Below are 57,671 nucleotides of genomic sequence, written 5' to 3'. Positions count from 1 at the left end.
GGCAGGCACAGGCTCCGAACAGCTGGCGACAAGCAGCGCCGCGCGCCGTTCGAGCACTTCCAGCGGGACGTCGGGGGCGAGGAGATCCACGAGTTGTTCACGGCTGTCGAACGTGACGCGGCCGGCCAAGGCGTTCTCGGCTGCGGCCAACGTGGCTGTAGGGTCTGGCACCGTCCCGCGCCAGCCGGGGTCGTCGTAGGTGCACCAGGGTGCACCCTGCCGGGTGGCCGCTGCCCAGACCTGACACTTGACGACCACGCCGCACTCGGTCAGGGCGGCGGATGCACGTCGGATCAGGTCCGCCCGCGGTAGTGGCTCAGGCGGTTCGTCGCGATAGGGCTGGCAGATGACGACGAGCGACGCCTGTACGACATCACAACCGTCGACGAGGCGCATCATCGCGTCGACCGCAGAACCTTCGTCCTCCTGCGGTGGCAAGGCCAGCCGGAGCACCGCTCCCAGAAGGTCCGACTCCAGGTCCTGTGCGGTCACCAGGACCAGAGATTCGGTGGGGTGGTACCCCAGCAAGTGAGGGACCGACGCGACGAGGTCGGCGAGATAGGCCGGGTTGGGGTGCAAGCTGCTGTCCACGTTGTTCTCCTCGGAAGCTTCAGACGTCCCACGGGCGGTGGTCGAGTACTTGTGGCAGGTGGCCTTCGAGCCAGAAGACGATCTCGGCCCACGCCATCCCTTTGAGTTCCGCCGACTGCACGGCGATGGCCACGAACCGGGCCCGCTCGGACAGCGTCCAGCCGAGTGCGGGTAGGAGGTCTGCGGCACGGTGGGTGCCGTGGAAGGTGACCCACTCCTCGGGCACGCCCAGTTCGGCGACGACGTGACCCAGCAGCGACGTGGGCGAGCCGTTGTCGTACAGCCGTAGTGGCAGGCTGGTCACGTTGTCCGGGTGGGCTTGCGCGATGTCGCGCAGCAGGGTCAAGAGGCCGATCTCGCCGAGCTGGTGATCCCTAGGGTTGGGCGGATAGTGCACCGTGCCGGGTTCGCGGCGTTGGGATCGCACGGCGTCGTTCCACGACCAGCCCCCGCATTCGAGCAGCCAGACGCTTTCCGCCAGCGCCTCGGCCGGGGCGGTGAGCAGCACACCGGCCGACGGGTAGACGGCGTGCGGAGCGTCGCTCGGAGGTTGCGCTTCGTGGAACGCCTCGGCGGTGACGCCGAGGCCGGCGAGCACGAACGCGTTGATCGTGTAGGGCTCACCGTCGACGAACCAGGGCGGCGCCTTACGTTCGTGGTCGTAGAACAGTCGCGTGCCGGAGTACTCCTGCTGGAGAACGCGCAGCATCCTGGTGTAAAGCTCGGCGTAGCCAATCTGGCGGGTTTTCATGGTGTTGTCCTGTCGCATGAGCGACAGCGAGCACGAGGCAACCGGGAGCAGAGCTCAACCGATCGGGTGATGCGGGTCGGCGGAGCGCCTTCCGAGGAAGGCTTCGCACGCCCCGCCGACCACCACACAACGCCGCTTCCGAGGAAGGGCATTGCCCAGGGTAGTGCAGCCGGCAGCCTGCGTGCTCGCCGTCAGGCGGTGGATGCGGTCGACACCGGAACGGTGAGTACGGCCCAGCAACGCGCACGGAAGTCGTCGTCCACGAGGCTGGCGCTGTGATCGAAGTCGGCGGGAATCTCCAACAACCGGACCTGACGATTCGTCGAGCGGCATCGATCGGTGATCGACCGCCCGTCCGCGACACCTCCACTCGTCGCGACCACGACCACGACGTCGGCCAGTCGCAAGGCCGTGGGTGCGAGCGGGCTGTCCGACCGTCCGAGGTTGATCACCACGAGGTCGTGCTCGACTCGCGATACGCGCACGGCTCCGTTCAACTGGAAGTCCGTCAGGGGTGACTTGACCGGGTCGGCGACCTGGAGGTGCCCATTCGAGTCACCGGCCACCTCGCCTTCGACCGCGGCCACGTAGGAGTCAACCGAGTCCGGACCGCTGTCGTGATCGAGGACCACACAGGACTGACCGAGAACGCAGCTCTCCAGCCCCACGGCGGCGGCCACGAGCGCGCCGGCGTTGACGTCGTCTGCGCTGAGGACGGTCACCACGGCCGCGCCCCGTCCCACATCACGGACCGCCGCACGCAGATGCGGCCAACCGTCCGGAACGATGATCACGTTTCCCGCGCGTAGCTCGGTGGCGTGTTGCCAAAGGGTCTGACTGTGGCCCCCGTCGCTGACGACGATGACACCTTCCCGGTACGGGAAGCGTCGTGCGATCAGGCCTGGTGCTGCCGGGGCGTCGACCACGATCAGTGCGGCGTCATGCCACTGTTCGGCAGTGACAGCGCTGTCCGGGACGAAGTGGACCGGAGGGCCGTCAAACCGACGGAACAAGGATCCGCCGTACCTCGGCCGCGTGGTGATCATCAAGACCTCACGGTCACTCATCGCCGCCCCCGTAGCCGATCAGGCACGTACCGGCGTCCAGCGCGGTCAACCGCTGGTGAGGCAGAGGCTCATCGGGGTACGGGACGTGCAGCACCAAACGGCCGGCGAGTCCACCCGGAACGTCGTCGGGGATGCGTCGGACCCGGAAGCAGAACGCTCCGCGCGGATCGCCGACGCTGATCGACACCGTCACGGCGTCTTCGACGTCGTCAACGCTGATCGCCGCACTGTTGACCCAGGACAACGGGACGCGTTCCGGTGCGTGCGGCCCGACGTCCGGCCCGTCCTCCTCCTCGGACTCGTAGGACGGGCACTCCGGGTCACCGGAGGAATCGACGTAGCCGGTGGTGGTCTCGGCGAGCGGCTCACTACAGGCCGAACACCGGTACTCGGTTGCGGTCTCCCAGGGGAACTCGAGCGACACCGTCACGGAGTCGTCTTCGATCAGGCTCTGCTCGCTGTCAACGTGCAGGACTGCGGTCATGACACACCTCAAGACACAGTGGACGGAAGGCGCGATGCGCCGAGAGGTCAGGCGATCCAGCCGAACACGGTGGCGGCGACGTGCTGCACGGCCTTGTCGTGGCGGAGATTGACGACTGACGTCGCCGTCTCGCACACCCACTCGTTGCCCTCGAACGCGTAGTACGCCTCACGGAGGCCGTCCTCATCGCAGTCGAACAGTGCCTCGGACGCGTCACCGTCAGGCGCGTAGTCGTCGAGATCCCGTGCGATGTCCAAGCGGATCCATGATGACCACGCTTCCTGGGCCAGCTCGTCCACGTACGCGCTGTGCACGCACTCGTCAACGATCGGGTAGTCCCTCAGGCCTTCCACTGCTCGTACGAGCGAGGTCAGCTTGTCGCCATCGGCGTCATCCGGCAGCGGTTGGCGGTACGGCAGCGCGAGACCGACCGAACCGTGCGGCCCGTGCAGATGGACGAACGTGTCCCGGCCGAAGACGTCGACCAACGCACGGACGTTCGCCGCGTCGAGATCGCTGCCGCCGTAGTCCGAGTAGGACACCGGCAGTTCCACCAAGTCGACATCATCGTAAGCAGATGCCGTGCGGAGGTTGCCATAAGCAGCGTTCCGACCGTGCTCGATACCGTCCCGATAGGCGTAGCCGAACGCGACCAACCTACAACAGCCGGCCTCTTCGAGCCTCTCGAACAACTCCGTACACACCTGCGTTTGCGTGCACTCCAATGCGGCGTGACCCATGATGGCCACTTCCTTTCGGCGGGTTGCGTGCCCGAGTCGGACATACGGGGTGCGAATCCCGTCCGATTCGGTTTCTTTCACCTCCAATGCTAGAGCAGCCGCACCAATCGAGCAACACGGAAACAGTAATTCATTCAAGATTCTTTTCGAACAGAAAGCGGACACGTTTCACATTCGCAAGGACAGAAAGCGTTCGACAGAAAACGCCAAACACAAGCAAATCAAAAGCAGTTCCAAGGACTAATGGACAAATTAGCAGTCCACAGAAACAAGTAGATGACAGGAATGGAGTGTGCGACAAGCGTCAGCGATCGAACCAGGCGCAACCAGTGAACATCGAAACGTACCGCCGCCCTCCAGGGACCGACTGTTCATTGACTTGCCAGTCACCAAGTCGGGGGCGACACCGGTAGCCCCGGCAACCACCATGAGCTGCATCAACACAAACCAGGAGGACTTCCGACCTAACAGGTACACCGACCGGACCGTCGCCCGGCAGGCGGTCTGGACACCCGACCGGACGGCTCAACCCGCTGCCACGTTGTCGAGCGACCCGAGCCCGCCACTGCCGTGACTTTGCAAGGAGGCCGCGAGATTGACGGTGCCACCACTGGGGTGTTGTCCGATTTCACCGAGAACGGCGGCCAACAGGGCGAGGGTACGAGAGACTGCGCCAAGGCGCCCGAGACGAGCGTGCAAACGCATAATATCGCAGTACACACCCTCGTTGTAGCGGTCTAGGCTACGGCTACGCTCCATCAGAGCCAGGGCAGTCTCGGGGGCATCCACAACATAGGCGTGTGCCAGTCTCGCAAGCGCGTCCAGCACGTCTCGGCGGATGGATTCACGGAATGGTTCCACCCACAATGCACTGAGGTCGTCGGCGAGGTCCGCCCGATAGAGGTCAATGACTTGACCGAGGTCGGCCGGCGCATCGCTATCGGCTCGACGAAAGCTCTGCAGGGCGTTGTGCAGTCGACCGTAATCGGTGGAGACCAGCGTGGGGTTGAGGCGGTAGCGGCCATCGTCATTGACGATCAGGTCGACGATTGCTCCGTCGGTGGCCCGACTCAGCGACCGCCGGAGCAGAGACAGGGCGTTGTGCATGGAGTTGAACGGTCGTGGCGGCCGACTGTCAGGCCAGACGGCCTCGTTGAGGGCTTCTCGGCGTACTCCGTCGGGGTGGAGCGCAAGGAATACCAGCACTTCACGCTGCTTGGGTGTGAGCGCGCTCCTCAGCTCATGTGCGCCGTCTGCATCGTGCAGGGTGAGCTCAACCGCGCCGAACACGCGCAAGGCCAGTGGTTCACTCGTCGCCTGGGACTCCGGCCGCTCGCTGACCACGTCGGAGACCACCGGCGTGGGCGCAGCACCGTCGACGTCGAGCTCGGGCTCGTCCTGTACACCGCTGGTGCCTTCGGCTTCACCGAGAAGCGAGAGCAGTTCGCCGGTCTGGGTCGCAGGGAGAGTGAACATGCGGGTAGCGGTGAGTGCGTCGCCAACACCCGCGCTTGTCGCGCTCACCGTGCCATCCGGGCGGACGCGGACGGTAGCACCGGGCCGCCAGTGGCCGAGGAGGATGGCGGTCAGCCCGAGCGTCGAGCCGTTGTCGAGCACGGCCTGGAGACGACGGTCAGCGTGCGGCGTGGGGGTGGCGATCAGGACGACCCCGTCAGCGGGGTGTGTGCCGTGGTCGTTCTCGACCAAGTGGCGGGTCCTGGTCAGCAGCACGGATTCCATCTCGTCCAGCGCGGTGTCGAGGGACTCGACGACGGCGACCGCGGACGGCAGGGTGTCGATGTCGGTACCAGCGAAGACGTGGCCGAAGTCGGCATCGGGTATCAGGACGCGAACGGTCGCGGTGTGCTGGTGGGTCTGTTGGCTGATCAGGTGAAGCAGCAACGCGCGGGCGGCGGCCGTGGCGCCTGGACCTACCAGTCCGAGACCGCGGCTGCTCGCGAGATCGATCGCGATGTCCCGGCCGTTGCGCACACCGATCACGGCTGTTCCGGGTTCGACGTGCTCCAGCTCGGTGTCCTGCCCGTCTTCGCGCTCGTGGGCGAGGCGCAGTGCCCGTACCACCGGCCCGATGGGACGATCCAGGTCGGAGCGGTCCCCACTGCCGATTCGGTAGTGACGACGGTGCCTCATCCCGATCGCGGCCAAAGCCGCAGCGACCGTGCCGGCGAGAGCAAGGCTGACCAGCGCACCGTTCCCGAGGTCGACCCCTGTCCCCTTGCCGTTCGCTTCCTGGTTGGTGCCGGCCGGCTCGAGTGACGAAGTCTTCGGCACCTCCAGCACCGACGAGTCGGGCGGCCTGGTCGTGTCCGATGGCGGCACGGGTGCGGGGACGTGGGCGATGATCTTCCAGCCGGGATGGACCAGGTGCGGAACCTGGAGCGTTCGACCGTCCGGCTGCACGACTCCACGATTGAGCTGAAATAGCTCAGGCCAGCGGTTGCCGTCGTGGAAGATCCGCTCGGATATCCGCCACAGGCTGTCGTGGATCCCGTTCCGCGGCGCCCGCACCTCCTCGGTGACCTGCACCATGCCCGGTAGTACCACGTCGACGACAGGACCACCCTGCCGCACGGCTCCTGGTCGAGGTTGACCAGGGTGAGGTGGCGCACTCACGGCCGCCGGTGCCGACTCGACGCTGAACACGAGCGAAGTCGTAGGGCTGTCGTGTGTGCGGCTCAGCAAGGCCACCATGACCGTCCCGACCAGAGCTGCGGCAAGCCCGTTCAGCGGTCCGCCGATCCGGACGTTCGGCCGTGGAATGCCGCACGCTGCCTCCACGGTGCATCGCACGACGTCGAGAGCGAAGAAGAACCACACGATCCAGCACAGGCTCGCCAGGGCGTCGAGCAGCAGCCGTGCGCTCATCGGGTTGAGCAGAAAAGCTTGGATCTCGTCGCCCGTGGGGATGCGGCCAGGTAGCGGCCACCCCACGAAGTGGATCAAGGCGGCGGGTAGCGCGACGAGCAACACCAACAGCCCCATGAGCGCGACCACACCTTGCAGCAGCCGCCCACCGAGGCGGGCGGCAGACCGGATCGCTGCTTCAACCTGCGAACCCATGGGCTTCTCCGGTGATGCCTCGGTGCGGCTGAGCCTGGCCAGTCCCGCTAACCGTGATCGAGCCGATCGCGACGAGTCCGAGAAGCAACGTCGGTTGGTTCACGGTGACCGTGACGTTCACGGTGTTGCCATCCACCGAGACGGCGCCGACGCGGCCGGTGGCCGCCAGGTAGGCAAGGGCCGCAGCTCTCGCCTGATGAGGCTCCAGGCGCACGGTGCCGTCTGCCCGGTAGGCGACGAGGTCGATTTCCTGGGCACCGGCTCGGGCGGCCTCCTGCGCTTCACCGATTGCTCGGCTCTTGGCGGCCAAGGCCAGTCCCCCGTCCAGCACGAGCCCGGCGAGCAGCAGGAGCGCAGAGACGATGACAACCACGAAAGCGGTGATCCCACCGTGGTCTTCGTACAGCCCTCGCCGGATCGCGGGTGATGACGGCACAGCCGTGTTCATCGGGAGCCTCCACGGTCTTGAGCGGGGTCTGTGTTGCCGCGCCAGCGGTCGACCGGTGAGGTGAAGCTGGACTCGAAGGTGCGGGCGCCGGGCACACCGAGCAGCGTCAGGTCGCTGAGCCCCACGGCGCAGGTAACCGTCACGGTGACCGTGGAGCCAGGGCGCAGCCCTTGCGTGTCGGTCGTAACGGCCAGCGACTGGCAGGTGATCCCCTCAGAGGCCAATGCGGCGTCGGCGGTCCGCTGAGCCTCGACGGACGCGTGGTCGGGCGTGCGGGCCAGCGTCGCGGCGCGAGCGGCCTGGTGTGCGACGTCGTTGATGCGCAACTCCGTGTCCGCCAGTCGACCGCACAGCACCACGAACAGCAACACCAGGACGAGCAGCGGCGTGAGCAGGGTGAGTTCCGTGGCGACTGATCCACGTTCGTCGAGGTGCCACCGGCAAGCTGCCGTGGTCACGGCGATGCACCCGTTCCGGTCGACGGGATGAAGCGTTCCACGGGTCCTGCGGCTTCTGCCCGTACCGGTAGGCGCAGGAACGGCACCAGCTGGGTCGCCGTACCCGTGACCCTGATCGAGGCCGACGTGGTGCCGCGCTGGGCATCGACGCTTGCTCCGGTCAGCGGTCCGCGTGCGAGTTCGTCAAGCACGTGCTGTGCAGTGGCGGCACCCGACCCGGCGCTGCCGCCGTGGCTGCGCGCGACGGCGAGTCCTTGCGAGGCGGCAGCTTGGGCGATGTGAGTCGCATGCGCCCACAGCGCGAACTGCACGATCAGCAGCAACAACAGCAGCAACACGGGTGTCGCGACCGTCAGCTCGACGCTCACCGCGCCGCGGTCACTGCCGAGGATGGGCCCTGGCGGATTGAGGTGCAGTCCTGGCGGCCACTGGTATCGGCGTCGGGTCGGCGTCGACATCTCACGCCATGCCCAAGTCGATGCCGTTGGCCTTGGCGATCAGCTTCGCTGCGATGATGCCCATGACGACGATCGCGAGGACGGCGAGCAGGGCGATCACGAGCACCGTGCTGGTGATCTCACCTCGGTCCCCCGATCGACGCACGAGTTCGATCCGGGCGCTGACGACGTGCCAGATGATCAAGTGATGGCGGAACATGTCGGTGTCCCTTCTGGTGTGATGGATTCCCGCACGAGGGAGCTCTAGAGGCCGCTCATCACCTGAGCGAGCGCGGGGTATCCGATGAAGATGAGGAACCCGCCGAAGAGCATCACCACGGGCAGGCTCATCCGTTCGGTTGCGGCCTGGGCTTCGCCTTCGGCGTCGGTGAGTTCACGGGTCCGCAGTGCGGTGGCTTTGGCCGCGAGACCGGCTCGGACCCGGGCTCCCTCGGTTCCGGCGAGGCTGACCGACGCGGCCAGCTCGGACAGCTGGTGCACACCGAGCTCGTTGCCCAGCCGCGCCAGGGTCGTCCACGGTGTCGTCCGGGTGATCCGCGCGGTGACCAGTGCCTGACGGAGTTGTCGGAATGCCCACCCGTTGCCGACACCGACGCCGTCCATGAGCGCGCCGTCCACCCCTGCACCACCGGCCAGGAGGATCCGGATCAGGTTGAGGTAGGCGCCCAGGGCGTGCCTGAACGTCGAGCGCCTGCGCTCGGCCTCCTGACGGACGCCGAGGTCGGGAAGCACGAAACCCGCCACGGCCAGCACCAAGCTCCCCACAGCCGGCACCTGCCACGCCACCCCCACCCCGGTGAGTACGAGCAGCAGGTCAACGACGACGGGCAGAGCCAGCCCGGCCAGCGCCAGGGTCGCCTTCCTCGCGAGGTGCTGCTCGACTCCCCTGTCCACGACCACGAGGTCATCGCGCAGAGGCCGATCAGGAAGCCCGAGAGAAACCAACAGGTGGATGACGGGCCGCAGTGCCCAGCCGCGATCGGTGACGATCGCAGGTTCAGCCGAGGCCTTGAGCTGGTCGAGCCTGCGGTTCAGCGACGGCCGGGCCGGGAAGAGCCACGCCAACAGCACCCACAAACCGAGCCCGAGTCCAGTGCCCAACAGCAACACGACGATCATGACGGGGCTCCTGGTCGCACGAGTACCTCGTCCTTGCCACGGTCGTGGCCCTGGATGGCGGTCAGTTCCGTCAGGAACCGCTCCGCTCCACGTATCCGCGCGATCCTCGCGAGCCAGGTGAACGCAACCGCGAACAGCGCGCCGACCAGCAGCAACACGACCTGGCCGAGGGTGGAGTCGTAAGGGGCCAGGTAACCACGGTTGAGCAGCACCAGTCCGGTCGCGAAGGCCAACGTGGTGATCACGATGACCCGCACGCTGGTCCGCGTCCGTGCCCTGCCTGACTCAACCCGCATCCGCATGGACGCTTGTTCCCGAGCCTCACCGGCCAACTCGCCGAGCAGACCCGCCAACTGCCTGGCCTGGTGCTCAGCGGCGAGGATGAGCGCGGAGATCACCAAGTCCGCAGTGGGGTCGTGGAGCCGGTCGGCGAGAGTGCGCAACGCCGGCGTCAGGCGTTCGCCGCGTTCCAGGCGGACAGCGAGGTCGGAGATCTCGTCCCTGATGGCCGCCGGAGCCACCGGTGCGGTGGCGAGAATGGCCTGCTCCAACCCAGCTGCGGCGACGAGCGTGTCGCGCAGCATCTCCGTCCACCCGGCGATCGCCTCTATGCGCTCCAAGTTGCGCTTGTGGTCGACGTGCAACCCGAGGACGCGGGGTAGCCCGACGACGGCGAACGTGGTCAGGATCGCGCCGACCACCCAACCGGTCATGTAGCCGACGACCAAGCCGATGCCAGCCGCACCAGCGAACCTGGCCACCTGTTTGCGGTCGGGGCGTTGGACCAGCCACGCCCTGAGCCGCGACGACGACCTGGGGCCGTTGCCCGTGCCGCGCAACCCGATGACGATGAGCAGGACTCCTCCGGCGAAGCCCGCGCTGAGCAGGGCCGCAATCGTGGTCACGGCCGCCACCACCCTTCCCCGCGCTCGGCAAGGTCCGGGTCGTAGCCGGCGTCGATCAGCAGATCGAGAGTTTCCGTACGCAGTGGAGCACCGGGCACAGCGCGCAGGTCCGGACCGGGCCTCCAGACTTCGTTGGACACGACTTGTCGGTCGTCCGCGTCGACCACTTCGCGGATGGACGACACCACACGCTGCGAGCTCTCGCCGCGAGGCCTGTCCAGGTGCACCACGAAGTGCAGCGCCGAGGCGACGAGGAGGTTGGTCGCCTCCATCGGCAGTCGCTCGGGACCTTGGACGGCGTAAGCGGCGAGCTTCGTGAAGGCGCCGCGACTGGAGCTGCTGTGCAGGGTGCCCATCGAGCCGTCGTTGCCCATGGACATGGCGTTGGTCAGCGGGATGACCTCCGGGCCGCGGACCTCGCCGACGATGACCCGATCCGGTGACATGCGCAGTGCCTGCCACACCAGGTCCGACAACGAGATCTCGCCCTGGCCCTCGATGTTGGGCTCACGGGCCTGCATCGCCACCACGTCCGGGTGCGCGTCCGGGTCGTCGCCCAGGCCGAGTTCGAGGACATCTTCGATGGTGATCAGCCGTTCCCAGGGCGGGATGGCGGAGGCCAGCCCGCGGAGCATGGTCGTCTTCCCGATCGCGGTGCCGCCGGTGATGAGGACGTTGCGCTTGGCACGTACGAGCGCGGTCAGGAAGCTCTCCAATGCCGGGTCGACGGTGCCGTTCTTCCGTAGTTCGGCCAGGGTGACGCGGGCGAGTCGGTGCCGTCGGATCGACACCGACGGTCGGTCGGTGACCGCCATGACCGCTGACACGCGTTCGCCACCGGGCAGTTGGAAGTTGACGATGGGGCTGGCGCGATCGAAGCGGCGTTCCTCGACACCGCTGCGGGTGGCCAGGTCCCGGATCAGCTCGATGAGTTCGGCGTCGGAGCCGACCACAGGCCCCAAGTGGGCTCGTCGCCCATCGGCGTATTTGACGAAGACCCGCTCGCCGTTGATGTTGATGTTCTCCACCGAGGTGTCGGCCAACAACGGTTCCAGGCCTGCCAGCCCGAACACTTCATCCAGCACGGCGTTGATCACGCGCTGCTCGGTGTCGGGATCGACCAGCATCCCGCCGGTGGCGGAGTCGCGGAGTTCGGACTGGGCGTGCGCCTCGGCAGCTTCTTGCAGGATCGACTCGGCCAGCGCCTTCCTCCGTACGGCGTCCATCGGTGCCCGTCCGGTGCTCTCGTCAGCCTTGATGTGCTCGCTGAGGCGACTGGACAACTCGTCACGCAGTCGTTTGCGGAGGCGGTCCACCGCTGCTGCTTCACCGGTCGACCGGTGTGGAAGCTCAGCAGGCCCAGGCAGGTTCAGCGCCAGGTGCGCGTTGACCCCGTTGGTCGACTGTGGGTTCCCGAGCCCCGTCGTGGTCATGACCGTGCCCCGTTTCCTGCCGGCGCTACCAGCGGTTGGGGTGCCACGCCGGTCAGTGAGTGATCTGAGGTGACGGCCTGGTGCTGCGGGACGAACGGCCGGCCACCGCCGGTCGTCTGCCACTGAGCGTGGAGGAACTGTGCGAGTCCGGCCGCAGCGCGACCGAGGGCCGAACGCGCTGGTCCATAGCGGGCGTTGCTCTGCCCGCCGAGCACCGCCGCTCCCTTGTCGTCCCGGGGCACGTGCGCCATGACGGGTATGCCCAACGCCTGGCAGACCTCGCGTGTCGGGTAGCCGTCGCCGACCAGCACGAGTCCAGGTCGCCGCGACCATCGCTGCGCCGTCGGCAGCTTCAACGCGACGTGCGCGAGCTCGTCATCACGAGGTCGGGCCAGGAGAAGCATCGCGTCGGCACTGCGGATGATCGGCAATGTCGGCGAGTCCGGATCAACCCGCCCGCAGTCGGCGATCACTACCGTTCCCGGCTGGCCGACAACGTGACGTAGCGGAGACAGCCCGTCCAACGCACCCAGTGCGGCACGTGCCTGCTCCGCTCCAACCGGCCCGACCACGACGCGCAGGCCAGGCGGCAGCAGCTGGACGTGCTCGGCGAGCAGAGACGGGTCGGCAGCACGTCGTGCGGCGGCGGCCATGCTCACCAGCCCCGGCGATTCACTCAGGCGGAACCGGGCCATCAGATCGCCACCGGCCGGATCGGCTTCGACCAAGATCGGGTTCTCCTCGATCGGCCACCGCGCCGCGAGGGCGACGGCCAAAGTGGTGACGCCGGGAGACCCTTTGAGGGAACACACCGCGAGCAGCATCACCGTTCGCCTCCTGCGATCGTCACCAGGTTGAGCTGCCCCGCAGGCGCCGATGCCATCGCTTTGGCGTCTGCTTCGGGCAGTTGCAGGGAGACCACCATCATTTGGTCGGTCGCCCCGGTGGCAAGGCCGGTGACCACAGCCCTCCATGACGAGGTCTCGGCACCCTCGGTCCGCACCCCTGGCGTCGGTGTCGCGAGGACCACCACGGTTGTGCCGAGCGAAAGGTCCGGCGGGAACTGGCCCGACTTCAGGCCGAGAGCCGCTATCGCGTCGCCCTGAGGTGGGATCTGCGGCGCGCCGAGTGCTGAACGGGTCACCAAGGAACCCTTGGGCAGGCTGAAGGCCACAGGAGTTCCCACCACTGTGGACATTGCGTTCGCAGGGACCAGATCAAGAGCTGAGTCGACCGCAATGCTCACTTCGATGAGGTGTTGGGCGGTCAGAACCTGACCCACGGCGACGGGACGCGCCAGTACCAGCACACCCTCTCTGCCGTCCCACTGCACTACGGCGAGAACACCACCTCCCGCACATGCCACAACCAAGAGCACCCCGACGAGCAGCTGCGGAACGCTGCGACGACGGCCGCCACCGAGGCGCGAGAACCCCTTGTCATGGCTGCGACCTGCCCACACGCCAGCTGACGTGTCTGCCTTCCCCTTCGTGTGCAGAACCGACGTGGTCACCACCAACCTCCTTCAAGCATGGAGCCATCGCGGCGCGTCGACATGAGCGCTCGACGTGCCTTGCGGATGACGGTTTGTTGCCGGCTCAGCCGGTCGCGATTCCCTGGCTCTCGTCCACGCGGAACGCCGCGGACGCCGAGGTGGTCATGTTCGGGAACGTGCCACCCTGACCTGCACCCGCCCACGTCACGGTCCACGTGACGGTGACGGTCACCGGGTAAGCATCAGCGCGTTGCCCGGCCGAGCTGGTGCGGTACGTGTGACCGCAGTCGGGAGAGTCGCCTCTCGGGTCGCGGCCCGCGCCGAACGGCGTCCCAGGCCCGCCGCACGTCACCGAGCCACCATCCCCCATCGACCAGATCGCCGACCTCGGCTTCGCCACGGCGGTCACTGACACACCTGGCACGGACGCGTTCGCCGACACCTCCTCCCAACCACCGTTCAACCACAACCACGTGGGCAGGTTGACCAACTGGGTCTCGGCGGGGCTGGCAGCGATCGCCACCTCCGGCAGGCGCAAGCGGTTGCGCGCGATCTCCGCCACCTGCTCTGGTGAGAGCGCAGGCTGTGCGCCATCAGCTGGAACCCAGACCGGCCCGTGGGACAACGGGTCCTTGCCGTCCGGCGAACACAGCACCATGAACCAACCGCCTGCCTCCTGCGGATGGCCGCCGGGTGCCTCGTAGTCGACCGGTTTGTAGCTGCAGTCGACGTACGGATCCTCGGTACTGCCCGCCGCGTGGTCCGTGCCGGCCGGGTGGCCAGAGTTCCCGCTCTGATTCGGCTCGTGGCTGTTGCCCGCGCCGAGATTGCAGACAGGTACGGGTGCCTGGCTGCAATCGACGTTCCCCCACGGGCCTGCGAAGGCCGGCGTGATGCCTCCGACGAACAGCAACGTCACGGCGGCGACCGTTGACTTCAGCACGTCCCCACCTCCTGGATGCCGAACTCGACGACTTTCCACGTGCCGTCGGCCTGTTTCTCCACGATGGCGTCGACGTGCCGCCTGCCGTCCGGCCCTTCGTCCGCCGGTTGCCCGCTGTCGGCGTAGTGCCTGGTCCAGTTCGTCGAGTCACCGCAATCAGTGACGGTGATCCTCGTCGGCGCCGCGGCCGGCTCGGCAGACGACACCACAGGGTTGAGGACCGGTCGCCCGCGCGAAACCACGCCCTTGTAGCGGTCGCCGTACAACCCGCGGGTCATCGTGGACAACGCCGTGCCGGTCGCGAACTCACCCAGTTTCGGGGACTGCCAGTCGGACGTCTTGGCGGCTTCGGCATAGCTGAGCCACATGCCCTGGTATGCGTCCACGGCCTGCCGCCCGGCCTCGACCGGGTCCGGTGCCGGTGCGGACGCCTCGGGGAGGAGCGAGGCGCCCACACCGGCTGGATCGCCCGATCGAGCGGGCGGGCCTGAGTTCGAAGGGCTGCACGCGACGACCACGATCAGGATGACCAAGGCAGTGGCCGTGCTGTGGAAGATCTGCATGTCCGTCCTCAAGTCGTGGTCGTCATGGCGGAAGGGGACGCACATGTCGAACCCCCGTAGCGGTCGGTCAGGGGAGGCTGAGTGCGATGAGTGCGCCGCCGACGATCGCCGGTCCCATCGCGAGTGGCTCTCCGGAGGTGATCCGGCGAGTTGCCAGGAGCACGGTTGCGGCCACGCCCGCCAGCAGAAGTGCAACCGACAGTCCGAGCACAACGCGCGGCCAGTTCACCCAGCCGAGGTAGAGCCCGACCACACCGATCAGTGCGACGTCGCCTCCCCCGATCCGCGGTGCCGCCAGCACCGCTGCGGCCAGCATCGCGACCAACAGCGCGCCCGATGCGGTCACCGCCCTCAGGAACGCGCCGGTCTCGCCGATCCGGAGGGCGGCGTGACCGAGCAGGACCAACCCGCCGATGAACATGGCGCCCGTGATCGCGTGAGGAAGACGGCGACAGGTCAGGTCGATCAGCACGAGTTGGGTGCCGGTGATGGCCAGCCAGTGGACGGCGGGCAGCAGTGGCGAGCCCTCGAACCGGTACGTAAGCAAGGCCAGCAGGGCGCACAGGACCGACGTGGTCACGAGCGCGTCGCTCGACCACGGCGGTCTCCACCATCCCGCTGGGAACAACGGTTGCCCGATTGCCGCACGTGTCGTTACCGCGGTCAGAAGAGGTCCGAAGGCTGGGCCGATGAGCGCCCAGCACCATTCCGGCGACATAGCGCCCCCTCAGCACAGAGGGTGACGACCCCCGCCGAACGGATTCACTCTCTTGTTGGACCCGAACCCGGAAGGACCGTTTCTGCACCAGTCCACCGGATGAAAAGTCATGCCTCACATCGATCAACATCACACCCCGACTCCTCGTCTGCTTTCTCGGTCCCGTAGCGCCGACCCGTACCGCACTGACATCACGGTGACCTGACCACCTGAAGGACGACAAGAGGGCGCATGTATTCCCTTGAAGGGAATAAGGAATAACGGCCAGAGAGTCGGAGAGGAGGCCACGGGCGACCAGTCGACCCGAGCGTGCGATCGCCCTGAGCAGTGGTTGAGCAGGACGAGCTCCACCCCGAACGCACGTCGACCCTGAAATTCTCTCGCGTAGATTGACCGTGGCCAACGAGCCGCACAGAGCACGCGGCCGACCATGCCCCCGGTTCACATTTGACATCTCCTCGCTACGACGGACGGTGACCGGACGCACGGAAAGTGGCTCGCCGTTCACTCAATAGTGGTGTCGTCGGACCGCTTTGACCGCCAGTCCAGACCGTTTCCGCATATCCTCATGTTCTCGGTTGATCACCGGCGGCGACGCTGCCGATGTCCACGGTGCCGAGGCAGCCTGGGGGTGAGCAAGGGGGGAAGGTGCATTCGGATGAACGGAATAACGAATACGGAGCGGACACCTGTCGCGAAGGGCACCTTCGGTGCGGAGTTGCGGAGACTGCGCGGCACGATGACTCTGCGCGCCTTGGCGGAGTTGAGCCACTTCAGCTCCAGTCACATCAGCAACGTCGAGAACGGCACGAAACCTCCGACGGAGGAGTTCGCCCGAGCCTGTGACGCGGCTCTGGCAACGGGTGGCGCGCTGACGGCCTTGGTGCCCGCCACCTCGAAGCGCCTCGGCCACGAGAAGCACTCGAGGCCCGCACAACTACCGCCATCACCACAGTTGATCGGCCGTAGCGACATCCTGCGAGCGCTGCACGAGCACCTCGATCACCATCGGCACACGACCTCGGCCAGGGTCATCGCCTTGGACGGCCAAGCCGGTGTCGGGAAGACCTCGCTGGCGCTGAGCTGGGCGCATGAGGTGAAGAGCCTCTTCCCCGACGGGGTGTTCTTCGTCGACCTCCACGGCTTCTCGTCTGAGGGTGATCCCGTCGGCGCCGCCGAGGTGCTGGAGGACGTTCTCAAGGCTCTCGGCACCCCGCCCGAGGCGATACCAGTGTCCACGGAGAGGCGCTCTGCCTTGCTGCGGACGCGCTTGGACGGCACCCACACCCTGCTCGTCCTGGACAACGCCAGCCGCGCCGAACAAGTCCGCCCGCTGATCCCCGCCGCTCCTGGTTGCCTGGTGCTGGTGACCAGCCGCCAGCGCCTGTCGGCACTGGCCGTACGCCACAGCGCCTGCTGCCTGACGATCGACCCGTTCGACCAAGCCGACGCCGTGGCGTTGCTGCGGGAGGTCGTCGGCGCCGCGCGCGTCGACAACGAACCGAAGGCCGCCGAGCACATCGTGACGCTTTGCGGTGGTCTACCACTGGCTGTCCGGGTCGCAGCCGAGCGCATCGCGGCCAGCCGGCACCTGACGCTTGCCGGACTCGCGGAGGATCTGTCCGACATCGACCAGCGCTTGGACGTGCTCTCCCCCGACGACGTCGACACGGCGGTCCGCGCCGTGTTCTCCTGGTCCTTCCGCGCGCTCGAACCCGACGCCGCCCGACTGTTCCGGCTGCTCAGCGCGCACCCAGGTCGTGAATTCGGCGTCGACTCGGCCGCCGTGCTCGCTCAGTACGGCGCGGCCAAGACCGCACGGCTGCTCGACACGCTCGCCCGCGTACACCTCCTGGAGGAAGCGGGCCATCATCGCTTCCGCTTCCACGACCTGCTGCGCGACTACGCGACCGAGCTAGCCGAGGCCACCGAATCAGTCGAGGAGGTCACCGCCGCTCGGCAGCGCCTACTGGAGTGGTACCTGCAAGCGGCGACCGCAGCCAGCCACACCATGTCGCCCAACCGTCCGCACGCCCAGCTCACCGCAATCGACACCGAACACGCCCGGCCGGTCTTCACCACGCCCAACGATGCCGTCAGGTGGTGCGAGACCGAGCTGTCGAACCTCGCCGCGGCCACCGTGCACGCGATCTCCCTGGATCTCGACGTCGTCGCGTTCGGTCTCCCGCTCGTGCTGAGCGACTACCTCTACTGGCGCAACCCGTGGAGCACCTGGCTGACGCCGCTCAACGCAAGCCTCGATCACGCACGACGACGTGGGAACCTCACCACACAAGCGTCGCTGCTGAGCAACCTTTGCCACGGGTACTTCGACCAGCGCAGGTTCGACGACGCGATGCAATGCGCCACCGAGGCCCTGGACATCCGACGTCAACTGGGGGACGTCGGCGGTCAGATCTGGGCTCACATCGGCATCGGCCGTGTCCATCAGGTCCATGGCGAGCACGGTGAAGCGGCCGACCACTACCTCCAAGCCCGGACCATTGCCGCGGACCTCGGTGAACGTTGGTCATGGGCCATCGCGAACTCCTACGTCGCCGACGCCAACCGCGCCCGCGGCGAGTACGACCTCGCACTCGACGGCTTCGACAAGACCGTCGCCGTCCTGCGTGAACTGAACGACCGCCAAGCCGAGAGCTGCGCCCTGGACCGGATCGGTGAGGTCCACCGTGACATGGGGGATCTGCGCGGCACGGTCGCCTACCTCGAACAGGCGCTGGCGGCCAGCGTGTCCGTGGTCGATCTGTGGGGCCGGGCGGCGTTCCTGCGCAAGCTCGGCGACCTCCACCATGAACTCGGCGAGGACGACGACACGCGCCGCGCCTGGGAGGAAGCGCTACAACTGTTCGAGGAGCTGGGTGACACCCGGGCCGCAGGGATCCGCGCCCAGCTGGCCGCACTGGACCACGACCCCGTTCCGGCACCACGCCTGGAACCTCCATCCCCAGGAGTGCGCCCATGCTCGACCGGACAACCCGCCACCCCGAGCCCGCCGGCGACCCTCTGACCGAACCGCAGGCGCCCGCAGAACTGTCGCTTCCCGACTTCGACGGCATCCTGACGACGACGGACTCGGCGTTGGCATGGGCGGCGGACGACTACGGCCGGACCACCGAGTACGCCCACCCACTCGGCGTGGCACGACCCCGGTCAGCCGAGGACGTGTCCGCGGTGCTGCGATTCGGCCGTGAACACGGAATTCCCGTGGTGCCGCGAGCCGAAGGGCACTCCACCGCCGGACAGGCCCAAGCCCCTGGAGGGCTCGTCCTGGACATGCGCGGACTCGACACCATTCACCACGTGACCGACCACGAGGTCGTCGTCGACGCCGGGGCACGATGGGGCGACGTCCTGGACGCGACGCTCCCTCTCGGGTTGGCCCCGCCGGTGCTGACCGACTACCTCGACCTGTCGGTCGGCGGCACCCTGTCCGTGGGCGGCATCAGCGGCGCCACCCACCACCACGGACTGCAAACCGACAACGTTATCGAGCTCGACGCCGTCACCCCCGACGGCACCCACACCACCTGCTCACCCACACACCACCCCGACCTGTTCGACGCCCTGCGCGCCGGCCGAGGCCGCCACGGCATCATCCTGCGCGCCACCCTGCGCCTCACCCCCGCACACACCCACGCCCGCTGGTACCGCCTGCGCTACGACGACCTCGACACCTTCCTGACCGACCAACGCACCCTCATGACCGAAGGCCGCTTCCACCACCTCGAAGGCCAGGCCAAACCACTCGACGACACCTGGGCCTACTTCATCGACGCCGTCAGCTACTTCACCCCGCCCACCGAACCGGACCGGGAACGGCTCCTGGCCGGTCTGAGCGACCACCGCGACACCCTGCGGATCACCGACTTCACCTACCACGGCTTTCAGAACCGACTGGCCGAGGACGTCGCCCTACTGCGCGCCCTGGGCTCGTGGAAGCACCCACACCCGTGGATCAACCTGTTCCTGCCCGACCACGCCGCCGCACCCATCGTCAGCGAGACCCTCACCAACATGACGGCGCAGGACATCGGCGAGAGCGGAGTCGTCCTGCTCTACCCCGTGCCTCGGGCACGCATCACCACACCCAGGTTCCGACTCCCGGACACGCCGACCGCGTTCCTGTTCGCCCTACTCCGTGTCGCGCCACCGGACGACACCACCACCATGACGAACATGCTGGCCGCCAACCGGGAACTGCAACACCAGGTCACCACGCTCGGTGGCACCGTCTACGTCGGCGACATCGAAACCTGACCGCGATTCCACGGTCCGACTCCCGATCTATTCCTTCTTATCCGAAAAAGACGGAATTCTGTTCCCGCCAGGACGATCGCAGCATGCTTGTGACCACCACTTCGGTGCCGAACCGAGAAAGGGTGATCACCGTGACCGCGATCCGGACCAAACTACGTCACACGCTCGTCCTCATAGCCACCACAGTTTCCGCTCTGACAACCGCGTCCTCGACCGACGCCCACAGCGCTCCCCTCCCGGTTGGCTGCGGCTTCCAGCACGTCAACCCCGATCACCACAACGGCGCGACCTCCCTCTACACCCACTGCGCCGACACGTTCATCCTCGTCCGAGTCGACACAGCCCTCGACAGCTACCACGCCTGCGTCGGCCCCCGAGGCACCTTGAGGTTCTTTCCCAGCAACGAGGTCAAGTACGCCTACTACGTCCCGATCCAACCGAGACTGATCACCGTGTCCGACGGCCGCCAGATCTGCTCCACCACCCAACCGCCCGTCTGACCTTCGGCACGGGTGCCCACTCGCTGAACATGCCAGAAACCATGATCGCCTCCGCGAAGCTCAGGTGCGGAGGCGATCAGCTATTCATGGGTGCGGCGCGGAGATGTGCTCGCGACCGCGTGCGGACGGCGTTGTCTACTCGAATCCACCGCGCTTCGCCGCAGCGACGAACTCACTGAAAGCGTGCGCACGGAAAGCGATGTCGACGCCTGGGCGCTTCGAGTCTCGAACCCCTACCGAGCGGCCGACAAAGGCCACCTCGACGCAGTTCGACCCGCCGCCGCCGTTGCTGCCGCCGCTCCGGCTGCTCTTGCGCCACGTAGCTACGGAGAAATCGGGTTCAGTCAAGCCGAGCCCCTCCCATCTTCGATCACTGCGGCTCACTCCCCAACTCTTCGATGACCTCGCTGATCAGCGCGATCGAGTCGGCTGGGGTGAGGGCGATCCCGAGCAAGTGCCCGAACATCAGCGTACAGCGCCTCACGTCCTCGGAGTCTTCGAGATACAGGCTCCCACCTGGGCCGTCGGTGTAGCCGATGTCCGCTGTGTCGTCGGAGAACTCGAAGATCGTGAACCAACCCGACAGGCCAGGATGTGCGCCGACCTCGGCTCCCACCACCTGGAGCGTCACGTTGCTCCAGGACGCCAGCTGCACGAGACGACGAAGCTGTTCGACACGCACATCGTTCGAGCCGATGCTCGCCCGGAGCACGCGCTCATCGAGCAGGACCCAGAGTTCCTGCGGGTCTTCACGAGTCAGGACTGCCTGCCGAGCCATGCGTGCGGCGACACGCCGGTCCAGCTCATCCGGTTCGATGCTCGGCTCGATACCCGCGATCACCGCGCGGGCATAGCTCTCCGACTGGCAGAGACCGGGCACGAGCAGCGGTTCCCAGACGCGCTGCACGGTTGCCCGCTCCTCGTACTCGCCGAAGTCCGTCATGTTGTCGGGCAGGCCACGTCGGCCCTTGTGCCAGTAGCCCTTGTCACGAGCGGCCCTTGCCCACAGCTTGAGTTTCGCGCGCTCGTCAGGATCATCGTGTTCATAGATCGCCAGGAGGTCTTCAACCACGTCCGGCTGGATCCGCGCCTGATCGTTCTCCATCCGGCTCAGCTTGGTGACGGACCACTTGCCGCTTCCGGGTATCGCCTGCAGCGCACGGACGACGTCCTCCTGTCGACGGTCGCCGCGCAGCTCCTTGATCCTGGCCGCCAGTCGCTTGCGCACGTTGGGCGGGATGTTGTCCGTGGCCACGCCGATCCTTCCTCGCTGATCTCTCCAACAGCACCCTACGGACGCTCATCCGGCCGGATCTGTTACCCCGACCAGGTGAACAACTAGCAAGTTGTGGGTTCTCCACTTGCGAAACTCGCAACTTGCGACCAATCCTAGCCGTACACGACGTAGCCAGTGAAGGACTTAACGTAACGAGGAGGCCAATGTGACGATCACAGGGCTTGTCGATCTCCTCCCTGTCACCTCGCGTCGACGGTCGAGCCGAACCTGCCCCGCCTTCTCCGGGTGGTTGTGATGGGCATACGCGCGTTTCGATGGCTGCCGTTCGACGGGCAGCGCCACGCGATCCCCGACACGCTGGCGGCCAACGACGAAGGCAGGACGTTGTGCGGTGTCGGCGTGAGGGTGCCGCACGACCCGCCGCCGAGGATTCCCGACGGCTGCTGGCCGACGTGCCATGGCTGCGACGTGGCGTGGCGCGAGCACGAGGGCATCCCCGTCTTCCCACGGCCGCGCGTCACAGGCAACAAGCCCCGGGCCGTCGTCAACGCGCGGCGCGCCGAGGTCGGAGTGCGGTTGTGAGGGTGGCCGGGAACAACAACGTCGTGTTCGCCGCGCTGCGCGATCGACTTTGGTCCGACCTCGATGCGGTGGTCGATGTCGTGCTGGACGGCGACGACCACACGGCCGCCGTGGTGGCGCGCGGCGAACTGCCCGGTCTGGTCGCCGGACTGCACGCCCTGCTCGCGCAGCACGTTCCGGACGTGAACGGCCATTGCCGGTACTGCCGGGCCGGACGGTGGTGGCGCCGGACACCGGTGCCGTGCCGGGTACTGCTGGAGTTTCACCTCGCCCGGGACGACGCGTTCAGCCACCGACCACGCCACCGACTCGCGACGACGCGAGCCCGAACCACCACGACATCCCGTTTCCGGAGATGCCGTGCTCACCGGAGCGGACCACCCGACGCCGCATCCACCACCTGAACCACCCGGCCAGGTCCGCACGCCGCTTGCGCACCCGATCACGTCGCCCCACGTGACCGCTGTGCGCAGAGCGCCGAACCGACGCCGGTCGCCGGGGCGGCAGGTTCCGCACCCCCTGCCGCCCCACCGGTCTTGCCCGTTTTCGACCCCACCCGTGAAGCCCCACCACAACCCCTCGGAGAACGTGCACATGACCCGCAACGACGGCCAACCGCAGCCCACGCTGCGTGGCCGCGTCCTCGGCACCGAACTGCGCCGGGCTCGTGAAGCCGCCGGCCTGTCCATCGCCGAGCTCGCCGCACGCAGCGGCCAGTCCGCCGAGACCGTGCGGCGCCTGGAAGGGGGTGTCACCGACGCGTCTGCACCCGATCCCACGCTGTGGTGTTCGTGGGGCCCACTCGCGACCAGCGTGATCAACATCCTGTGCCGTGTGTCGGAGCGGGTCGACCTCTTCGCGCCACTGGGCATCAACCCGGTCTTCGAACAGCTCGACGCCGATCGCTGCACCGCTTACGTGCTGGAAGGCACCGTCGTCGACCGCACCGACGTCACGGTCCGCGTGATCCCACGCAGCACCGGCTTCTTCCCCGGCCTCGAGTACCACCCGCCGACCCGCTTCTGCCTGCCCGACGGCCCGGCAGTCGTCCTCTACGCCTACCTCCACGCGGCGCACTTCACCGAGGAGACCGATCACTTGCTGGCGGCGTACACGCTCTTCGAGCACCTCGCCGACCTCGCCGGCACGTCGGATCCCGCGTAGTCGACCCGATCGCAGCAGACGCACCGCACGAGGAGGACCGGGTGGGACCACGCCGCAGTTCGCTGCCCAAACACCCGCCGAACACGCAGCTCGCGTGGCAACGTCTCCAGCGGGGCTGGAGTCGCGACGAGCTCGTGGAGCAGATCAGGCGGAGCATGCGTGCGGCCGGCGAGGCCGAACCCGGCCTGAACGAGGAGGCCGTTCGGCGGTGGGAGTCCGGTGACCGCACGCCCGAGCCGCGTTACCGCAAGCACCTGGTGCTGGTCTTTGGCATGACCGCCGACGAGTTGGGCCTGCTCTCGCCGGACGAACTCGCACTGCGCCCGGGGACGACCACCGCGTCGCACGCGATCATGCGGGACGATTTCCTCGACACCGTCGTGAGGAAGGTGACGTCGATGATGCTGAGCGCCGGGGGCGAGTTCGGCCGGAAGGTGTTCCTCAAAGGGCTTCTCGGCGCGAGCGTGGCGCCACTGCTCGCGGGTGGGATCGCGGTGCCGGACGATGTCGAGGCCTTGGCCGGTTCGCAGGGCGCCCGGCTGGACCGGCGCTCGGTCGACGCCTACGCCGCGATCACGGCGTCGCACCGTGACCTGTACTGGACCAGCCCGGCCGCCGCTCTCCTGCCCTCGGTGGTCGCTCACGTCCAGCTCGGCGAGAACATGATGGAGGCGACCTTCGGCGATGTGCTGCTGCCGCGGCTTGGCGCGGCCGTGACCGAAGGGGCGCTGCTCGCCGCGAGGCTCGCCTTCTTCGACCTGGCGCAGGAAGACGTCGCGGAGGTGTTCTTCCGGCTGGCGCAGGACGCGGTCGAGGTGTCCCGCGATCACAGCCTGGCCGCCGCCGTGCTGGCACACCGCGCGTTCGTCCCCGGCTTCGCCGGACGGGAGCAGCCCGCTCGCGACCTGCTCAAGGCCGCTCACGCACACACGCGCTACGACGGCGGGCCGCTGCTGCGGTCGTGGCTGCACTGCGTCGACGGCGAGATCTCCGCACGCACCGGACAGACGGCGGCGAGCATCGCTCGCATCCGGTCCGCCGAGGACGCGCTGACCACCGGCGGGACCGACCCGGTCTGGCTCGATTTCTTCGACGCTTCCCGGTTGGCCGGGTTCGCCGGCAACACCCTGCTGCTCGCCGGTCAGCATCGCGCCGCGGCGTCGCGACTCCAAGAGTCCTTGGACGGCCTGGCCGACGGCGCCTCCAGGCAACGGGCCGTCCTGCTGTTCGACCTCGCCACGGCACAGGCGCCCAGCGACGCCGAGCAGGCGTCCGCCACCGCCCAGCAGGCGTGCCACGTGCTCGGACGCGACTACTACGCCACCGCGCTCAAGCGCGTGCCCGACGTCCGGCGGGCCTTGGGCGACACCCCCTACGCCGCCGAGCTCGACGACCAGGTCCGTGCGTTGACCAGGACGGCCTGACTCACCTGTTCCCGTCGTTGTGCTCGGCCACGCGCGCCGGGAGCTCCGCCAGGCCGTCGAGCGTGAACAGGCACCGCTGCTCGACCTCCGGCACCCGCAGGATGTGCCCCCACGGCCCGCGGCGGATCAGCGCGGTGGCAATCCCGACCTGCTGCGCGGGCCGGATGTCGTTGTCCAGCCTGTCGCCGACGTAGAGCACCGAGCCCGCGGCGACGCCGGCTTCCCGCACGACCCGGTCGAAGAAGGCGGGCGACGGCTTCTCCACGCCCCAACCGTCGGACGTGCCGATCACGTCCACCGGTAGGTCCAGCGACTTCAGGATGCGTTCCGCTCGGGCGGTCTGGTTCCCGGCGACACCGACCAGCAGCGCCGACGCGCGCAGTTCCTCCAGGCAGGGCCGGACATCCGGGTACAGGTTCTCCTCGGCGAAGCTCTCCGGCTGCCCGGCGGCGGCACGGCGCTCACGTTCCTCGGCGAGATCGAACCCGGGCCTGAACACCTGGAACGTCTCGCGGTAGTCCTTGCCCTGCGCGATGACGGCGCCGAAGACGGCGGAGAACGTGTGGCGGGGGATCCCGAGCCAGTCCGCCCACGTCCCGTACTCGCGCGTCTCGTCGACCAGGACCTCACCCACGTCGAAGAAGACCGCTTCGATCACCGCCACCTGACGTCCCTCCCTCACGTTCGCCGACACCGGCATCGTGCCCCACCTCGCCGAACCACCGCCCGGCAGGCCGGAGAGCCGCCCGAATCGTGGGAGCCGGCGGGATCGCGGAGGTCCGATGGAGGGTCTCTGGCCGGTGCCCCGGACGTTCACGCGCTGGTGAACTGGCTCTCCCGCCCCCGACAACCATCCGCAGCCCTCGGGCTGGCGACGAGGAACCGATGGACACCGACGACAAGACCACCACCACACCGAGGATGACCACCGCCCGCAGCCGGGAACTCGGCGAGGAACTGCGCCGGATCCGGCACCGGGCACGGCGATCAGCGGTGGACACCGCCGACGCGCTCGGGTGGTCGTTGGGCAAGCTGAGCAAACTGGAGACCGGCAGCCGAGGCACCAGTCCGTGGGAGATCGGCGTCCTCACCGGCCGACTGGGCGCGGACAAACCCGCCCGCGACCGCATCCTCGCCATCGCCACCGAGCCCGACACCGGCAGCTTCATCCGAACCCACGACAACCGCCCCGACACCCTGACCGCCCTGCGCCAGAACGAACAGGCCGCCCTCACCATCACCGCCTACGAACCCCTCACCATCCCCGTCCTCGCCCAGACCGACGACTACGCCCACGCCCTGACCGGCGACCGCGCCCTCGTCCAGGACCGGGCGGTCAGGCAGGAGATCCTGCACAACACCGACCGCCCCGACACTGTCCTCTACCTGCACGAGACCGCACTGCGCACCGTCGTCGGAGACCCGAAGGTCATGCGGGACCAGATGCGGCACCTGACCCTGATGCGCGAATGGACCCGCACAACGCTGCGCCTCATCCCGACCTCGGGACCGTTCCACCCGGCCCTCGCGCGACCCGCCACGGTCCTCACCTTCACCGCCCCCACCCGCCCGATGGCGTACGTCGAGACCGACACCTCCACCGTGTTCCACGACGATCCGGCCCTGGTCGCCCACTACCAGGCCAAGATGCGCCGCCTCGACTCGCTGGCCCTGCCGAACACCGAATCCCGTGACGTCCTCGCCCGCTGGGCCGACACCTACGACCGCGACACACGCTGACGACCCCACCATGCCTCCCACCACACGCGAGGCAACGCCACGACAGCGACGGAACCCACCGGCGGGAGAACCCCGATGAGCACCTACCACGTCGCACTGCGGACCGACGTCTTCACCAAAGCCGCACGACTGGCCGGTTTCCGCTCCGACTACAGCGCGGCGAAGGCGATGGGACTGAACCGCTCCACCCTCACCCGGGTGCTGTCGGGCGAGCTCCACCCCGGGCCCGCCTTCATCGCAGGCGCGCTCGTGGCACTCACACCGATGCAGTTCGACGATCTGTTCACAGTCGTCGCCAACCCGGACAAATCCTCATGACCGACCCTGAACCCAGCGCCACACCACCACGCCACGAGCCGACCGCCCCGGCCTCCGACAGCCGCCCCCGGCTCGACCCCGACCGCATCCTGGCCACACTGCAAGCGGTCATGGACCAACCCGAGTCAGCGGTGGCGCTGCTGACCGAGACGTGGCGCACCGTCCCCGCCAACGTCGACCAAGCGTGGCTCCACCGGCTGTGCGACCTCGGAGCCGAACTCGCCACCACCCTGCCCACATCCCTACTGCTCGCCACAGCCTTCCGCCGCGCCGCACAAGCCCTGCGCACCCGCGGCCACCTCCACCTCGCCGCCGTCCACGGCATGCGCGAACTGGCCATCCACCGCCTACGCGACGACGACCCCGACACCACCGCGGCAGCACTGCACGACCTGGCCCAGACCTACCGCGCCCAAGACCTCCCCCACAAAGTCATCGGCTGCGCTGACGAAGCCCTGGAAACCTATCTACTGCACCACCACGACATCGGCACCGCCCACACACTGCTCTACCTCGGCACACTCATGATCGAAGCCGGCCGACACCACTCAGCCGTCAAATACCTCACCCGTGCCGACAAACTGCACCAGCACCTCTCCGACCCCACCGAACACGCACACTGCCTCGCCAACCTCGGTCACGCCCTCCGGCGAACGGGCAACCACACCACCGCCCACCGCACCCTCAACCGCGCCCTCGGCCTGATCATCGGCAAGGACGACCCCGCCGCCCGAAGCATCCGAGCCCTCGTCACCGCAACCCGCCAACCCTAAGATCGACTCGACCGACCCCCACACCGCGATGACCCTCCAGCACCAAACCGATGCCAGAACGGCACATCGTCGCCTAAAGTAGCTGGTCAAGAAGTGTCTTCCCCGCGCGAGCGGGGGTGGTCCCAGCTCACCGACGAAGTTGGGGCAGTTGAACGTGTCTTCCCCGCGCGAGCGGGGGTGGTCCGACGTTCCCGAAGAGCCGGGTCTATCCGGCGCAGTCTTCCCCGCGCGAGCGGGGGTGGTCCCGTGGGTTGGGGCTCGCGGTGGCGGGACAGGCCGTCTTCCCCGCGCGAGCGGGGGTGGTCCGTTCCCGCTCCAGCTCTACGCCCCCGACCCGTTGTCTTCCCCGCGCGAGCGGGGGTGGTCCCAAGAACTACCGCCAGACGGGCAACGAGAAGTGGTCTTCCCCGCGCGAGCGGGGGTGGTCCCGGTTCCCTGGTCTCGTACATGATCGGGACCGGGTCTTCCCCGCGCGAGCGGGGGTGGTCCCGGCTCCTACATCGTCACCGGCGCCCGCCGGTGGTCTTCCCCGCGCGAGCGGGGGTGGTCCGCGCGAGACCGATGATCGCGCGAGCCGGCTCACGTCTTCCCCGCGCGAGCGGGGGTGGTCCCGACGACAACGGCGACGTCATCCAAGGCATCGCGTCTTCCCCGCGCGAGCGGGGGTGGTCCCCCGCGCCGCTGCCCCTGCAAGCCGTCGGCCGACGTCTTCCCCGCGCGAGCGGGGGTGGTCCCCCCGTCATCCGCTCCGGGCCGTCCCTGCTGATGTCTTCCCCGCGCGAGCGGGGGTGGTCCCGGGTGACCGGTTCATCGGTCTTCGTCGATGTCGTCCTCCCCGCGCGAGCGGGGGTGGTCCGCCCTTCGCCAGCGCGAGCACGCGCCACTTGCCGTCTTCCCCGCGCGAGCGGGGGTGGTCCGTGGCTCCCAGTAGTTCACCCGTTTGGAACTTGGTCTTCCCCGCGCGAGCGGGGGTGGTCCCGCCTCGGTCTCCGAGCTCGTGCCCATCGGCGCGTCTTCCCCGCGCGAGCGGGGGTGGTCCACTGGGTGTAGCCAACGCGGAAGTTGACGTTGCGTCTCGCCGCGCGAGCCGAGGGTGGTTGATTCGGATGGGCTGGCGTCGTGGTGGTCAGGTGGGTTGGGTGGGTGTGGCGTTGGTGAACGCGGTCCAGAGGAGGTTGAGGGGGTGGTCGGGGGCGTAGCGGTGGCGTTCGTCGGGGCGGGCGAAGATGCCGGTGACGATCTGCAGGTCGGGGTTGTAGTCGTGGGCGAGGGGGATGTTGCGGAGGTTGGTGCCGGGGAGTTTGCCGGTGACGGCGGCGTGGGCGACGCGTTCGGTGGTGAGCATGGCGCCGTGGAGGAGCTCGTTGTCGAGCAGGGTGAGGCCGTAGTTGAGGGAGTCGATGTCGGCGACGACGTTGAGTGCGCCGCGGTAGTCGGGTCCGTACCAGCGGCTGAGGAACTGGGCGAGCAGTCCGGCGGAGGGGACGAGCAGGGGCAGGGTGCGCAGGGTAGTGGAGGTGACGGGGGTGTCGGGTAGTTCGCGGGTGGTGAGGTTGGTGAGCAGGGCGACGCGTTCGCGGTGCCATTCGATGAAGTCGTAGTCGAGGGCGACGGGTTGGTCGTGTTCGGCGGCGAGGCTGCCGCAGACCAGATCGACCTGCTTGGCGTCCAGGCGGGCCCAGAGGTCGCGGGTGCGGACGTGTTCGATCTTGAGGTGGATGCCGCGGCGTTCGAACTCGGTGCGCAGGCCGGGCCAGATGCTGCCGAGGAACTGGACGGTGAACTCGGTGGTGCCGACGGTGACGGTGGAGCCGACGCGGCGCCGGGTGTGGTGCAGCCGGTCGTTCCAGCCGCGCAGCTGGCCGATCGCGAGGTCGACGACTTCCTCGCCCGACGGTGTGAAGGCGTGGTCTTTGCCGCGGCCTTGTTTGAGCACGAGCGCTTCGCCGACCAGGCGCACGGCGGTGGCGTTGAGATTGTCCAGCTGCTTCTGCACGCTGGACTGCTCGCGTCCCAACGCTTTGGCGGCGCGTTGGGCGCTGCCGGTGACGCGGACGACGGCCAGGGTGCGGAGTTGGTCGAGGCTGAGGTCGAGCAAGTGCGGCGGGCAGTCCAGCAGTTCGGCCAGCAACGCGGCGTCGTGGTCGGCTGTCCTGGCGGCGGTCACGAGTACTCCCTCGTCGGGTGGTGGTGTCCGGGCGGCCACCTGGGTTGTCGCTGCGCGCAACGACAACCTAACTATGCCAACGATGTCCGCACGGACATCTTAAGCGGCGCTACTGTTCGACCGAACATCTACTAGGGCGGTCGAACGGCCGCCTATGGCCAACGGCACCGGGGTGTCGTAGGGATGTTGGAGGTCGAGGCCGTGAGCGCACGCAGCATCATCGGACCGGACCAGGCGTCGTCGTGCTACTTCCGCACCACGGTCGACGCGCCGCAACGCAAAGCCTTGGTGCAGATCAACGAGGACTGCAACCTGCACTGCGCGCACTGCTTCGTCTCGGCCACCAAGACCGGCCGCCAGATGCCCCTGGACGACATCGTGCACAAGGTCGTGCCGCGGCTGGCGCAGTGCCGGGTCACCCGCGTGACCCTGACCGGCGGCGAACCGACGCTGCACCCGGACTTCATGGCCATCGTGCGCGCGTTCCGCGACGCGGGGATGCAGGTCGGGATCTGCACCAACGCCACCACCCTGGACACCGAGCAGATCGCCGAACTGGCGGAGATCGGCGGGGTGCACTGCAACGTGTCGCTGGACGGGTTCGCCGCCGAGTCCCACGGCCGCTTCCGCGGCGACCGGGCCTCCTTCGACGTCACCGTCACCACCGTCAAGCGCCTGGCCGAGGCCGGGCTGCTGCAAGGGCTGTTGTGCACGCCGAACACGTTGGCCCGCAACGAGGAGTATGCGCAGCTGTGCGCGTTCGCCCGCGACCACGGTGCCCGTTACGTGCTGCTCAACCCGCTGGGCAGCATGGGCCGCGGCGTGAAATCACAACGCACACTGGCCAAGACCACCCTGCACATGCAGGACATCTTCCAGCGCACCATCGGCTTCGACGGCCCGGACCTGGACATCGCGCACATCCGCTTCCCCAACACCGAGGGCAAACCGCTCGCGGGCTGCGAGGCCGGCACCATCCTGTACGTGTTCACCCCCGGCGAGGTCACCGTCTGCCCCTACCTCGTCTTCGCCGCCCGCACCCCCACCTCGCAGCACGCCGACACCGAGTTCATCGTGGGCAACATCTTCACCGACTCCGACCTCGCCACCCGTGTGGACGACTACCGCTTCCACGACCGCTACCAGGTCGGTGCCAACCCCACCTGCGGCAGCTGCACGCTGGCCGACGGCTGCGGCAAAGGCTGCCCCGCCGCCGTCATCGCCGGCGGCGGACGCATCGGCGACGTCGACACCGAACAGTGCCCTGTCCCCACGCAAGGACGCCGGCTGCTGCCGCTGACCCCCGCATGACCACCCTCGACACCCGCCTGCCGGGCACGCTGATCACCGTCGACGGACCGGGTGGCGTCGGCAAGTCCACCACCGTCGCCCGCGCCGTCGAACTCCTCACCGCCACCGGCGCGACCGTGCACGGCACCACCCAGCCCTCCCGCACCCCGCTGGGTGAGCTGATCCGCCACGGCACCGACACCTACCACGGCTTCGCCCTGGCCCACCTGTGCGCGGGCGACCGCCACCACCAGCTCACCGACGAGATCCTGCCCGCCCTCTCCACCGGCGCCATCGTGATCAGCGACCGGTACGTGCCCGCATCCCTGGTCCTGCAAGGACTCGACGGCCTCCCCATGGACACCGTGTGGACCATCAACCACCGCGTCTACCGCCCCGACCTCGCCGTCATCCTCAACGCCGAGCCCACCGTCATCCAACGACGACTTCGCACCCGCGGCGCCCACTCCCGCTTCGAACGCGCCCACGACAGCAGCACCCGCGAATCCCTCGGCTACCACCAGGCCGCCGACTACCTCCGACACCGTGGCTGGCCGGTGGTCACCCTCGACACCACCACGACCAGCCCGAACCGGATCGCCGAGCAGCTCGTCGACCTGATCCGCTCCACCCACGCCCGCACCACCACGACGACCGCGGCCGGCAGGTCCGCGCAGGAGAACCCGGCATGCCCCTGAGCCTGCTCACCCTCAACCTCGGCGCCCCCTCCCTGGACCGCGCCCAACGCCAACTGGCCTGGCTCGCCACCCGCCCCGAGGACGTCCTCGTGCTCACCGAGACCAAAGCCACCCCCGGCACCCGCCACCTCGCCGACACCCTCACCGCCGCCGGCTACAGCGTGACCATGCCCGAACACGCCGACGGCGAACTCGGCGTCATGATCGCCAGCAAACTCGCCACCCACCCCGACCCGCTCACCGACCACCTCGACTACCTCCCCGCCCGCGCCACCGGCATCGTCATCGACACCGACCACGGCTCCGTCCGCGTCCTCGGCGCCTACGTGCCCTCCCGCGACGCCACCCTCGACAAGACCGAACGCAAGAAACGCTGGATCACCGCCTTCCTCACCGCACTCGACACCACCCACAACGAGCAGCCGATCATCCTGCTGGGTGACCTCAACGTCCTCGAACCCGACCACCAACCACCCCACCGGGGCCAATTCGCCCCCTTCGAATACGACTTCTACCGCGCCCTCACCCACCGCTGCGGCCTGATCGACCTCTACCGCCACCACCACCCCGACCGCCTCGAACACAGCTGGGCCCGCCGCCCCGACCTCGGCTACCGCTACGACCACGCCCACGCCACCCCCACCCTCACCGAAACACTCACCACCTGCGACTACCTCCACGAAACCCGCACCCACCAACCCGACGGCACCCGCCTCACCGACCACTCAGGACTCGCCCTCACCCTGGCCCTCACCCCCACCACCAGACTGCTAACGTCCGACCCCACTACGGTGGCCACCCAGCACGACGACGCCGAGTTCACCCTCTTCTGACCCCGCCCCACCGGCCACCCTCTCCCCGACCGCCACACCCCGAGGGACACCGCACGGATGGCCGGCACCACCACCAGCACCCCACGCATCGGCGCACGCGTACTCCTGCTCGACCCCGCCGACCGGGTCCTGCTCATCCACGCCCGCGACCCCGACCAACCCGAACACCACTGGTGGGAACTCCCCGGCGGCGGCCTCGACCCCCACGAAACCCCCACCGACGCCGCCCGACGCGAACTCGCCGAGGAAACCGGCCTCCACCTCGACCACCTCGGCCCCAAACTCTGGATCCGCGAAAGCCGCTTCCGCTACCGGGGCCACGACCACCACCGCATCGACCACGTCTACCTGGCCCGCACCACCACCACGACACCCCAGCTAGCGCTCCGGCCCACCGACAACGAGAAACGCGGCCTCATCGAACGCCGCTGGCACACCCACGACGACCTCACCCACAGCACCGACAAACTGCTCCCCGCACAGCTTCCCGAACTACTGCACCGAATCCTCGCCGGTCACCTGCCCACCGAACCACTCATCCTGACCGACTGACCGGCACACCGCCCCGCCTGGCCGATCAGCACTCGTCATCGAGCCGCAACGACCTCAGGAACGCCACAGCCGCCCGGTGGGCCGGACCGTCCGACGGCACCACCTCCAACAACGCCACCAGCCCCAGCAGACGATCCTTGTCCACCGCCTCGAAATACCGCCTCAGGCACACATTCCACCGGCTGTCCAGGCACAGCAGCACACCACCGCTACCCGTCGCGTCGTCAACCACCACCGGCGCCCCGTCGCGCTCCTCGACACACCACGCAGGCAACGGCGCCACCAACCGCCGAAACCGATCCACCATCCGCTCGTACTCACGCCGATCCACGCCCACCCCTGACCATCGCAACCTCGCCGCCCACACTCAACGGAGCAGCAGGTCGACGGCCGGGGAAGAACCGCACAACGATCGTCGCACACCCGTTCGAATCCATGTCAAGCGGAATCGCACTGTCGAGCGGCGGACGGAACCGCCACGGACGGCACCTACCCCTGAGCCCGCAGCCCTCCCCACCGTCCCCGTCTCCACCACCACGACGAGCGGTCGCTCCCAACCAAACCGATTCCAGAACAGCACACTGCCGCCTAAAGTAGCTGTTCAAGAAGTGTCTTCCCCGCGCGAGCGGGGGTGGTCCGGACGGCAAGGTTGCCGTCTACAGCGACCGCCGGTCTTCCCCGCGCGAGCGGGGGTGGTCCCACCGCCGCGTCGTGCAACCGGCACAACAACCGGTCTTCCCCGCGCGAGCGGGGGTGGTCCGATCTGGTTCTCGGTCCGGTCGGTCAGCGCCCAGTCTTCCCCGCGCGAGCGGGGGTGGTCCGTGCTCGGCGTGCGCGCGGCGGGCGCGGTCGACGTCTTCCCCACGCGAGCGGGGGTGGTCCCGACCCGAGCCGGAACCAGACGTGATCGGTGTCGTCTTCCCCGCGCGAGCGGGGTGGTCCGGACTTCCTGCTGGAGGACTACACGATCGCGGCGTCTTCCCCGCGCGAGCGGGGGTGGTCCGTGGACGTCGACGAGCAACGCATCGCCGAGCTGGTCTTCCCCGCGCGAGCGGGGGTGGTCCCCCATGTCGGTGTCTCCCAACGGTTTCAGGGTCGTCTTCCCTGCGCGAGCGGGGGTGGTCCCTCGGAGCTGCGCGCCGCCGCCCTGGTCGCCCTGTCTTCCCCGCGCGAGCGGGGGTGGTCCGCGGTGAGCGAGTGGACCACCCGCATCGGGTACGTCTTCCCCGCGCGAGCGGGGGTGGTCCCCGGGTCAAGCCGCCCCCCTATCCGCTGGTCCCGTCTTACCCGCGCGAGCGGGGGTGGTCCGAGAGGCCGGACGATCTCGTACTCCTGCCAGTCGTCTTCCCCGCGCGAGCGAGGGTGGTCCCGACCCGAGCCAGAACCAGACGTGACCGGTGTCGTCTTCCCCGCGCGAGCGGAGGTGGTCCCGCGCCGTCACCGCGTCCACCCTGCCCGCCCCGGTCTTCCCCGCGCGAGCGGGGGTGGTCCGTCAGCTACGACCCCGGTGACGTGGTGGCGTTCGTCTTCCCCGCGCGAGCGGGGGTGGTCCCTGACCCCTTCCCAGATGAGCGCCGTCATGGCCGTCTTCCCACGCGAGCGGGGGCGGTCCGGGTGGTGCACAGTGGCCTACAGCGGTGCATTCGTCTTCCCCGCGCGAGCGGGGGTGGTCCCGCCACCAACCCCGGATCGACACCGTCATCGCGTCTTCCCCGCGCGAGCGGGGGTGGTCCTGCACCGATCGGGTGTCGTGTGGTCACACCCTGGTCTTCCCCGCGCGAGCGGGGTGGTCCCGTGGCCGTGAACTTCAGGGCCGCGTCAACCTCGTCCTCCCCGCGCGAGCGGTGGTGGTCCCGGTGCTAGCACGGCAAGAGCATCCACGGCCGGTCTTCCCCTCGCGAGCGGGGGTGGTCCCACTTATAGGCGGTGGAGTGCGGCTTCGCCGATTATGATCCTCCCCTCGTTGCACGGAGTCGGGTTACTGGATGATCACTCATCTCAGTAGCCCGGAGGACAACCCACGATGCCCAAGCGGTACCCACCCGAGTTCCGGCGCAAGGTGCTCGACCTGGTCGCGTCCGGCCGCCGCGTCGCACAAGTCGCGGCGGACCTCGACGTCAGTGACCAGACGATCTACGCCTGGCGCCGCCAGGAGCTCATCGACTCCGGGCAACTACCCGGCACCACCAGCACCGACAACGCCGAGCTGGTCGCGGCTCGTCGGCGGATCGCCGAACTCGAGGCCGAGATCGCCGTCCACCGGCGCGCCGCCGAACTGCTCAAGGAGGGCAGCACCCCAAAAGACGGTACGAGGTGGTCACGGTGATCGCCTCCGAAGGGTGGTCGATCCAACTCGCCTGCCGCGTGCTCGGAGTGTCCGAATCCGGCTTCTACGACTGGCGAGGCCGCGCGCCCTCACCACGGGCGATCCGTCAGGCCTGGCTCGTCGACCTGATCCGCGAGATCCATGTCGAGTCGTTCCAGGTCTACGGCGCCCCACGAGTGCACGCCGAACTCACCCTCGGCCGCGGGATCACGGTCGGACACAACACCATCGCGCTTCTCATGCGCCGCAACGGAATCAAGGGCCTGCCCAACCGGCGCAGACCACGGCCGAAACACGACACGCCCACCGCGGTGGACCTGGTCGACCGCGACTTCGCCAGACCTGCGCCGAACCAGCTGTGGGTCACCGACATCACCGAACATCCCACCCGGGAGGGAAAGGTGTACTGCGCGGTCGTGCTCGACGTGCACTCCCGCCGCGTCGTCGGCTGGTCGATCGACTCCAGCCAGACCGCCGACGATGGCGCACCCGCCTCGAGCTGGCCAACGCCCTGTTCGAGTACCTCGAGATGTTCCACAACCGCCGCCGACGCCACACCGCACTCGGCATGCTCACACCGATCGAGTACGAACTCCGACACGCCAGGATCGCTCCAGTAGCCTGAACTCTAGCAACCCGACTCCGCCAAACGGGGTGAGGATCACCCTGTCCGTCAGAACGGGTCAACCCCAAACTCGTTGCTGCGATTGACAAGTGGGTCACGTTCTACAACAGTGTGCGGCGGCACTCCGCGCTCGGGATGATCAGTCCCGACGACTATGAAAAGTCACTCCGAGCAGCCGCCTGAACTTCTTAAGCCCCTGTCCACCGTTCGGGGTGAACCTCACGCCTCACCAACGCCGACGACAACACCGCTCGGATCGACTACTCACGCCAGGCACCGCCCATGCAGGACGAGATGAAACCTCGCCGAGGCGGCGGGCATCGGCGACGGGCCGCAACTGACCGCGTGGTCCGACGGCAGCGGGGTGGTGAGCACCAACCGGGACGACGGACCGCTGGGCTGGACCAACAGCGACGCCGACGGCACCGACGTCACCGATGACGACATCGGCGTCAACGGCGACGGCAGTGGAGCGTGCGTGGGCCCCAGGCGACAACCTGTTCCTGGCCACCGTGCCGGCGAACGACGACGTGGTGTGCCGCACCTTCAGCGCCGAAGGCCCGAACCGGTTGTGGCTGGCCGACATCACCGAACATCGAACCGGTGAGCGCAAGCTCTACCGTGCGCGATCAAGGACGCGTGGCCGAGGCGGATCGTCGGCCACTCCATCGGCTCAAGAATGAGATCAAGGCTGGCCGTCAACGCCCTGCGTAACGCCGTCGCCCGAGGCAGTGGCGTGACGGGCTGCGTGCGACGACCGTGGTGGCGACACCATCACGACAACCTCCGCAATATTGCGGAAAGCAAGTGTGTGATGCGTGCAGCCGTCCGGCGTGTCGCACAAACCATGCCTCCGAAGCTCACGGCGGGAACTAACATCTGGTCCCAGGTGAGAGCGACCAAGACACACGACCGAGGAACCCTCGCGAACGTATCCAAGGCCTTAGCATCAGCACAAATCGGTTGAACCGCCCATGAACGCGACGTACACGTCGAACCAGTGACCCGGAGAGCTATCGGATGGAAAGCGCGACGCCACACAGTCCCGACACCAGCTCGGGCCCCCACGGAGGAACGGCCCCGGCACCATCGGCACGAAACAATTTGATCGGGGACGTACACGGCGCGTCGCTTCAAGCAGGTGCGGTGCACGGCGGTATCCACTTCCATCTCACGCCCTCATCCTCGCCCGCCGCGCCAGAGGCGCCTGGAAGCATCAGCCGCGCGTCACGCGTCGTGGTGAGATGGCTGCGCGCCCTGACTCTCTTGTTCCTCGCGAGTGGCTTTGGGTCCTACTTCATCAACGTCTCGGTCGGCCAGGGATCACTGAGCCGAAACCTGGTGGCCGACGCCGTGCTCGCGGTACTGGCCGTGACACTGCTGGCAGCGCGGTGGAGACTGGCGAAAGCAACAGAGATGTCGTTCCTCACCTACCTCGGGAAACTCCTCGAACGCTGTACACCCAAGGTCTTGATCGCGACGTCGACGCGGACTCTCAGCATCATCGCAATCGCCGTCATCGTCTTGCTGTTGACGTCCATGACGGTCCCACCCACTAGTTCGGAATTCACCGCTGCGCAGGGACGGAACGGCGTTTTGATCATCTTCGGCACCTTGGGTTGCTTGGTGGGCAGCACTCTCATGCGCCGGTGGCGGAACCGATCGCGATGAGCCGGAAGACGTCAACTGGGTCGGCATTCGCGCTCGGACGTCACAGGGTGTCCGCGTCGGGATCGGCAGGAACCCGAAGTTGCCAGGGGACCCGGCCGAGATATTCCCGCTGCCTGAGGGCCGCGAGACCAAGAAGATCGCCAAGGCCAGGTCGCCGAGCAGTCCGGCGAACAGGACGTTGTAGATCGTTTCCTGACAGGCGCTGGGTGCACTGAGCCGTGTCGTTCCAGGGCACGCTGGTCGAGTACAAGCAGTAGATGATCGACCGCCAAACCGGCCACGGCCACTGCTACAACCAAACCGTGCCAGGAGAGCACTGCACTGGTGCCGGTGACGATGCAGCAGCCCACGGGGCGTCTCCAACGACTACCCGGTCACCCTCGGCACCGACCGCGTGGCCGCTGATGGCAAGGTGTGCAAGAGGAACGGGTGACCATACCCGACGGGAAGGCCATGAGTCAGCAGCATTGGCCACTGGTCAGAACCGGAGTGCGAAGAGTGACACGCCATGATGCCAGGGTCGCGAATGTGGGCGACGGCGGTGTTCCGGTGGCCGGAGCGTCTTCTGGTCGGTGAGCCGTTCGGGTGACGGTCCTCGGTGTGTTGGTGTCGTGGTGAACTTGGTGGACGACCAGAGGGAGGTTGGGGTTAATGCTGCTGCGTAAGGTTGTTCGGTGGGCTATTGCCGCTACGGGCGTCCTTACCGTCGGCGGCTTTGGGCTGGTGGGCTTCGCGGTCAACATGCAGCCGTCAACCGACCGTTTCGACGGGTGGGTCGTTTTGCTTCAGCGGTTTGAGCAATCGTCATCAGCGTCTCAGGTCGCGCTTGGCGGCCATGCGGCCGTCTCGTCGACACCTGATCGTCCTCTGCCGGTATCTGTCGTGGTTCGGGCGTGTGGAGGCGCGTTCAACGGTGTCCTGTTGTTGGGTGGTAGCGCCCGCCTGGACGCGCCACGCGTCTTCGATGAACAGGGTGAGGAGACAGCGACGTGGGACAGCGTCGATCTGGAACTTCGCCAAGGAAGTCAGATGTGGCACTACGGGCAGGTACAAGGCGTGCCCGTCTCGATTAGCGCAATGGACTGCGTGCCCGACACCAGTGGGGTGGTGGCTGGTCGGGGGATCGAGGTCACCGGGACCATGTCGGCTCCGCTGAGGTCGACACCATCGTTTCTCGGCGTGACCGGACCGCGCACGAGCGTGAAGTGGCCGCTGATCGGCGGACTGCCTGGGGTGCCCGCCCCCAACAAAGGTGTCTTCACAACGGTTGGCAACCTGGAAGGTAAGTGGGTGATACCCATTGCGTCGACCAACGAGGTCAACTTGGGCACCCTTGCAGGAGCCGAATTGGTTGAAGCTGCGAATCCACCGCTGCAGGACTCCGGGAAACTGAACTGGAGCAGCAAGTCGTCACTTCAGCCAGTGGTCAGGCTCACCGACACAATGGCCGTAGCGGAGTTGCAGCAGTGGCTCGTCCCGCTGGGCATTCTCCTCGGCATAACAGGCTCGGTGCTAGCCAGCATGCTTTTCGAGTGGGCCAAGCCCAGAGCCTCTCCATGTCACAACACAGCGATCGCGACACAACCCGACACCACCTTGCCGCCCACCGATTCAGGGACGCCCGGAACCGTTCCGAAACATAACTCTGTCCGAAAACGACGAAGCACAAGGGCCGCCTTGGCGATGGCGTTTCTTATCGGATACTTCGTGGGACGTCGGCGCTGAATCTGGCCGCTAATCAGCAATAGCGAGACGTGACCCGGCTTGAGCAGATGCTTGACGAGTTCCAGGCCAGCAGGACAGGTGAAGGACTTTCCTACGTCGGACTTACTGGGCTGCCACCCAACCTGGGCCAGCAGGGTTGCCGAAGTCTGCGATTGGACTTGGTCGGTAATCGGCCGTGGAGACACACGCGGCGGCCAGGAGGATGCCTCTCCATGTGGGGCCGTAGGAGTTTGCGGGAAGCCATGTGGTGCAACGCCACGGCGTGCTATGACGATCCACATAGCAGGAGACCGAGGGAAGGCAGCACTGATGACCAACATCGTCGTAGGCATCGTCGATGATCGGCTCACCGCCCTGGAGTTGGACGACGCCATCCACAGCCTGCTCGAAGACCTGCGTGAGGTGGACGTCCACGGCATGCGCAAGGTGTCGGGACCAGCGCCGGCGCACACCCGCGGAGCTGAGCTGGTCGAGACGGCTCTCGTCGTCGTCCAGGGCATCGTCGATTCGGGCATCGCGCGGATGGCCGCCGAACGCGTCCAGCGCTGGTTCACCCGCAGCGCGGTCAACCAGGTGGAGATCACCATCGGCAAGCATCGTATGTCGCTCACCAACGCCACCGCCGAGCAGCAGGAGCAGTTGGTGGACCACTTCATCAAGGCGACGGAGGCACAGCGCTGAGGCTCGCGCGCAAGAAGGCGCTCATCGTCGCCAATCAGGTCTACGACGACGCGCGGTTCGCGAACCTGCCGGGTGCGGCCGCCGATGCCAGGGAGCTGAAGCACGTCCTGGAGTCCCGACTCGTGGGCGAGTTCGACGTCCGCGTGGTCGCCGAGCAGGACGCGCGGTCGGTGCGTCGCGAGGTCGAGTCCTTCTTCGCCGCCGCAGACCGTGCCGATCAGTTGCTGATGCACTTATCGTGCCATGGCAAGCGCGATGAGCGCAGTCGCGAACTGCACTTCGCAGCCAAGGACACCGACTACGACTACCCGGCCGCGACCGGTGTGTCCGCCCACTTCGTCAACCAGCAGATCGAGCAGTCGCGCTCCCGCGGCGTCGTGCTGACGTTGGACTGCTGCTACAGCGGTAGCTACGTCAAGGGCATGCGTTCCCGGAACGAGAGCGCGCGGCGCGTCGAGGTGGACCAGCACTTCGACGGCCAGGGAAAGGCGGTGATCACCGCGTGCTCGGCCTTGCAGTTCGCGCACGAGTCGACGTTGTTGAGCCTGGCGCCCGGGCAGCCTTCCGTCTTCACCGCGACGATGGTCGAAGGGCTGCGTACCGGGATGGCCGACATGGACGCCGACGGCTTCATCAGCGTGGTCGACCTGTACCGATACGTGCGGCAGGAGGTGCCGCGCAAGGTGCCCGAGCAGACACCCGAGTTGTCCGTGGACCGCCTTGGCGGCTCGCTCTATATCGGACGCAACATCCAGTCCTTCTACCTCGGCAGTCAGGTCGCGCCGCTGATCCCCGTGGAACTGCACCACGCCGTCGTCGCCGGCAAGCCGTGGGAGCGCTTCGGTGCGACCTTGGGCCTGGAACGGCTGCTGCGCGAGGCAACACCGAGGACTCGCGAGGCCGCGAGGGAAGCTCTACTCCCGCTCACCCGCGACGCCGACCCGGAGGTGGCGGAGCGGGCCAAGGCGGTGTGGGAGCGCGAGATCGGCAGCCGGGTCCCGCTCTCGACCACGGGCGTACAAGGCGACCAGGTGCTGCGCACGGCGGGCCGACACTCGGTGGGCATCGACTTCGGCACCACCAACTCGACCATCGCTGTGCTGGAGGAGGGCAGGACTCCTGCGGTAGTGCGCAATACGCACGGCTCGACGTTGACACCCAGTGTCGTCAGCTTCCCCGCGGGTGGCGGGGTGCTGGTGGGCGAGGTAGCCAAGCGGCTGGCCTTTCAGCAGGCGGACCGCACGGTGTCCGCCGTGAAGCGCCGGCTGGGCACCGACTGGACGGCCCGGGTCGACGGCGTTGAGCATTCCGCGGAAGTCGTCGCGGCCCACGTGCTGGAACGGTTGCGCATCGACGCTGAGGCACATGTGGGTACGCCGGTCGACGCCGCAGTGATCACCGTACCCGCGTATTACGGCGTGGTGGAGCGGGAGGCCCTGGCCCAGGCGGCGCTGACAGCCGGCATCCAGGCGCTGCGCCTGATCAACGAACCCACCGCGGCGGCACTCGCTTACGGCCTGGGCAGGCAGAACGACGAAGCCACCATTCTGGTCTTCGACCTCGGCGGCGGGACCTTGGACGTCTCTGTGCTGGAGATGTCCGAAGGCGTGGTCGAAGTTCGTGCGGCCTCCGGCGACAATCACCTCGGCGGCGAGGACTGGCGACAGCGTGTCGTCGACTGGCTCGTCGACCGGTACCGGCAGGACCACGGCGTGCTCCCCACCTACGACCACAACGCCTACCAGCGCATCCGGGACGCGGCGGAGCAGGCCAAACTCGACCTGTCGGACGCCGCCGAGACCACGGTGACCCTGCACTACCTCGGAGCGTCGGGCAGTACACCGCTGCACCTCCAGGCGGTGCTCACCCGCGTCGAGTTCGACCGTCTGACCGCCGACCTGCTGGAGCGCTGCCGGGCGCTGATCGAGCAGGCGTTGCGCGACGCCGAGATCACCGCCGCCGACATCGACGAAGTGGTGCTGGTCGGCGGTTCCACGCGCATGCCCGCGGTGGCCGGTCTCATCCATGAAGTGACCGGGGTCGAGCCGGTGACCGGAGTCGACCCCGACCAGGCGATCGCGGTCGGCGCGGCGCTGCAGGCCGGTGTGCTGAAGGGCGAGGTCAAGGACGTCCTGCTGCTCGACGTCACCCCGCTGTCCCTGGGCATCGAGACCAAGGGCGGCGTGATGACCAAGCTCATCGAGCGCAACACGACGATCCCGACCAAGCGCTCGGAGATCTTCACCACCGCCGACGACAACCAGCCGTCCGTACGGATCCAGGTGTTCCAGGGCGAGCGCGAGTTCGCCCGCGACAACAAGAAGCTCGGCATGTTCGAGCTGACCGGCCTGCCGCCCGCGCCCCGCGGCGTCCCGCAGATCGAGGTCACCTTCGACATCGACGCGAACGGCATCGTGCACGTGTCCGCCAAAGACCTGGGCACGGGCGACACGGCGGCGATCACCGTATCCCGCGACACTGCCCAGAACGCTCGCCCGGCCGATGACACCGGCGGTCTGGTCGCTGCACCCGCCGGATCGACGTCGGAACCGGAAGCCAGCCTGTCCGCGGACGAGCCCTCGCCTCCCAAGCGAGAAGGGGCGGTCCGGGACCCGGCGCTCGTGTACGCCGAAGCTGCCGTGGCGCAGGCACGCGCACAGCTCGCCGAAACCGAGTTGGGGCGACTTCCCCTGGTCCTGTCGTTGCAAGATCTCGGCAACAGCCTACGCCGGGCAGGACGGCTCACCGAGGCGCTGGCCGTGCACGAGGAGGCGTTGGAGGTCTCTCGCGCGTGGGAGGATAAAGAGAGGGAAATTGCTGTCCACTTGGTCGAATCCCTTCTCGACCTCGCCCGCGACCTGCGGTTGGCAGGACGGCTTCTAGAGGCTCGCGCATTCGGTCACGAGGCCGTGACCGCAGCACGGGAACTCCCTCCACTCGAGTTCGACCGCCACCGCGGTCGGCTGTACACCTCGCTGTACGAACTGAGTCTCACTGTGCGGGACATCGGCGACCACCGCGACGCACTCGCGCTCGCCGAGGAAGCTCTGAGCGTCGCACGTCATGAAGGGCAGCCGAATTCCAGCCGCAAGCGCAGCCACGTCACCCAAGCACTCCTCAACCTCGAATCACTCCGTAGCCTGGTGCCGCTGTAACGATCGAGGAATATGCTCACTTCGAGTCCTCAACTGCGAAATGACCATCGACAACTGACTGCACTCCACCAATGACATTGCCAGGAACCCCTCCGCCGGGCAACCCTAGAACGGACGCAGGGTCGTCTCGCGCAGTGCCACCGCGCCCTCGTGCGGCCACGATCTGCAACCGCGAGGAGGTCCGATGAGCTAGGTGCTGATCAACCAGCCGGAAGCAAGATCGAACGGCGACCTCCGCCGCGGTCAGAACCGGCTTTCGGATGGTCCTGTGGATTTCGTGGCAGGCGTCCGTCGATGCCCACCACGTCACGCCGAGGGCAATCCTGGTCTGCGCACGCCACCGTGCTTGATAGCCAAAGCCGGCTAAGGGGCGCGGCACGTTCTACCTCGGTATCCCCACGCAGAGTAACGCGGTAGCGTCCGGTGATCGCCCACGAACACTACCGCTTGACATGATAATTCAGTTTTTTTCCCGCGCGAGCGGGGGTGGTCCGCCCTGTTCGACTGATCCGCCGCCTCAAGTCTTTACCGCGTGAGCAAGGGTGGTCCGCCGTCCAGGTTGCGGATTCGCGCCGTCACGCGGCCTTCCCTGCGCGAGCTGGGGTGCTTCGAACATAGCGGTCCAGTTGCGTGACGGCCGGAGTCTTTCCGCGCGAGCGGGGATCCGCGACTGCGGACACGCTTCAGCTCGGCCGTCGTGATCTTCTTCGTGCGGGTGGGGGTGGGTTATGTGTTGCGTGGTGGGGCGAGGGTGAGGAGGCCGCAGCCGTAGGCCTTGGCGCGTCCGATGCCGGTGGTGAGGGCGTCGGTGAAGGTGGTGTGGTCGGTGATGATGAGGTGGCCGTCGAAGCGGACGGGGTCGATGGTGATGGTGGTGTTGTCTTTGTGGCCGGTCATTCTCGGGACGGGTGAGGGGTTGACGTCGGGTTGGCCGTCGCGGGCGGTGGGGATGACGAAGCCGTGTTGTTCGCCTTTGCGGATGAGCCAGGTGATCTGGTCTTCGGGTTGGCGGTGTGCGACGCGGCGGGTTTTGCCTTTGAGTGGGATGGGGCGGGTGTCCTGGGTGGCGTTGGCGAGAAGTCGGAAGGACAGTTTGCGGCCGGGGGCGATGGCGTCGAGCACGGGTTGCAGTGGGCGGACTTCGGGTGTGGTGGTGGTGTAGTCGCGGGGTAGCTTGGTCCAGGTCGGGGTGGTGTTGCTTTGGATGTAGGCGGTGTAGCCGGTGTGGGTGGGGTCCAGGCGCCAGAGGACGCCGTGGGCTTGGCGGGCGGGGAGGTCGTCGTCGGTGTCGGGGTAGGCGGACATGACGGTGCGGTGCAGGTCGTGGATGTTGGCGAAGTCGCGGCGGAACTCGCGGGACCTGACGTTGATGGTCAGTTTGGTCAGGAACACGAGGTCTCTCCTGTGCGGATCATCTCGTCGGTGAGGGTGGTGTCGGCTACCAGGACGTGGCGGGTGCGGAAGGTCCGTTGGGCAATGCTGACGGGGTGGTCGTGGCGGGGTTCGGCGCCGGCTGTGGTGGGGGCACAGTCGGTGACAGTGCGCAGCGGGGTGCGGTCGGTGGCCAGGCGCCGGCGTTCGGCGTTGTGCACGTCGGGGTCGATTTCCAACCACGGGTGGGCGGCGATCACTTCGGTGGCCGGTTGTTCGCTCAGTGCTTGGCGGGTGAGCAGGGAGCGGGCCGGGACGAATGCGCGGCGACCGAAGAACAGTGGCCAGTGGGGGCGGCCGACCCGGTCGTGCAGTTCTTCCAGCAGGGTGGGGTTGCCTTCGAGTACGACGAGGAAGAGCGCGTCGGCGAGGTAGTAGCGCTCGCTGACCACGGTGCGGTGCCCTTTGCCCTCGGTCGTGGGCACGTTCTGGGTGGTGTGGAAGTCACGTTCGAGGATGCCTTCGCGGTCGACCCGCACGGCCATGTGCAGGTTCGCGAGCGCCTCCGTCGCCTCGTCGTCTTCACGGTTTTTGCCCAGTGCGGCGGCGAGCAGCCCGACAACCCCGGATTTGGTGGGTTCACGGGTGGTGTCGCGGATGATGCCGCGTGAACGGGTGCCCCACGATTGCAGCGGGGCGTCGAAGCACAGGGCCAGCGAGGCGACGCTCATGCGGTCGCTGCGGCCAGCAGTCGGCCGGTGAACTCGTCGATACCGGTCACGATCTCGTCCTCGGGCAGGTGGTTCAACGTCCCTGCGACGGAGGCGCCTACAACGGTGTGCAGGCCGGTGCTGCCGTAGAAGGTGCGCAGCTGGGTGAAGTGTCGGGTGAGGCGGTCGGTGGAAGCGGCCATGAGGTCGGCGTCGGTGACCGGCTTGAGGAAGGCGTTGGCGAGGTTCCAGGCGCCGGTTTCGCGCACGACGCCGAGCAGGGTGTTGGGCATGGTGCGGGCGGCGGTGGAGTTCTGCTTGCCGCCGGGCACGGCGTTGACGAACGCGTGCAGCCATGCCCGCACGCCGCGAGCGGCCAGCTCGGCGTCGTCACCCAGGTTGTGGGCGAGTTGGGTGAGGTCGACGTTGGCGTAGCGGTAGTAGCAGGCGGAGTTGAAGTCGACAGTGCCGATCATGTCCGCGCCGGAGTCCTCGGTGGCCTTGAGGTCGTCGACCGCGGTGTAGAAGTCGAACTCGTTGACCACGGCGTGGGTGGACAGCGCGTGGGCGACCTGGGAGGCGGCGTCGACGTTGAAGTCCTTGTTGTCGGCGATCATCCGCCCGAACAGCGCCACGTCGACCGCGCGGCTGCCGTCGAGGATACGCTTGGCCTCGGCCGACGTGTTCTTGTCGGGCTTGGCTTTCGTGCCCTTCTTTTCGATCTTGGCCAGCGTGTCCCAGTTGACCAGGCAGTACTCGGCCAGGTGCTCGATCGAGGACCGGCCGACGAACAGCAGGTACTGAGTCAGTCCCTTATTGACATCGACGCCGAACCCGAGGTGACCCAGCGCGGCCATGACGATCTCCCGCGCTTCCTTCTCCTCGCGTCCCTGGTCGACGAGCAGCTCGGTGGCGCTGTCGACCAAGCGCTTGGTCCGCACGCCGGTCTCGCCGACTGCCAGGCCGTGGTCGTTGAACAGCAGCCGCGCGGCGCGCTTTAGTGACTGGCTGGAAATTCGCGCACGGGTGTGCCCGCCGAAGGTCGCCGTCTTGGGCTGGCCGACGTCGTCGCGGTTGAGGTTGCTGACCGGGAAGGACTGCAGCAGGTGCAGTTCGAGGATCACTATGCGTCTCCGGGTTCGGGTTCTTCGTCGTCGTTGTCGGCGACTGCCTCGGTCGACCGGCCATTCCTTGTCGGAACGTGGTAGTCGCGGGCCCAGTTCAGGCGGATCTGGTGGGCGTGGTCGCCGCGGTAGTTCTCGCCGAGCAGCACCACCAGGTCGTCGAGCAGCTGGTGGTGGTCGATCGGGATGTCGTGGGACGCGAGCAGGCGGACGGTCTGGCGCAGGTGGTGTGACAGGGCGTCGCGGTCACGTGCCAGTAGCTGGGTGAAGCGGCGATCGGCGGTGGAGCCGGTCTTGGCCTTCAGCTCGCCCATCGAGGCGCCGAATGTCCGGCGGCCCTTCCTGCTGCGCGGCGGCTGGGGGTTGAGGGCGAACAGCCCCGCCACCAGCAGCCAGGTGTCCTGCTCGGCCTGCGGCGGGTCGTAGGGGAAGACGTACTCGAACGCCTCGGCCTGCTGCCGGGTTCCGGAGAACATCCGGCGCATCCTCGCCAGAGCCTGACGGCACTCGCCCGCGATCTTGGGATTTTTCGATCGGGTGCCGCGTTCGCGGGCGTAGAGGTTGTCAACGAACGCTTGCCGGCGGTCGCGAACGGACATCGGCTCGGTCATTCCTCCTCCCGGGGGATGTAGTTGCGCACCTCGTGGTCGAAGGTGCGGATCAGCTTGTCGAGGCGGGTGAGGAACCGGTCGAGGTACTTGGCCATCAGCAACAGGTCGGCCGCCTCGGCCTGGGCACCACCGGCCCACCGTTGCGCCGCGCGTTGCGCGGTGCGGCGCACGTGCCTCGACCACGCCGTGACCGCCGCGGTGGAGGCCGCGCCCGTTGGCCACGCCACCGCCAGCTCGGTGAGCAGCGTGGCGAAGGGCGTGGTCAGCTTGGGCCAGTAGTCCAGATCCAGCGTGCTTGACGGCTTGGCTCGTTTGTCCTTGCGGTAGTCGCGTTCCATGTGCCGCAGCGCCGCCCCGGCGCTGTCGGCCAGGCTGATGGCCGTGCCGATCAACGCACCCAACACCTCGTCATCAGCCCGCAGCAACGCCATCGGCGCCGGAACCTGATCTTCCAGGTAGGCCTCGACCACCGAGTTGTTGTCGTCCAACTGCTGCCCGAACACCCGCAACGTGTACACCGCATCAGCCGGGATGTAGCCGTGCACGACACGGTCCGGGATCGCGTGCAGGGTCCTGGGCCGCAGGCGGGACTTGTTCTCCTCGCGCCGGTCGGTCAGCAGCAACTCCACGCTGTGCCGCCACACGCCACGCACCGGATGCAAGCGCACCGGCAACAACGGCTTGTCCTTCATCGGTTTGCCGTTCGTCCCGACCGGTTTGCGGAACGCCGCCATCTTCTCATCATCGGCCTGCGAACCGTCGTACCGGTCCCCCGGCGTCACGATCACCCCGTCCACCACGCGCTGGTCGTCGACCTGGCGGTGGAACAGAAGGATCCGCCGGGACTGCCAGGTCAGGAGATCCGTCCAGCCTTGCGAGATCTGCGAGGTCTCCGGCTCGCCGCCCGGCGGCTCCGCTTGTTCCCACACGGGGTGGTCGTCCGGCCACGTGCCGTCCGGGCGCTCGAGTTCCGGATGGTAGCGAAGAGCGTTGAGCAGCAGTGTTTCCTTTAGCGTCGCGCCTTCGACCAGCACCACGCCCATCGTGTTGCACGGGGCTTTCTGCGACGACTTGTCCTTGATGAACGGGGTCTTCATCCCACCTGGGTCGAACGCCTGAGCGGTGACCAACCAGCGGGCCGCCTCCGCAGGCGTCATCGTCACCCGATCGGATGCCGTAGTGTGGTCGAACAACGTGACCTTGTTGCCCACCGCCCGGTGCGGCACCAGCTTGAACGGCGTGCTCGGCGTCAACTTCGCCAACGCCGGGCACTGGAAGAACGGTCGCACAGGATCGAACAGGTCGAACCTGGGTTCCTTGCCCGTGAGGTACTTCCGCAGACGGGCCTCGGGCAGAGCCGGGTCGCGCCACGACGTGCCCCAGTCCTGCTCCGTCTCCGGTCCGTAGGCACGGTGCAGCAGCGCCAGCACCAAACGGTGCAAAGCGGCGGTCATCGGCGGCGTCTCACCGGTGATCCGCCGCAACTCATGAGCCCGAAGAAGAACGTCCTCCAAACCGACCTCGTCAGCTTGGCCGTCCATGTCCAGCACGGGGATCCACGGCTGGGTGAGCAGGCCGAAACCAGCGCCGGTCACACGTCATCATCGGTATACACACCGAACTCCTCGTCGTAGTGCAACACCCGATCCCCCACCACACAGCGTCCGTTCTCGAACACCAGCGCCCGGTGGTGCAGCAACCACGGCTGCGCCGCGAATGCCGCCGGCACCGCGGCCGCCTGCAGTGCACACACCACCGCCTCGGGCACACCGTCTGGCGCCGACAACACCGTCGCATCGTCGAGCACCTGCCCCGTCACCCCCGCTGACAGTCGATCATCGGCCAGGTCGAGCGGCTCGTTACCCGACACCGTGGTCACCGCACCGGAGGACGGATCGCGTTTCAGCAAGGCGACGGACACCGTCATGCTCAGCGGCTCGGGATGCTCAGCCACGCCGCCTGCCCCCGCTCCGAAGGTTCGTCACGTACTTGGGGATGTCGGTCATCTCGTTCAACCGCTCCAACGCCATCGGCATGGGCACGTACCACTCACGTGCCTGAGCCCGCTCCCTGTCGATCGCCCGGTGATAGGTCTGCGCCGACGCCCGCCACGATTGCTCCCACCCGGCCGGGCATTCGACCGCGTCCTCCGGTCCGTACACCGCGTCGATCAAACCCGACACGTCGTCCGGGCAGCGGATCACCGACCGGTCACGCAGCAACGCCCACGTCCTGGTCAGTACGTGGAAGCGGTACACGCCATGCAGGCCCCTCGGGAACTTCGGCCCCGCTGGTGTGTCGGTCACGCCGGCGATGCCCAGCACCAGTTCTCCGCGGTCGTCGCGACGGTGCCGGTGGGCCCGACCGGCGCGTTGGATCAACAGATCGACCGGTGCCAGATCGGTCAGCATCGCGTCGAAATCCAGGTCCAGGCTCTGCTCCAACACCTGGGTACCGATCACGATCGCGTGCCGATGCTTGCCGTCGCGGCCGAACCACGACCGCAAATCCGCTTCCTTACGACGGCGTACCGCGTTCGTCATCTCCCCATGAAGCAGAACGACCTCCGGCCGCCGGTCCGGGGGCAGGTGCTCGACCTTGTCGCGCACCGCCTCGTAGGTGGCCTTGGCGCGCGGCCTCATGTTGTGCACCGCGGCCGCGGCACGCCCACCCTCAGCACGCCTGATCAACCAGTCGGCAACCTCATCGTCAGCTATTCCCTTGTCCAGCACCACCCGCCGGTCCGCGTTCAACTTCGACACACCGACCCCCACCACCCTGGCCGGTTCACGCCCAGCGATCGTGACCCGCGGGTAGGAAGCGGCACCTTCCTCGGCAGGAACCGCCGAGGGCGCCACACCGAGCAACCCGGACTGCCACGCCACGACCAACTCACGACGGCGACGCGACGGCAACGTGGCCGACATCAGGACGACGGACGCACCCAACCGCCCCAGCCACATCAGCAACCGATCCAGCAGCTTCGACATCTGCGTGTCGTAGGCGTGCACCTCGTCGAACACCACGACCTTGCTCGACAACGCCGTCAACCGCACGAACAAGTGCCCCGACCGCACCACCGACTTCAACGCCTGATCCAGCGTGCCCACCCCCAGAGGAGCCACCAGGCTCTTCTTGCGGGTGAACCACTCCCCCGCCGCCACATCCGAGTCCGCACCGTGATCCCGACCGACGTCGGACGGCTCAACCGCACGCTCCTCCAAGAACTCCCTCGCCTCGGAGTGGATCAACCGCACCGCCGTCGAATCACCCAAACGCCGCAACAACCCCTCGACCTCTCCGAGGAACTGATGACTCGTCGCCTTCGTCGGCATCGCGACGTAAACCCCGCTCAACGCCAGATCCCGCACGAGCGTGCCAGCCACCTGCAGCGCCAGATTCGTCTTACCCTCACCCGTCGGCGCCTCGACCACCAGGATCGTCGGCCCGGTCCGGCCAGCCGTCAGCGACTCCGCCGTCCGCTGCACCGGCCTGACCTCGTCGTGGTGCGGGAACAGCGCGCCGAACGACGTCTCGACGGGAGCGACCCAGGCCTGCAACCCGGCCTTCCACACGGCCTCGCGGGCATGCTCCCGTGCCTGCGCCACATAGTCGCTCAGATCGAACCCACCCTGCGGCGAGGTGTAGTTCGACGTGTCGGACGCGATCCAGTCACTCACCGACGTCAACGCCGCCAACGACACCGCCGCCTCAACACCAACCCGCACCTCACCCCACGGCAACGACCCAGGCTCAGCCAAGCCCAGCGCCCGCGCCGCCTCCACCACCATCTCGTCACGCCACTCGGCCCACCGCTGACCACCGTGATCGTTGACTTCACGCTTCGCCTGCTCAACCTGATCGACAGCCGGGAAGTAGCCGTGATGACCACCCAACGCCGCCGCGACCGTCACCGCCCCCCGCGTCTCCATCCCCCAACGCCGCAACATCCCCCGCACGTGCAACGCCGTCACCGTCCCGTGCGGCGTATCCACCTTCCCCACACCCTTCGGCCGCTCCACATACAACACATCCGCCGCCACCATCGGCAGCCGCTCCACAGCGACATCGGCACGAAGAGCCTGGAACCCAGGCGCGTACTTCCCCAGATCATGCACACCACACAGCAATGCGATCCAGCCGTCAGCGTCGCCCAACAGCGAGAAAGCACCGCGCAACTCAGCCAAACACCCCGGTCCCAACAGAACCGGCATCAGCAACTCCGCAACCGCAGCCGTGTCCACGACGTGACAGACCAGCGGATGAGGCAGCCGCCCCGCGGACGCCTTCCCCCAGGCACCCCACACGGGAGGTGATTCCACAACAACTCACCTTTCCGATCACTTCTCGATTGTCCTCCGACTCCCGAGACGGGACATACAAGCATATCGTGCACAACAACCCCGACCCGGCACCCGCCCGCCTACACCGAGCACTCAAAGTCACCCGAATGGCGCAATCCACTGAACTGCAGATCAGTTGAGATGGCTGATAGTTCACCACCATCCGGGCAAATACCGCAAAATTACGGTTCCCACTTATAGGCGCTCGCACTCGAAAGGGCCCTGCCGAGCCCGTACCACATAAGTTCTGGTGTCACCTCGCCGACGAAAGGCTGCGAGTCGATGGGGCAAGTGGGTGACGTAAGTGCGCTACGAAGACAGAACGCTGCCCGGACAGGAACTGATCACCTAGGGTGCTCAAGTAGGTGGCCGTCGACCACGACGGGTCACGTCAGAGTGTCGGTCTGCAGTGTCATACGAGGGATGTGGGATGGGTGGGCCGGTTCGCGCTATTGATCGGGTCTGGGCGTTATGACGACACGGCGTTACGTCCGCTGAGTGCCCCGGCGTGGGACGTGGACGCATTGGGCCAGGTCTTGGCCGATCCCGACGTCGGCGGGTTCGAGGTCGTCTGCCTGGTAGACCGATCGGTGCAGGAACTGCGCGTCGCAGTGGAAGACTTCTTGACGGACCGGGCCCGCGACGACTTTGTACTCGTCTACCTGACGGGTCACGGCGTGCTCGACAAGCGGGGCCGGCTGGCGTTCGCGGCGACCGACACAGGCACCAACCGACTGAGCGCGACCGCACTGTCCGCGGAGTGGTTGAACGAACTGCTGGTTGACTGCACGGCGGACAGCCGGGTGCTCGTGCTGGATTGCTGCTTCAGCGGTGCGCACGGCCGCACCAAGGCGGGTGCCGACTCCGTGGCGGCGCAGTTAGGCGAGGTTGGCAGCGGACATGCTGTGCTGACCGCGTCCCGCGACTGGGAGTTCTCGTTCGAAGGGGACCCTTCCGGCGGGTCGGTGTTCACCGCCGGCCTGGTCGAAGGGCTGCGCACCGGCGATGCCGACCTGGACGGCGACGGCCTGATCACCGTCGAGGAAGCCCACATCTACGCGGCGGGCTACGTGCGCGATCAAGGTACCCAGCAGCATCCGCAGCGCTGGCTCAACGCCGCCGAAGGCGAACTCGTCCTCGCCCACAGTCCTTGCGGGCCGCGGCTTGTGTCCCACCCGGTGCCAACGCATGCCTCGCGGGAGGCGCACCAGCTCTATCTCGAGCGTCGATCGACCTTGGTTGCTTCGCAGGCACAGGCTCTCCGGTCCCGGGACCCGGAGCTGGCGCGAGCGGTAGTCTTGACAGCGATCCGCGACCTGGCGCCGAGCCGGGCTGCCGTCCTCACGTTGTGGGGCATGACGGTCAAGCCTGAGACAGGTCGTCTTCCACTGGGGCACGGCGGGCCCGTCGTCGAGATGGCGTGGTCCAGGGAGAACAACCACTTGATGTCGATCGGTCGTGACGGCTCCGTGTGTGAGTGGAACGCCGACGGAACGCTCGTGGCCAGTAACCCGATACCCGTCGATTTCCACGGTGCGAGTTTGTCGCGCAACGCCCGCAGCCTCTTGCTGGACGAAGACAGCGGAGCCGTATCACTCTGGCATGTCGACGGTATGCGTTATTTAGCGCGATCACAATCAATGAGATTCCTTGCCGGTTCCCACCGATGGTCTGACGACGGAATGCGACTCTTCGACGGGGATTATATCCGTGAGGACGCAGTAATCTGGTCCATCCAAGCAGCGCCCGGAGATGATCGGACGATCGACGCACAATCCATCGCGGCACCCCAGGGGCTCACGTCATACTGGTCGCCGGACGACCGACTACTCGCGTTCCTCGACGAGCAAAGTGTCACCGTGATCCACGCCGACAGCGGCAACGTCGCCACAGTAATCCGTACTTCCGAGAAGCCGTCCAAGCTGACGTGGTCCCCGGACAGCGCGAAGATGTGCCTCCTCATCCCTGTTGAGTCGAAGTGGGCCGGGTTCGGTCGCGACAACAGGTATCGCGTGGTCATCTACAACCTCGCAGGGCAACTCTTGGCCGAGAGGGAGACAACGGGTGTCGCGTCGCTCGAGTGGTCGCCGACAGACAACAGGATCGGCGTGATGCTAGCCGGCCCTGCACGCGAGGCCGAAGTGCATATCTGGAACACCCAGACGCTGACCGACATGAATGTTCTCGTCACCGATAGGTCGGGCGTATCTCTCGTGGGAAACGTCCTGCTCAAGTGGTCCCACGACGGCCGGCACCTGGCCTTCGCCCACTGGACCAGCGTCTTTATCTGGGACCATGAGCACGGTGTCGTACATCAATCTCACAGCGGTGACCTGGAGGCGTTCGACTGGGCGCCGGATAAGACCCGAGCGGTGGTCAGCGCGGCCGGCCGAAACTCATTGGCGGTGGTCGACCCGAACGTGGGTGTGACCGCCGAGTTGAAGGACGACCGTCTGACCGGCCAAGCCGTCTCCTGGTCGCCAACCGGTCAGCAGATCGCGGTCTCAAGCCGGGATGGAGTGCTGCTGTGGTCACCTTCAGGTGGTGAACCCACCGCCGCCCTCACCGGAATGCCCGACATGGTCATGCACGTCGCCTGGTCTCGAGATGGGCGCCACCTGGCAGTGGCAGCGCACGCGTTCTTCGAGAACTGCCCCAACCGTGTGGTCGTCTGTACCCCTGACGACCAACGGAAAATCGTCGAGATGATCGGCGATGACACCCAACACGGACCGCTGGCGTGGTCGCCCGACAGCACTCTACTGCTGGGCACGGAAAGCCCAGGCGGCGTGGTGATCTGGTCCGCAGCGACCGGACACCGCGTGCAGTACTTCGAGGGTTCAACACCTGCGACCGCCGTCTGTTGGCCCACCACCCTGCCCCACCTTATTACCGTCGCCGACCGGAAACACAAGATCCGCGTGCTGGATCGCCAAACCGAACGTGAGGTCGCGGTCTGCATCGGACACACTGGCGATATCACGTACCTGACATGGTCACCCGAAGGGAAACTTCTGGCCAGTTCATCTCATGACGAGACGGTCCGGTTGTGGAACGGCACGACCGGTGAATGCCTCGCCGAGCTCGATGCGCCACATAATGCGCGAAGCCTGACCTGGTCTGACGATGCCTCCAGCCTCACCCTGGTGTCGAGGGACAACAACATGGTCACATGGATTCTGCCCGAACACCTGGACGAAGTTCTCGGCAGTGTTGACGAGGAACGGGCACTAACCAACGAGGAAAGAATGCGGTACGGCCTTGAGCTTTGAACCCGACAGACGTCACCCCCTCGTCTCGTGCGCAGGGCTGCCTCCGAGCTAACGTTCGCTCCGCGTGAGCCAGGGGTCTGAGGTTCCCACGCGAGCAGGAGTGGTCCTCGAAGCTGTAGGGCGTCGGGTGGAGGCCGCTGTGTCTTCCCCCCTCCCGCGAGCTGGGGTGGTCCGGGGATGAGGGAGTCCTCTTCCATCTCGCCCGAGTCCTCCCCGCGCGAGCGGGGGTGGCCCGTACGCGCCGTCGCACATGTGGATCGGGCCAGCGTCTTCCCCGCGCGAGCGGGGGATGGTCCGGGGGAGGAACTGGGTCTGCGCCTCGTCGTCACGTCTTCCCCGCGCGAGCGGGGTGGTCCGCCACAGGTCCTGTGGCGCCATCAGGCAGCTCCGTCTTCCCCGCGCGAGCGGGGGTGGTCCGTTTGCAGGTCAGCCGTAGTAACCGAGCTGCCGGTCTTCCCCGCGCGAGCGGGGTGGTCCCGGCACCGCGCCCGCGTCGGGGTCGACGTCTTCCCCGCGAGCGGGGTGGTCCCAGCAGGCCCTCGGTCTTTGCGTCCTTCCAACCGGTCTTCCCCGCGCGAGCGGAGGTGGTCCCGTAGCCATCCAACGTGCAAGCGCCGCCCACGTCTTCCTCGCGGAGCGGGGGTGGTCCGAAATTGCGGAACGACTCGTTCTCGCGCCACAGCGTCTTCCCGCGCGAGCGGGGGTGGTCCGGACGCGGACGGCCGCTACATGCTCACGTCCATGTCTCCCCGCGCGAGCGGGGGTCGTCCCGGCGCTCGCTCGCGGTAGCGGTTCAGGACCGCGCCTTTCCCGCGCGAGCGGGGGTGACCCGTCTCGACCCGGTCCGATGACCCGTAACGCGGGGTCTTCCCCGCAGGAGCGGGGGTGGTCCCCGCAACGAGGTCGCCGCGGCGATCTGCTGGGCATCTTCCCCGCGCGAGCGGGGGTGGTCCCGTGTAGGTCGGATAGCTGGTGATCAGACCGTCGCCTTTCCCGCGCGAGCGGGGTGGTCCGATCCCCAACGTCCTGAAGTCCGCGTTGCGCCAGTCTTCCCACGCGAGCGGGGGTGGTTCCGAGTTCGCGGGTTTCTACATCACCAACGACGACTCTTCCCCGCGCGAGCGGGGGTCGCCCCCCGGAGCGGTTCGTGGAAGTGGCAGACATCCTGGTCTTCCCCTCGCGAGGGGGTGGTTCGGCGCGCCGGTGGTCGTCGGCCAGGTGCCTGCGGTTTCCCGCGCGAGCGGGGGTGGTCCCCCGGCAAGCTCGCCCTGCCCGGCGGGCACGTCGTCTTCTCCGCGTGAGCGGGGGTGGTTCGCAGGCGTGGATGGCCGGGATCTAGGCGCTGACGTCTTCCCCGCGCGAGCGGGGGTGGTCCGGCCCAGTTCGGCGAACCGCCGCAGGGCGGCCCGTCTTTCCCCGCGCGAGCGGAGGTGGTCCGGTGGTGCCGTTCTCAGTCCACCAGTCGGCCATGTCTTCCCCGCGCGAGCGGGGTGGTCCTCCCGCGCATTCACCCCTCGGTGTTGCGGCGTGGTCTTCCCCGCACGAGCGGAGGTGGTCCCCACAGAGTCCAGGCAGGCCTCCTGGTGTCGCCGTCTTCCGTCAACCTGGCCATCCTCGCGCGAAACCTACGGCCGTTGTAACTGCGGCAGCAAGATGGGCATCGCCACGTGAACTTGAGCACTGGACGAGCGCTTGCTCCGTCTCGCACGGCGTCGGCACGAGAACGCTCAGTCCCGACGCCCGCACCAGAGACCACGGTCGGGCGGCGAGCCAGGTGCAGGGGTGAGACGGCTGCTCGCGGTGTCCAGCACCACGCCACCGACCACACATACTCACCTCGGAGTCCTCAGCATAGTTGTAGAGCACGGTTTGTCCCGGCGGTCAACCAGAGCCGTTCTCGACGCAGGAGCAATCACCGACTGGAGCCGGGCGGCCGCAGCGGGATGGTTGGATAAGCGGATGCCGTTAGTCGAGCAGTCATTGTCGGCAGGGGAGCCCTGGTACGCCTCAGGCACGTTCTGGGCGATCGCGGCGGTGGTGGTCGGCGTGGTGGCGATCGTGGTGGGAGCGTGGGCGGCGTTCCGCTCGGCCCGGCCCCGCCGGGTTCTGTACGTGACAGTGGACTCGGAGGTGTCGCTGCTGCGGGCCGCGCCGGGACTGCAGGGCAGCGGACTTGAGGTTTCCCACATGCGTCAGCCGTTGAGCAGGCCGTACGTGGTCACCGTGGACGTCGTCAGTCGCAGCGTCCTGGACATCGCTGCGGCGGCGTTCGGCGAGACGCCGCTCGAGTTGGAGTTCGGCGTGCCGGTGGTGGCGCTGCTGGACCAGCAGTCACACCCCGGACGTGCAGCCGTGCGGGTGCCCGCAGTGAAGGTGACGAGGACTGCGTTGCACGTGGGCCCCGCACTGCTGACGCGACAGCACCGGCTGCGCTACACCGTGCTGCTCGATGGACGGCCCAGGTTCCGCCCAAGAGCCGATCTCGCCGACGTCATCGTCCACGACCGGTTGCCGTCGTCCCGGAGGTCGTGGATCAATCACCCGGCGTCGTGGACGCTGTTCGCATTCGGGGCAGGTTGCGCTGCAGTGATCGTCACTTGGCTTGGCGGCAATTCGACGGTTGCCGGCGGGTTCCTCATGCTGTTCTGCATCATGGCCGGCGCGGCGGTGGGCGTAGTGATCGCCGCCGACGGACCGGATCGGTCGCCACCACCGGCCGCCAACCCGAAGCTCAAGAACTTCGACATATAGAGCCCCTACAGTTCACTATTTGGGTAACCCTGCTTATGGGCAGTGGGCATCAAGCGGGATTTCGGTCGGCGGCCCGCTGCCGATCCGTCCGGCGGTGGTCGCGCTGATCCGGTGGGTCGGGGTCGTCATGACCGGGCAGGGTGTCGGGTCGTGGCTGCGTCGGCACGGCTGCACCCCCGCAACGCCCGGCTCGTCACGCCTACGCGCAGCAGCCCGCCGGAGTGCTGGCGTGGCCCGACGAGGACTACCCGGCGAACGAGATCACAGCAAAGACCGAGAGCGCGGTGATCACGTGGGTCGACCGCTCCACAACCCACGCCACTCCGCCCTACGCGCCGCGATCGAGCGCACACCTGAAGCACTGGCGGGTCCTGACCACCGCGGCCGACCCTGGGAACTAGTGTCCTCCGCCGGAAATCCGCCTACAAAATCGGGCGATTGACTCCAGGATCTCCTCGGCGGTCTTGGTCCACAGGAACGGGCGGGGATTGGCGTT

Annotated in this window: 51 protein-coding genes, 2 pseudogenes and 2 CRISPR repeat arrays (1 of these 55 running past the window's edge); of the genes and pseudogenes, 23 read left to right on the top strand and 30 right to left on the bottom strand. The window is 67.4% G+C overall.

The annotated features are described in order from the left end of the window. From ACZ7GX_RS29790 to ACZ7GX_RS29705, 18 genes are all read right to left on the bottom strand, one after another. On the bottom strand, window positions 1-591 hold the 5' portion of the coding sequence (locus tag ACZ7GX_RS29790; protein WP_498781419.1) for a DUF4192 domain-containing protein. It extends 390 nt beyond the left edge of the window; the window shows 591 of its 981 coding nt (coding positions 1-591); its start codon is at window positions 589-591; its stop codon lies off the left edge, out of view. Window positions 592-610: 19 nt separating this feature from the next. After that, window positions 611-1,342, bottom strand: a complete 732-nt coding sequence (locus ACZ7GX_RS29785; RefSeq protein ID WP_498781417.1) for a hypothetical protein — start codon at window positions 1,340-1,342, stop codon at window positions 611-613. 191 nt (window positions 1,343-1,533) lie between these two features. Further along, complete coding sequence (locus ACZ7GX_RS29780) at window positions 1,534-2,409, bottom strand: hypothetical protein (protein ID WP_498781415.1); 876 nt, start codon at window positions 2,407-2,409, stop codon at window positions 1,534-1,536. Continuing rightward, window positions 2,402-2,893, bottom strand: a complete 492-nt coding sequence (locus tag ACZ7GX_RS29775) for a hypothetical protein (protein WP_498781413.1) — start codon at window positions 2,891-2,893, stop codon at window positions 2,402-2,404. The genes ACZ7GX_RS29780 and ACZ7GX_RS29775 overlap by 8 nt, the downstream gene beginning before the upstream one ends. Before the next feature lie 47 nt (window positions 2,894-2,940). After that, window positions 2,941-3,714 (bottom strand): hypothetical protein, encoded by a 774-nt coding sequence (locus ACZ7GX_RS29770; protein WP_498781411.1) that lies wholly within the window; start codon window positions 3,712-3,714, stop codon window positions 2,941-2,943. Window positions 3,715-4,158: 444 nt separating this feature from the next. Continuing rightward, a complete protein-coding gene (locus tag ACZ7GX_RS29765; RefSeq protein WP_498781409.1) occupies window positions 4,159-6,714 on the bottom strand; it encodes an AfsR/SARP family transcriptional regulator in 2,556 nt (851 codons plus the stop codon). Beyond that, window positions 6,698-7,162, bottom strand: coding sequence for a pilus assembly protein TadG-related protein (locus tag ACZ7GX_RS29760; protein WP_498781407.1), 465 nt, complete (start codon window positions 7,160-7,162; stop codon window positions 6,698-6,700). Before ACZ7GX_RS29760 ends, ACZ7GX_RS29765 begins: the two co-directional genes overlap by 17 nt. Continuing rightward, complete coding sequence (locus ACZ7GX_RS29755; RefSeq protein ID WP_498781405.1) at window positions 7,159-7,620, bottom strand: TadE/TadG family type IV pilus assembly protein; 462 nt, start codon at window positions 7,618-7,620, stop codon at window positions 7,159-7,161. Before ACZ7GX_RS29755 ends, ACZ7GX_RS29760 begins: the two co-directional genes overlap by 4 nt. Then, window positions 7,617-7,988 carry a TadE/TadG family type IV pilus assembly protein gene (locus ACZ7GX_RS29750; protein ID WP_498781403.1) on the bottom strand — a complete coding sequence of 124 codons (372 nt, stop codon included), beginning with the start codon at window positions 7,986-7,988 and terminating at the stop codon, window positions 7,617-7,619. Before ACZ7GX_RS29750 ends, ACZ7GX_RS29755 begins: the two co-directional genes overlap by 4 nt. A 91-nt stretch (window positions 7,989-8,079) precedes the next feature. Further along, on the bottom strand, window positions 8,080-8,277 hold the full coding sequence (locus ACZ7GX_RS29745; RefSeq protein ID WP_498781401.1) for a hypothetical protein: 198 nt from the start codon (window positions 8,275-8,277) through the stop codon (window positions 8,080-8,082). A gap of 44 nt (window positions 8,278-8,321) precedes the next feature. Further along, window positions 8,322-9,197, bottom strand: coding sequence for a type II secretion system F family protein (locus ACZ7GX_RS29740; RefSeq protein ID WP_498781400.1), 876 nt, complete (start codon window positions 9,195-9,197; stop codon window positions 8,322-8,324). Beyond that, window positions 9,194-10,102, bottom strand: a complete 909-nt coding sequence (locus ACZ7GX_RS29735) for a type II secretion system F family protein (protein ID WP_498781398.1) — start codon at window positions 10,100-10,102, stop codon at window positions 9,194-9,196. Before ACZ7GX_RS29735 ends, ACZ7GX_RS29740 begins: the two co-directional genes overlap by 4 nt. Then, window positions 10,099-11,535: a TadA family conjugal transfer-associated ATPase gene (locus ACZ7GX_RS29730; RefSeq protein WP_498781396.1), complete on the bottom strand. Its 1,437-nt coding sequence runs from the start codon at window positions 11,533-11,535 to the stop codon at window positions 10,099-10,101. Before ACZ7GX_RS29730 ends, ACZ7GX_RS29735 begins: the two co-directional genes overlap by 4 nt. Continuing rightward, the gene (locus ACZ7GX_RS29725; protein WP_498781394.1) at window positions 11,532-12,362 is read right to left on the bottom strand and encodes a CpaE/TadZ family protein; all 831 of its coding nucleotides are present in this window, start codon (window positions 12,360-12,362) and stop codon (window positions 11,532-11,534) included. Before ACZ7GX_RS29725 ends, ACZ7GX_RS29730 begins: the two co-directional genes overlap by 4 nt. Continuing rightward, a complete protein-coding gene (locus ACZ7GX_RS29720; RefSeq protein WP_498781392.1) occupies window positions 12,359-13,048 on the bottom strand; it encodes an SAF domain-containing protein in 690 nt (229 codons plus the stop codon). The genes ACZ7GX_RS29725 and ACZ7GX_RS29720 overlap by 4 nt, the downstream gene beginning before the upstream one ends. A gap of 85 nt (window positions 13,049-13,133) precedes the next feature. Further along, window positions 13,134-13,973 (bottom strand): hypothetical protein, encoded by an 840-nt coding sequence (locus ACZ7GX_RS29715; RefSeq protein ID WP_498781390.1) that lies wholly within the window; start codon window positions 13,971-13,973, stop codon window positions 13,134-13,136. Beyond that, window positions 13,967-14,428 carry a hypothetical protein gene (locus tag ACZ7GX_RS29710; RefSeq protein ID WP_498781388.1) on the bottom strand — a complete coding sequence of 154 codons (462 nt, stop codon included), beginning with the start codon at window positions 14,426-14,428 and terminating at the stop codon, window positions 13,967-13,969. The genes ACZ7GX_RS29715 and ACZ7GX_RS29710 overlap by 7 nt, the downstream gene beginning before the upstream one ends. A gap of 175 nt (window positions 14,429-14,603) precedes the next feature. Continuing rightward, entirely contained in the window at window positions 14,604-15,116 is a 513-nt protein-coding gene (locus ACZ7GX_RS29705; RefSeq protein ID WP_498781386.1) for a prepilin peptidase, read from the bottom strand. 796 nt (window positions 15,117-15,912) lie between these two features. Between ACZ7GX_RS29705 and ACZ7GX_RS29700 the strand changes: the two genes are divergently transcribed. The 3 genes from ACZ7GX_RS29700 (at window position 15,913) to ACZ7GX_RS29690 (ending at window position 20,032) form a co-directional block, all read left to right on the top strand. Beyond that, window positions 15,913-18,282 (top strand): tetratricopeptide repeat protein, encoded by a 2,370-nt coding sequence (locus ACZ7GX_RS29700; RefSeq protein WP_498781384.1) that lies wholly within the window; start codon window positions 15,913-15,915, stop codon window positions 18,280-18,282. Beyond that, window positions 18,234-19,532 (top strand): FAD-binding protein, encoded by a 1,299-nt coding sequence (locus ACZ7GX_RS29695; protein ID WP_498781382.1) that lies wholly within the window; start codon window positions 18,234-18,236, stop codon window positions 19,530-19,532. The genes ACZ7GX_RS29700 and ACZ7GX_RS29695 overlap by 49 nt, the downstream gene beginning before the upstream one ends. Window positions 19,533-19,615: 83 nt before the next feature. Continuing rightward, window positions 19,616-20,032: a DUF6355 family natural product biosynthesis protein gene (locus ACZ7GX_RS29690; protein WP_498781380.1), complete on the top strand. Its 417-nt coding sequence runs from the start codon at window positions 19,616-19,618 to the stop codon at window positions 20,030-20,032. A gap of 135 nt (window positions 20,033-20,167) precedes the next feature. Here ACZ7GX_RS29690 and ACZ7GX_RS29685 read toward each other — a convergent pair whose 3' ends face one another. Together ACZ7GX_RS29685 and ACZ7GX_RS29680 are read right to left on the bottom strand one after the other, a co-directional pair. Then, the gene (locus ACZ7GX_RS29685; RefSeq protein ID WP_498781378.1) at window positions 20,168-20,416 is read right to left on the bottom strand and encodes a DUF397 domain-containing protein; all 249 of its coding nucleotides are present in this window, start codon (window positions 20,414-20,416) and stop codon (window positions 20,168-20,170) included. After that, window positions 20,403-21,287, bottom strand: a complete 885-nt coding sequence (locus ACZ7GX_RS29680; RefSeq protein WP_498781376.1) for a helix-turn-helix domain-containing protein — start codon at window positions 21,285-21,287, stop codon at window positions 20,403-20,405. The genes ACZ7GX_RS29685 and ACZ7GX_RS29680 overlap by 14 nt, the downstream gene beginning before the upstream one ends. Before the next feature lie 276 nt (window positions 21,288-21,563). On the opposite strand from ACZ7GX_RS29680, the gene ACZ7GX_RS29675 reads away from it, so the two are divergent. The 4 genes from ACZ7GX_RS29675 (at window position 21,564) to ACZ7GX_RS29660 (ending at window position 24,439) form a co-directional block, all read left to right on the top strand. Next, a complete protein-coding gene (locus tag ACZ7GX_RS29675; RefSeq protein ID WP_498781374.1) occupies window positions 21,564-21,851 on the top strand; it encodes an HC3 family zinc finger protein in 288 nt (95 codons plus the stop codon). A gap of 2 nt (window positions 21,852-21,853) precedes the next feature. Beyond that, the gene (locus tag ACZ7GX_RS29670) at window positions 21,854-22,255 is read left to right on the top strand and encodes a hypothetical protein (protein WP_498781373.1); all 402 of its coding nucleotides are present in this window, start codon (window positions 21,854-21,856) and stop codon (window positions 22,253-22,255) included. Between the two features lie 190 nt (window positions 22,256-22,445). After that, window positions 22,446-23,015, top strand: a complete 570-nt coding sequence (locus ACZ7GX_RS29665) for a helix-turn-helix domain-containing protein (RefSeq protein ID WP_498781372.1) — start codon at window positions 22,446-22,448, stop codon at window positions 23,013-23,015. Between the two features lie 41 nt (window positions 23,016-23,056). Next, window positions 23,057-24,439: an NsdA family TPR-like regulatory protein gene (locus ACZ7GX_RS29660; RefSeq protein ID WP_498781371.1), complete on the top strand. Its 1,383-nt coding sequence runs from the start codon at window positions 23,057-23,059 to the stop codon at window positions 24,437-24,439. A 1-nt stretch (window position 24,440) separates the two neighbouring features. Here ACZ7GX_RS29660 and ACZ7GX_RS29655 read toward each other — a convergent pair whose 3' ends face one another. Continuing rightward, window positions 24,441-25,103, bottom strand: coding sequence for an HAD family hydrolase (locus tag ACZ7GX_RS29655; RefSeq protein WP_498781369.1), 663 nt, complete (start codon window positions 25,101-25,103; stop codon window positions 24,441-24,443). A 221-nt stretch (window positions 25,104-25,324) separates the two neighbouring features. Between ACZ7GX_RS29655 and ACZ7GX_RS29650 the strand changes: the two genes are divergently transcribed. The 3 genes from ACZ7GX_RS29650 to ACZ7GX_RS29640 all read left to right on the top strand — a co-directional run bounded on the left by ACZ7GX_RS29650 (window position 25,325) and on the right by ACZ7GX_RS29640 (window position 27,270). Then, a complete protein-coding gene (locus ACZ7GX_RS29650; RefSeq protein WP_498781367.1) occupies window positions 25,325-26,179 on the top strand; it encodes a DUF5753 domain-containing protein in 855 nt (284 codons plus the stop codon). Between the two features lie 75 nt (window positions 26,180-26,254). Beyond that, the gene (locus ACZ7GX_RS29645; RefSeq protein WP_498781366.1) at window positions 26,255-26,497 is read left to right on the top strand and encodes a transcriptional regulator; all 243 of its coding nucleotides are present in this window, start codon (window positions 26,255-26,257) and stop codon (window positions 26,495-26,497) included. After that, the gene (locus ACZ7GX_RS29640; RefSeq protein ID WP_498781365.1) at window positions 26,494-27,270 is read left to right on the top strand and encodes a tetratricopeptide repeat protein; all 777 of its coding nucleotides are present in this window, start codon (window positions 26,494-26,496) and stop codon (window positions 27,268-27,270) included. The genes ACZ7GX_RS29645 and ACZ7GX_RS29640 overlap by 4 nt, the downstream gene beginning before the upstream one ends. Before the next feature lie 95 nt (window positions 27,271-27,365). Next, window positions 27,366-28,309: a CRISPR direct-repeat array (repeat unit 28 nt; unit sequence GTCTTCCCCGCGCGAGCGGGGGTGGTCC). 87 nt (window positions 28,310-28,396) lie between these two features. Here the strand turns inward: ACZ7GX_RS29640 and ACZ7GX_RS29635 are convergent. Then, window positions 28,397-29,437, bottom strand: coding sequence for a LysR family transcriptional regulator (locus ACZ7GX_RS29635; protein ID WP_498781363.1), 1,041 nt, complete (start codon window positions 29,435-29,437; stop codon window positions 28,397-28,399). 201 nt (window positions 29,438-29,638) lie between these two features. Between ACZ7GX_RS29635 and ACZ7GX_RS29630 the strand changes: the two genes are divergently transcribed. From ACZ7GX_RS29630 to ACZ7GX_RS29615, 4 genes are read left to right on the top strand one after another with little or no spacing between them, the layout of a single operon-like run. Beyond that, window positions 29,639-30,748, top strand: coding sequence for a radical SAM protein (locus ACZ7GX_RS29630; protein ID WP_498781362.1), 1,110 nt, complete (start codon window positions 29,639-29,641; stop codon window positions 30,746-30,748). After that, window positions 30,745-31,425: a dTMP kinase gene (gene tmk / locus ACZ7GX_RS29625; protein ID WP_498781361.1), complete on the top strand. Its 681-nt coding sequence runs from the start codon at window positions 30,745-30,747 to the stop codon at window positions 31,423-31,425. The genes ACZ7GX_RS29630 and tmk overlap by 4 nt, the downstream gene beginning before the upstream one ends. Then, window positions 31,416-32,258 (top strand): endonuclease/exonuclease/phosphatase family protein, encoded by an 843-nt coding sequence (locus ACZ7GX_RS29620; RefSeq protein ID WP_498781360.1) that lies wholly within the window; start codon window positions 31,416-31,418, stop codon window positions 32,256-32,258. Before tmk ends, ACZ7GX_RS29620 begins: the two co-directional genes overlap by 10 nt. Window positions 32,259-32,315: 57 nt before the next feature. Continuing rightward, complete coding sequence (locus ACZ7GX_RS29615; RefSeq protein WP_498781359.1) at window positions 32,316-32,810, top strand: NUDIX hydrolase; 495 nt, start codon at window positions 32,316-32,318, stop codon at window positions 32,808-32,810. A gap of 25 nt (window positions 32,811-32,835) precedes the next feature. On the opposite strand, the gene ACZ7GX_RS29610 is transcribed toward ACZ7GX_RS29615, so the two are convergent. Beyond that, entirely contained in the window at window positions 32,836-33,141 is a 306-nt protein-coding gene (locus tag ACZ7GX_RS29610; protein WP_498781358.1) for a hypothetical protein, read from the bottom strand. 279 nt (window positions 33,142-33,420) lie between these two features. After that, a CRISPR array of direct repeats spans window positions 33,421-34,362; the repeat unit is 28 nt; unit sequence GTCTTCCCCGCGCGAGCGGGGGTGGTCC. A 471-nt stretch (window positions 34,363-34,833) separates the two neighbouring features. Between ACZ7GX_RS29610 and ACZ7GX_RS29605 the strand changes: the two are divergent. The 7 genes and pseudogenes from ACZ7GX_RS29605 (at window position 34,834) to dnaK (ending at window position 42,993) form a co-directional block, all read left to right on the top strand. Further along, window positions 34,834-35,761: pseudogene (locus tag ACZ7GX_RS29605) on the top strand (IS3 family transposase). Between the two features lie 81 nt (window positions 35,762-35,842). Beyond that, window positions 35,843-35,944: a hypothetical protein gene (locus tag ACZ7GX_RS29600; RefSeq protein ID WP_498781475.1), complete on the top strand. Its 102-nt coding sequence runs from the start codon at window positions 35,843-35,845 to the stop codon at window positions 35,942-35,944. Between the two features lie 332 nt (window positions 35,945-36,276). After that, window positions 36,277-36,512, top strand: a pseudogene (locus ACZ7GX_RS29595) (DDE-type integrase/transposase/recombinase); the annotation flags it as partial. A 395-nt stretch (window positions 36,513-36,907) separates the two neighbouring features. Beyond that, window positions 36,908-37,432, top strand: coding sequence for a hypothetical protein (locus ACZ7GX_RS29590; protein ID WP_498781356.1), 525 nt, complete (start codon window positions 36,908-36,910; stop codon window positions 37,430-37,432). 651 nt (window positions 37,433-38,083) lie between these two features. Next, window positions 38,084-39,157 carry a hypothetical protein gene (locus ACZ7GX_RS29585; RefSeq protein ID WP_498781355.1) on the top strand — a complete coding sequence of 358 codons (1,074 nt, stop codon included), beginning with the start codon at window positions 38,084-38,086 and terminating at the stop codon, window positions 39,155-39,157. 309 nt (window positions 39,158-39,466) lie between these two features. Continuing rightward, window positions 39,467-39,838, top strand: coding sequence for a hypothetical protein (locus ACZ7GX_RS29580; RefSeq protein ID WP_498781354.1), 372 nt, complete (start codon window positions 39,467-39,469; stop codon window positions 39,836-39,838). Continuing rightward, window positions 39,835-42,993, top strand: a complete 3,159-nt coding sequence (gene dnaK / locus ACZ7GX_RS29575; RefSeq protein WP_498781473.1) for a molecular chaperone DnaK — start codon at window positions 39,835-39,837, stop codon at window positions 42,991-42,993. Before ACZ7GX_RS29580 ends, dnaK begins: the two co-directional genes overlap by 4 nt. A gap of 726 nt (window positions 42,994-43,719) precedes the next feature. Here dnaK and cas6e read toward each other — a convergent pair. Genes cas6e through cas3 form a run of 7 tightly spaced genes read right to left on the bottom strand, consistent with a single transcriptional unit; the run spans window position 43,720 to window position 51,116 of the window. Next, a complete protein-coding gene (gene cas6e / locus ACZ7GX_RS29570; protein ID WP_498781353.1) occupies window positions 43,720-44,385 on the bottom strand; it encodes a type I-E CRISPR-associated protein Cas6/Cse3/CasE in 666 nt (221 codons plus the stop codon). Then, window positions 44,376-45,095 (bottom strand): type I-E CRISPR-associated protein Cas5/CasD, encoded by a 720-nt coding sequence (gene cas5e, locus ACZ7GX_RS29565; protein WP_498781352.1) that lies wholly within the window; start codon window positions 45,093-45,095, stop codon window positions 44,376-44,378. The genes cas6e and cas5e overlap by 10 nt, the downstream gene beginning before the upstream one ends. Continuing rightward, window positions 45,092-46,198 (bottom strand): type I-E CRISPR-associated protein Cas7/Cse4/CasC, encoded by a 1,107-nt coding sequence (gene cas7e / locus ACZ7GX_RS29560; protein ID WP_498781350.1) that lies wholly within the window; start codon window positions 46,196-46,198, stop codon window positions 45,092-45,094. The genes cas5e and cas7e overlap by 4 nt, the downstream gene beginning before the upstream one ends. Further along, window positions 46,198-46,809 (bottom strand): type I-E CRISPR-associated protein Cse2/CasB, encoded by a 612-nt coding sequence (gene casB, locus ACZ7GX_RS29555; RefSeq protein ID WP_498781348.1) that lies wholly within the window; start codon window positions 46,807-46,809, stop codon window positions 46,198-46,200. The genes cas7e and casB overlap by 1 nt, the downstream gene beginning before the upstream one ends. After that, window positions 46,806-48,404: a type I-E CRISPR-associated protein Cse1/CasA gene (casA, locus tag ACZ7GX_RS29550; RefSeq protein ID WP_498781347.1), complete on the bottom strand. Its 1,599-nt coding sequence runs from the start codon at window positions 48,402-48,404 to the stop codon at window positions 46,806-46,808. Before casA ends, casB begins: the two co-directional genes overlap by 4 nt. Beyond that, on the bottom strand, window positions 48,401-48,763 hold the full coding sequence (locus ACZ7GX_RS29545) for a hypothetical protein (protein WP_498781345.1): 363 nt from the start codon (window positions 48,761-48,763) through the stop codon (window positions 48,401-48,403). Before ACZ7GX_RS29545 ends, casA begins: the two co-directional genes overlap by 4 nt. Next, the gene (cas3, locus tag ACZ7GX_RS29540; RefSeq protein WP_498781471.1) at window positions 48,756-51,116 is read right to left on the bottom strand and encodes a CRISPR-associated helicase Cas3'; all 2,361 of its coding nucleotides are present in this window, start codon (window positions 51,114-51,116) and stop codon (window positions 48,756-48,758) included. Before cas3 ends, ACZ7GX_RS29545 begins: the two co-directional genes overlap by 8 nt. A 470-nt stretch (window positions 51,117-51,586) precedes the next feature. On the opposite strand from cas3, the gene ACZ7GX_RS29535 reads away from it, so the two are divergent. Further along, on the top strand, window positions 51,587-54,424 hold the full coding sequence (locus tag ACZ7GX_RS29535) for a caspase, EACC1-associated type (protein ID WP_498781343.1): 2,838 nt from the start codon (window positions 51,587-51,589) through the stop codon (window positions 54,422-54,424). Between the two features lie 1,959 nt (window positions 54,425-56,383). Further along, a complete protein-coding gene (locus ACZ7GX_RS29530) occupies window positions 56,384-57,175 on the top strand; it encodes a hypothetical protein (protein WP_498781341.1) in 792 nt (263 codons plus the stop codon). Window positions 57,176-57,671 lie beyond the last annotated feature (496 nt).

The sequence above is a fragment of the Actinosynnema sp. NPDC037264 genome (assembly GCF_055603705.1).
The sequence above is the reverse complement of the archived record's forward strand: the minus strand, read 5'-3'. Positions and strand labels throughout refer to the sequence as shown.

What these genes read in the sequence shown, in the direction of transcription:
- ACZ7GX_RS29785 (WP_498781417.1), bottom strand. Translation starts at nt 1,342, where the DNA reads ATGAAAACCCGCCAGATTGGCTACGCCGAGCTTTACACCAGGATGCTG.
- ACZ7GX_RS29780 (WP_498781415.1), bottom strand. Translation starts at nt 2,409, where the DNA reads ATGAGTGACCGTGAGGTCTTGATGATCACCACGCGGCCGAGGTACGGC.
- ACZ7GX_RS29775 (WP_498781413.1), bottom strand. Translation starts at nt 2,893, where the DNA reads ATGACCGCAGTCCTGCACGTTGACAGCGAGCAGAGCCTGATCGAAGAC.
- ACZ7GX_RS29765 (WP_498781409.1), bottom strand. Translation starts at nt 6,714, where the DNA reads ATGGGTTCGCAGGTTGAAGCAGCGATCCGGTCTGCCGCCCGCCTCGGT.
- ACZ7GX_RS29760 (WP_498781407.1), bottom strand. Translation starts at nt 7,162, where the DNA reads ATGAACACGGCTGTGCCGTCATCACCCGCGATCCGGCGAGGGCTGTAC.
- ACZ7GX_RS29745 (WP_498781401.1), bottom strand. Translation starts at nt 8,277, where the DNA reads ATGTTCCGCCATCACTTGATCATCTGGCACGTCGTCAGCGCCCGGATC.
- ACZ7GX_RS29740 (WP_498781400.1), bottom strand. Translation starts at nt 9,197, where the DNA reads ATGATCGTCGTGTTGCTGTTGGGCACTGGACTCGGGCTCGGTTTGTGG.
- ACZ7GX_RS29730 (WP_498781396.1), bottom strand. Translation starts at nt 11,535, where the DNA reads ATGACCACGACGGGGCTCGGGAACCCACAGTCGACCAACGGGGTCAAC.
- ACZ7GX_RS29700 (WP_498781384.1), top strand. Translation starts at nt 15,913, where the DNA reads ATGAACGGAATAACGAATACGGAGCGGACACCTGTCGCGAAGGGCACC.
- ACZ7GX_RS29695 (WP_498781382.1), top strand. Translation starts at nt 18,234, where the DNA reads ATGCTCGACCGGACAACCCGCCACCCCGAGCCCGCCGGCGACCCTCTG.
- ACZ7GX_RS29690 (WP_498781380.1), top strand. Translation starts at nt 19,616, where the DNA reads ATGCTTGTGACCACCACTTCGGTGCCGAACCGAGAAAGGGTGATCACC.
- ACZ7GX_RS29675 (WP_498781374.1), top strand. Translation starts at nt 21,564, where the DNA reads ATGGGCATACGCGCGTTTCGATGGCTGCCGTTCGACGGGCAGCGCCAC.
- ACZ7GX_RS29665 (WP_498781372.1), top strand. Translation starts at nt 22,446, where the DNA reads ATGACCCGCAACGACGGCCAACCGCAGCCCACGCTGCGTGGCCGCGTC.
- ACZ7GX_RS29650 (WP_498781367.1), top strand. Translation starts at nt 25,325, where the DNA reads ATGGACACCGACGACAAGACCACCACCACACCGAGGATGACCACCGCC.
- ACZ7GX_RS29645 (WP_498781366.1), top strand. Translation starts at nt 26,255, where the DNA reads ATGAGCACCTACCACGTCGCACTGCGGACCGACGTCTTCACCAAAGCC.
- ACZ7GX_RS29640 (WP_498781365.1), top strand. Translation starts at nt 26,494, where the DNA reads ATGACCGACCCTGAACCCAGCGCCACACCACCACGCCACGAGCCGACC.
- tmk (WP_498781361.1), top strand. Translation starts at nt 30,745, where the DNA reads ATGACCACCCTCGACACCCGCCTGCCGGGCACGCTGATCACCGTCGAC.
- ACZ7GX_RS29620 (WP_498781360.1), top strand. Translation starts at nt 31,416, where the DNA reads ATGCCCCTGAGCCTGCTCACCCTCAACCTCGGCGCCCCCTCCCTGGAC.
- ACZ7GX_RS29615 (WP_498781359.1), top strand. Translation starts at nt 32,316, where the DNA reads ATGGCCGGCACCACCACCAGCACCCCACGCATCGGCGCACGCGTACTC.
- ACZ7GX_RS29585 (WP_498781355.1), top strand. Translation starts at nt 38,084, where the DNA reads ATGCTGCTGCGTAAGGTTGTTCGGTGGGCTATTGCCGCTACGGGCGTC.
- ACZ7GX_RS29580 (WP_498781354.1), top strand. Translation starts at nt 39,467, where the DNA reads ATGACCAACATCGTCGTAGGCATCGTCGATGATCGGCTCACCGCCCTG.
- cas5e (WP_498781352.1), bottom strand. Translation starts at nt 45,095, where the DNA reads ATGAGCGTCGCCTCGCTGGCCCTGTGCTTCGACGCCCCGCTGCAATCG.
- casB (WP_498781348.1), bottom strand. Translation starts at nt 46,809, where the DNA reads ATGACCGAGCCGATGTCCGTTCGCGACCGCCGGCAAGCGTTCGTTGAC.
- ACZ7GX_RS29530 (WP_498781341.1), top strand. Translation starts at nt 56,384, where the DNA reads ATGCCGTTAGTCGAGCAGTCATTGTCGGCAGGGGAGCCCTGGTACGCC.